A 57,671-nucleotide genomic window follows, 5' to 3' on the forward strand; every position below is an offset into this window, starting at 1 on the left:
AGCAATGTTATTTGCAGATGAATATAAAAAAGAGGAACTAACAAAACTAATAAACATACAAATCGAACAAACGCAAAAGAAAATTTTTTTATTAGAACAAACGCTTCAGCATAATGAAACAATTCCTACTTATTTCAAAAAGATGTTGGAAAATTCACGTTCCCATCATTTGGTAAATGTTCAATGGTTTGAAGGTTTGCTAAAAGATATAGGTAAGGAAAATTAAGTTAAGAGGTATTGAATTAAAGAGGGAGATTGTTTCATAGTATACAAGCAAATTCTGTTAAAGGGTTTTGCGGTAAAGATAATAAGGCTGAGACATAAGGATTCCACTTAACATTAAACACCAACGATCATATATATATTGCATTATTTTTCGTGTTTTAATCTTGGAAAATGTTTCAGTAAGTCTGTTGTTATAACCCGCAGCCTGAATACACTTCGCTTTCCATGGGGCGAACAGTGAGCCTCCTCGGCTTTGCCTGTGGGGTCTCACCTTTCTCGCTAATCCCATAGGGAGTCTACGTGTATTCAGGCTGCTCCGTCTTTCCCATTAAGGGAATTAAGCTATTACCCGTTATTCATAAAATTTTGTTTTTCCAAGTAATTCAGTACAGTTTGTGAAAATTCGTGATGAGATTCTTCCGTATACTTCGCAATTGTGTAAATTTGAGCAAGATTTTTTAATCCTAATTGTTCTGTCATTTCTTTAAGTCGAGGGACATCCATATAGCGATTCCAGCCTTTTTCATCACGTTCTTTATAGATATCAAGAATCTCTTGATCCGAATAATCTTGATATGTATCATAGTGAACAAGTCCATGTTTTGGAAGCCGATCACGTGGGGCTGGATTTTCTGCTGGATATCCTAAAGAATAACCTACAACAGGTACAACATTCTCTGGTAAATTTAGTAGTTTGCCGATTTGATCACAATTTGCAAGTGTTGATCCCATATAACAAATGCCTAGACCAGCATTTTCTGCTGCTAAAGCACAATTTTGTGATACTAATGTTGCATCAATTGCCCCTATCATAAAGCTCATATAATTATCAAAATGTACAGGAGCATCATTAAGCTCAAGCCATTTTCTCATTCGATTGAAATCAGCACAAAATGTAAGTAAGACAGGTGCATCCACAACCATGGATTGATCCATATGTGCACTGTATAATTGGTTTTTAAGCTCCTTATCCTTCGTAACGATAATCGAATAAGATTGCATATTCCCACTGGATGAAGCACGAATTCCAGCTTCTAATATTTGATCCAATAGCTCTTGACTAACTTCCTTATCTTCGTATTGTCGTATCGATCTATGCCCGTGTATAACATCTTTTAATTCCAAACGATCACTCCTCATTCATTTTTGCATACTCGCTATACTATATCTTTCAATTTTTCCCCCTAGAATTCCTCTTGAAATGTAAACTATTTAGTCCAGCGTATAAAGTAGATTCGAAATAAACAAAAAATTATGACATAATTGTCATTTCTTTTGGGGGCTTAATCAATAAAATGGTATCCTTTAGCTAATGGATAGTTGAAAAAATTTTATTAGAAGAAGGGGAACAAAGCATGACACAAATTTCAATTGAAAAACCAAAACCAGAACAGGCGAAAGCGATTCATAGAATTTGCTCAACTGGTTGGCGGCAAACGGTAGAAGGAAAGCTTAGTGAAGAATGTCAGAAGCAAACGGTTGAATTTTGGTACCAGCTTGATCGAATTGAAAAGGATATGGAGAATGGGAGTTATTCCTATGTTGCACTACTTGATTCTGAAGTAGTTGGCGTAATTGGAGGAGGAATAACGGACGAAAATGTCTCTGAGGTATTCGTTCTTTATATAGATGAAAAATACCGCTATCAAGGGATTGGAACACTACTACTTGAAGCATTGACTAAAGATCAGGTAGCGCTTGGTGCAATAAGGCAGTGGGTTTCTGTACAAGAGGGAAATCACAGAGGAATCCCGTTTTATGAAGCAAGAGGCTTTATTTTTCAAGAGAAAAAGATAACAGCTACAGAAACAGGAGAAGAGCAGGTATCTTTACGATATGCTAGAGCTATTGCTTAAGTAATCATTCTGTGTTTTTAAGAGTAGGGAGTGTGTAGAGTGAATTTAGGAGAACCATTAGCTAGTGGAAATACAGCAAAGATTTATTTAAATGATAATAAAATTTTCAAAATATATAAAGACTATCTTCCATCTACAGAATCGGCAATGGAGGCATCGAAACAAAGATTTGCTCATTCTTGTGGTTTACCTGTTCCGAAAGTTATAGACATAAACAAAATGGACAATAATCAAGTTTTAATAATGGAATACATAAAAGGAAAAACTTTAGGAGATTTATTGTTTGAGAATCCTGAGAAGGCAGAATATTATATGAGCAAGTCCATCGATATCCAACAACAAATTCATCATTATGAAGGGAAGAATCTTCCACCAATCTCGGCAAAGTGGCGCAGCCAAGTGGAAGGCTCGCATATTCTAGAGGGTAAAATAAAATCAATCATTTTAGCTAAATTGAAGGGAATGCCAAATGAGAAAAGACTCTGCCATGGGGATTTTCACCTTTATAATCTCGTACAAGCCGATGACAAAGTATGGATAATCGATTGGGTAGATGCAGGAACAGGAGATGTTTGTGCAGATATATGTAGAACCTATCTCCTTTATCTGGAAAATCATCAGGAACTTGCTGATTTATATTTGGATTTATATTGCAGCAAAACCGTTTATACAAAAGCTGTGATACTAGAATGGATGCCTATCGTTGCAGCCTCACGATTAAGCGAAAATGTTTCTCCGGATAACAAGGACAAGCTTTTGAAGATTATTAATCGTTTTTTATAAAAATGGAAATGAAACTTAATCCATTTTCATACGTAATTATATAGGAAGATACACAAATTAAAGAAGTATTGTTGGATTCACGTCGGGAAACTTTCACGAAAGGTATAATATCTAAGAATAAGGAGTGATTGGGTATGGAAAGTAAAGGCTGTGTGAAATGCGGTGGAACAGAAGTAGGAACAAAAGACGTAGCAATGTCAGGAACAGGCTTATCAAAGCTAATGGATATTCAGCATAATACATTTACTGTTGTCTTCTGCAAGAAATGTGGGTATTCAGAGTTTTATAATAAACAAACATCAAAAGCGTCTAATATTTTAGATTTATTTTTAGGATAGGGTAGCCTGTTCTAATTTGATGAAAATATAAACCTAATAATGATGCGTAGAGACCATTCTCTGTTGGTCTCTTTATTTTGTCTAGAAATTTGAAAATGAAAACATGGCAAGCCTTAAAGGGAATAATTATAATAAATATATATTAATAAAAATTTAAACTTAGTGAGTGAAAATGAAACAGCTAAATGGAAAATTCAAAGGCAATGAGAGAAAAAATTACATAGTTACTGCCTTGTTTATGGCGGCATTAGGACTTTTCTCCAGAAGATTTAGTAATCTGCTTCCGGATTTTATTGGTGAACATGCAGGAGACATATTTTGGGCAATGATGGTATATTTTGGTTTTCGTTTTTTCTTAGTTGGAAAAAAAATCCTTCTGGCAGTGATGTGCAGTATCCTGTTTAGCTTTGGAATAGAATTCAGTCAATTATATCAAGCAGATTGGATAAATGAGCTCAGAAATTCAATATTGGGTGCGCTGATATTAGGAAGAGGATTCCTTTTCATTGATCTAGTCCGCTATTTATCAGGGATAGCGATAGCTTGTCTAGTGGACAAATTATTAATTTGCGGAAAAAATGATAGATAAGCTGGAGTCCATTTTCTTTATAAATGAGAATACTCTTGCAAAGTCATGATAGGATTAAACTTACTTAATATAATAATGCATATATCAGATAGGAGTCGTTGGCAAAATGAATAAAACGATTGGAATATTAGCACATGTCGATGCAGGGAAGACGACTTTTTCCGAACAGCTTCTTTATCATACAAATAGTATTAAAAAACGGGGGCGTGTGGATCATCAAAGTGCATTTTTAGATAGTCATCTAATTGAAAAACAACGAGGTATTACCGTTTTTGCTGACCAAGGCATTATTGAATACGGAAATTCAACGTATTATTTAATTGATACCCCAGGACATGTTGATTTTTCTCCAGAAATGGAAAGAGCGATTCAAGTAATGGATTTTGCGATTGTCATTGTTAGTGCAGTAGAGGGAATCGAAGGACATACCGAAACAGTTTGGAGTCTTCTAAAAAAACATCAGATTCCGACGTTTTTCTTTATCAATAAAGTGGACCGAACTGGAGCGGATGTAGAGCGTGTTCTCACAGAAATACGTTCACAATTTACGGCAGATGTATGTGATATTTCCTCATTTGATGGGAGTAATATGTCCGAAGAGCTTATTGAATTTATTGCTGAACGAGACGAAGCGCTTCTTGATTACTATATGGATAAAGGCTATCAACCAACACTTTGGATTGGAAAAATGCAGGAAATGATTCGTTCTTCTCGTCTTTATCCTTATGCCTATGGATCTGCCTTACAGGATATAGGGGTAAAAGAATTTTTCAATTGTTTTGATCACTTGACGACAACATTGTACAAAAAGGCTGAAACGTTTTCGGGAAGGGTTTATAAAATCCGTTATGATGAGTCCGGAACGAGAATTACCTTTATTAAAGCGAAAAGTGGAACATTACGGGTGAGAGAGGAGCTTTTGAATGGAAATGGCGACAAGGAGAAAATTACACAAATACGTAAATATAATGGGACTCAATTTCAGCAAGTAAATGAGGGCTATGCTGGAGAGCTTTTTGCTGTTACTGGTCTTACAAATGCAGTTGTAGGCGATGGAGTCGGAGAGCTTCTTGAGAAAGCAGAGTATGAATTAGTGCCAACCCTTCGTTCGAAGGTTGTTTTTGAACCAGGTATTAATAAAAAGGATGCACTTAAATTTTTTAAACTATTAGAAGCAGAGGATCCATCCCTTCATGTGACATGGGAAGAAAAGCTGCAGGAGATCCACTTGCATGTTATGGGGAAAATACAGCTAGAGGTTCTTCAGCAAATAATATTTGAAAGATTTGCTTTACAGGTTCAGTTTGACCGGCCTGAAATTTTGTATAAAGAAACGATTGATACAGACACTATAGGTTATGGACACTTTGAACCATTGCGCCATTATGCGGAAGTGCATCTTCAATTAGAGCCTGGTAAAAGGAATCGAGGGATTGTATTTGAGAGCACTTGTCATACAGATGATTTGTCTATTGCTATCCAAAATCTCATTTGCCAGCATATCTTTGAAAGGGAGCATCATGGGATTTTAACAGGTTCTCCGTTAACGGATATAAAAGTCACCCTTTTAACGGGAAGAGCGCATAATAAACATACACATGGCGGAGATTTCAGAGAAGCTACCTTTCGTGCATTACGGCAAGGTTTGGAGAAAGCGGGTAACCGCTTATTAGAGCCGTATTATTCCTTTAAAATAAAGGTAGATTTAGTACAAATGGGCAGGGTTTTGTCTGATATACAAACAGCATATGGGGAATTTAATACGCCTGAAACAATAGATGATAAAGCAGTTCTCACAGGTAAGGTTCCTGTTGCTACCTTTATGGAATATAGTACGACTCTTGCATCATTCACACAAGGAAAAGGGCAGCTTTCCTTAACATTTGCAGGTTATTATCCTTGTCATAATGAAGAGGAAGTGATCGACAGGCTAGGCTATGATAAAAATGCTGATCAGGAGTATACATCCTCCTCCATTTTTTGTGCAAAAGGAGCTGGATATACCGTTCCTTGGGAGAAGGCAGAAGTAATGATGCATTGTCTATAGAAGGGGAAAAGAATCCATGATCATTCGAAAGCTAACACAAGAGGAAAGTCCTCCCATCGAGTTACTATTAACAGCAGATCCATCTGAAAATCTAGTAAAAGAATATCTTAAAAAGGGTTTATGCTATATTGCTGAAGAAAAGGACCAAATTATCGGTGTCTATGTCTTGCTACCAACAATAGAAGAATCAATTGAATTGATCAATCTAGCAGTTGCTGAAATCTATCAAGGAACAGGCTTAGGAAAAAAGTTAGTTATGCATGCGATAGAGGAAGCGAGAATGCTTGGTAATAAAGTGATAGAAGTTGGAACTGGTAATAGCAGTATTGGTCAGCTTGCACTCTATCAAAAATGTGGGTTTCGAATCAATCGTATTGATAAAGATTTTTTTCTGAAAAACTATGAGGAAGAAATCTATGAAAATGGAATCCAGTGTGTGGATATGATAAGGCTCACACAGGATATATAATCCATTTTAGAAAAGGATAAATATTAGTAATTAACAGATATATTACAAAGGTAACAAAGTGTAATATTCCCTTCTAGCCCTACGGAATGCTAGGTAATATTCAAGGTTTGCTAGCTTGCTTGTAAACTAATTTTAAAAAGAATGACTTATTATTTTAATAGAATTGTAATTTAGAAACCTCTTTCATGTGTTATAACAATAGAGAAAGGGGTTTTTAGATGCGTTCCTTAAAAAAACTAATGGCCATTTCGCTAAGTAGTGTCATCTTTTTGACATCAGCGATTGTGGTACAAGCAGAAACGAGTCAAGAAACACTTAACAAAGCGAAAAATCAATTGAATCAAAATGAGCAATTGATTAACGAAAAAGAAGCAGAAAAGCAAAAAACTTTAAAAGAGTTGGAAGCTGTTCAAGAAGACTTAAAAGCCGTTGAAACAGTAATGCAGCAAAATAAAGAAAAAATAGCGAATCTGCAAGCAAAAATTGAAGAAACGCAACAACAAATAGAGAAAAAGAAAGAAGAAATTGTTGTTTTAGAAGATAAAGTATTAGCACGTAAAGACGTTATGAAAGAGCGTCTAGTTTCCTTGCAGAATACAGATCAAACGAATGTTGTTTTAGAAGTACTGTTAAATGCAAAGGACTTTGCTGACTTTATTAGTAGAGCAACAGCTATTTCAATCATTTTTGATGGGGATAAAAATATATTGGATCAGCAGGAAGCAGATTTAAAGAAAATTGAAAAAGAGAAACTAGCAATTGATCAGCAAGAGGAAGAACTAACAGGACAATATGATCAACTTGCAGCTTCTCAAAATGAACTGCAACAAAATCTAGCTAAAAGAAAAGATGCAGTTTCGGCTGTGCAGAAAAAGTTTGCATCCATTTCAAAAGAAGTGCAGCTAGCTGAAAGCCAAAAAAATGCCGTGCTTGCACAAATAAGCGAAGCAGAGTCTGCATTGAAGAAGGATCAAGAAGAAGTAAAGAAGAATAATGTCGTCGTAAAGGTAAGTACATCGGATAAAGTGGCAAGTGTATCAAGTAAAGCATCTTCTAGTAAATCGACTAGCAAGTCTTCTAGTAATAAAGATGTTATTTATGTAACGGCTACTGCTTATAGTCATCAGGATACAAAATCTGATTATACAGCACTTGGATATAATATAAAAAAGAATAAGAATATGAAGTTAATTGCAGTCGATCCAGCAGTCATCCCATTAGGATCAAAAGTTTGGGTAGAAGGCTATGGAGAAGCTATTGCTGGAGATACTGGTGGCGCGATTAGAGGGCATAAAATCGATGTCTTAATGTCATCAACCAGTAAAGCAAAGGCGTGGGGACGCAAGACGGTTAAAATAAAAATATTGGACTAATTTAATAGATACTTTTATCTTGTAAGCCAGACTCTCTATAGTGAAGAGTCTTTTTTTTGTTCACAGTTAAGAAAGATTAAATTTTTCTGAACGAGCTCCGGGCACCCAGTTGCGTAAGTCAACATCGAATCACTATCGCACTTCGTGTTTCCTTTATTACAGTCACGGTACACAGTTTGTACAGCGCTTGCGCTTTCATCAAGTAAGAGCTTTGAATTTGCAAAAAAAGAGGAGTGCCGTGTACTATGGCACTCCTTACATCTATCAATTTCAAGGGGGGACTTGAAAAAGCTATTAATGACTATAGGTTTATCATACCCATAGAATATGAATAATATATGACGAAAGTATCAATAAATTTTAAATAAATTGTTAAGATTAGATTGATATAGAATAATTAGCAATAGTGTTTAGCAGTTCTCTCCTATTAGTCTATTTTTTAAGTTTTTCCCACGTATCATCTAATGCTTTCATTGTTTCCTCACGTGATTTTTGATTTCCAATATATGCCTGAAGACTAGCTCCGAACTCTTGGCCAGCACCATCAGGATACTTCATAAATTGCCATGTATAGGTTTTTCCTTCCTGTGAATACTTTTGAATTTCAGCTCCTAATGGACCAATGTCATCTGCGGTTGCTTGGATTGTTTCAAATGCAGGAACATACTTGAAATCTTTTACAATCGAGTCTTTTGCAAAATCGGAAGTTACCATCCAGTTTAAGAAATCTAATGCTGCTTCTTTGTCTTTTTCAGGAGCATCTTTATGAACGACCCAGTTTGTAGGTACATCAACCATTAGTTTATCTGATTTTGCTTCATCATCACTTAATGGCATTGGAATAAAGCCTACTTCCAAGTTAGGAGTAATTTTATCTATCATTGGTTGAATCCAGTTACCTTGTTGAATCATTGCTGTTTCGCCAGTTGCAAACAAAGTTACTTGTGTATTATAGTCTGTTGTTAACGGGTTTTTATTACCATAGTCTATAGTTAAATCTAGTAAATCAAAGAATTTATTAAAGTGCTCATTGCCTGCGATTTTTGTAGAGCCATCATTTAATCCTTTAATAAATGCATCTGCATCATCTTGATAAGCAAAGGGTACATTCAGTCCATGATTAGCTAATACCCACCATTCTCCATAGCCAATCGAAAAAGGAGTAATGCCAGCAGCTTTTAATTTTTCTGCTGCAGCTTCTAATTCAGAAAAAGTAGTTGGTAATTCGGTAATTCCTGCTTTATTAAATAACTCTTTATTGTAGGCAAAACCATATCCTTCTAGATTCACAGGCTGGCCATAGATTTTTCCATCAACTGTCATCGGCACTAACGCACTTTCGTAAGCATCTTCTACCCATGGCTGATCTGATAAATCTTCTAATTTATCTAGCCAAGTCAAGGCCTCTTGATATCCACCATTTCCAAAAATATCAGGAGCAGTATTAGACGCGAATTTCGCTTTTAAGGCTGCTGTTCCATCTGCACCTCCACCGACAGTTTCAATATTAAATGTTACATTTGGATGTTCTTTTGTATATTCGTCTGTTAGTGCTTTTAATTGATCAGCTATTTCTACTTTCCCATTAAATAAGTCAACCACAACTTTATCATCTTTACTAGATTCATTATTACTTGAGGCCCCTTCATTGGAACAAGCACTTGCGAAAAGAAGGGAAGCAGTTAAGATACCAGTTAATAAGGAATACTTTTTCATTTTATTGAACTTCATTTGGTTTCCTCCTATTTATAGAAAATAACTTATATATGGAAGAGGCAGCTTTGCAATAAAAGAATTAATTATGAAGACAACCTCTTTGTTCCTTATTTAATAGACCCGCTAGTAATTCCTTGGATAATGTGTTTTTGCATAGAAAAGAAGAAAATTAATAATGGGATGATTCCTATCATAAGTGCGGCTAATGCAAGATCCCATTGTTTTGTATATTGACCAAAGAAAAAGAAGGTAGCAAGTGGAATCGTCCGCAATTCTGGATTTTGTAATACTAGTGACGGTAATAAATAGTCATTCCATATCCATAGGCTATTTAGGATAATGATGGTTACCGTAATCGGTTTTAATAATGGAAAAACAATTCTCCAAAATACTCCGAAACGGGAGCAACCATCTATAATAGCCGCTTCTTCTAATTCCACGGGGATTCCTTTTATAAAACCATGGTATAAAAAGATTGTCATCCCAGAACCAAAGCCTAAATACATGAAGACTAGACCCCAAATACTGTTAAGTAAGTGTAAGCTGGATGCTGTTTTAATTAATGGAATCATAATCGATTGGAAAGGGATAATCATTGCGGCAACAAAGGCCATAAAGATGATATTGCTTATTTTCTTTTTTGTTCTGACAAGCATGTAAGCGGCCATCGAACAGAACACTACTAATACAATATTGCTTGCAATAGTTACAAGAAGAGAGTTACTAAATACTTTAAGAAAGCTTAACTTTTCAAAAGCATTTAGATAATTTTCAAAATGAAATGCGCTTGGTAATGCAGATGTATTAGTTAATATTTCGGAAAATGATTTTAGTGAATTAGAAATAACATAATAAAAGGGAATCAAAAATAGTAAACCTAATATAATCCCGAATACTTCCATTAAAAAAGTTCTGCTCGTGTACTTGTTTTCCATCACGATTCCACCTCTCTTTTCTTTGTAATCGCGACCTGTAAAATGGAGATGGTTGCCACGACAATAAAGAAGATAAGGGCTTTCGCTTCCCCGATGCCGTAGCGATTATTCACAAATGCCTCTGTATAAATATTAAGCGCTAGCATTTCTGTTGATTTAAATGGCCCTCCATTTGTTAAGGAAAGGTTTGCATCAAATATTTTAAAGGAAGATGCGGTTGTTAAGAATAAACAGATTGTGACCGCCGGTGCTACGAGCGGGATTTTAATATTTCGTAAGACTTGAAAACGGTTCGCTCCATCGATTTTTGCTGCTTCGATTAGTTCTTTTGGGATATTTTGTAATGCTGCAATGTAAATGAGCATAATATATCCTGCACCTTGCCACACGCTGACAATCACGATTCCCCAAAAGGCAGTATTTTTATCTCCTAACCATGCGAGCTCAAATAGTGGAATTCCAGTTAGTTCCCCAATAGAAGCAAATCCTCTAATAAATATAAATTGCCAGATAAATCCGAGTAAGAGGCCGCCAAGTAGATTAGGCATAAAAAACACGGTACGTAATAGATTACTAGATTTTAGTTTTTGAGTTACAAGCAAGGCTAGACCAAAGCCAATTGTGTTTGTCAAAATAATCGCCACAATGGTATACATAGCAGTGAGTTTGAAAGATTGGAGAAACTGTGTATCTTCTGTGAATATATACTGGAAGTTTTCCAATCCTACCCATTTGATTTCTCCAGTAATTCCATTCCAATCAGTAAAGGAGTAATAGATGCCAGAAAAAAATGGAATGAGAACAACAATTGTAAACGCAATAAAGACAGGACCTACAAACAGGGAAAATAATCCTACTTCCTTCCAGTTTCTCTTTCTTTTTGTAGAGAGTGAGTTTTTTCTACTCACATTTGACTGATGAACAGGGGGGGTTATTATTTTTTCTACATTATTTTGATTATTCACTTTCTGCACCTCCTGTATTTATAATATAATGGTTTTATCATTCGTAGTAACCGTTTACATTGACGAGGAAGGTGTAATATATTGACCAATCCTTATGTATTATTTTTATATGGATACTATTTTGAGAGGAGGGTAGAGAATTTTTAGAATGACAGTCTTTAGTTCTATATATTGGAATTAAAAAGTTATTTAAAATTTCTCGACCATATATGAATTGGGGTATACGGAAAAAATTGATGATTTTCTTACTTCTTGCTACTATTCTTCCTTTTGGAACCGGTATACTCCTTACTTATTATCAGACGATAAATAATATTAACAAGGAGTCACTTACTTATAACACAGAGTTAATGGTGAAAGGAAGGGAAGAGCTAACTACTTACTTGGAAGATATTGCTTTAATGTCCACTGTTTTATATCGTTATACTCCTTTCATGAATGTGTTGACTCAAGGGATTGAGGAGAATAACAAAGAGAATATGGAGGAGGTGCGTCGAGTTTTAGCCTATGTATATAATTCTCGTTCCGAGATTGAACAAATGCATTTATATATTAATAAAGGAAGAGACTCTTTTACAAATTATCACTCTCGAATAAGCGGAAGAGGCAAAAATCAAAATATCTATTTTCATCCTTATTATCGAAAATTAGAGCAGGGTGAAACAAACTATTCATTAATAGAACCACCACATACGATTTATAGTTACAATGGATTATCGATTATTCCTAACTCTGAGAAATCAACGGTACTATCTTTTCATAATAAAATTAGAAATGTGCCATCTAACGATATTCTAGGGTTTATGTCTATTGATATAAATCTTTCAAAAATAGATGGAATTGTGAATAGGCTATATAAGGATAATGAAAATCTTTCCATTATAAATGAGAACGGAACGATTATTTACTCTTCTAATAATGCTTTAATAGGGAAGAAAAGTCAGGATGAATGGGTTTATGCAGTACAGAATAATCCTCATCAAAATAGCATGAATTGGGATAGCAAGGATTTTTCAGGAGTAATCTTTTATGAAAATATTGTTGTTCAAGATAATAGTTGGTATATGATAAAAAGCATTCCTTACTCCAGTCTTTACAAAAGCGCAAAGGAAACGGCATATATGAATACGATTATTGCCTTAGTGGCTTTAATCATTGTTTTAATCATAACTATAATCATTTCCTTTAAAATTACAGCTCCCATTAAGGTTTTAATCGATAATATGAAAAAGGTGGAGCAAGGAATTTTTGAGGCTGATTTTGAAATCAGAGGAAATGATGAGATCGGCATGCTTGGCAGACGGTTTAAATCGATGGTTTTACAAATCAATAGGTTAATAGACCAAGAATATAAATTACAATTGGAAAATAAATCAGCTCAACTGAAAGTATTACAATCACAGATAAATCCGCATTTTTTATACAATAGCTTTCAGTCTATTGGCACACTTGCACTAAAGATGAAGGCAGTTCCTGTCTATTCACTATTGACTTCTCTATCGGATATGATGCGATACAGTATGAATATGAGAGAAGAAATGGTCCTATTCTCTAAAGAAATAAAACACACTAAATCATACCTTGGTCTTCAGAAACAAAGATTTGAAGAAGAGCTGAACATAACGATGAATATTTCACCAAATACGGAAGAAATATTCGTTCCAAAAATGATTCTCCAACCAATCGTTGAAAACTGCTTTAAACATGGATTTAGCGATACGATGGAGGATGCAACAATATCCATCTGTTCTTATATAAAGGAGGGGCAATTAATATTTAGTGTTCAGGATAATGGAAGAGGTGTAAAAAAAGAAAAATTGGAGGTCATTCGTAAAGGATTGTATCGAAGAGAAACGATGAAGGAAGGAAAAGAACAAGACTCAATTGGTTTAAAAAATATTTACGATCGGTTGCAGCTTTACTATGGGGGAAAAGCCACCTTGGTAATGGAAAGTGTGGAGAATAACGAGTTTACTGTAATGGTTCGTATTCCAGTATCTTTACAAGAGGGAGTGGAAGGATATGAGGGCACTAATCGTTGATGACGAAAAGCATGTACGAGAAGGAATTAAGCTTCTTGCTGATTGGGAAGGAAATGAGATTACGGAAATTTACGAAGCCAGTAATGGAGAAGATGCCATTCAAATGATTCAATCATTAAATCCCGAAATAATATTTTCTGACATGAAAATGCCTAAAGTCGATGGAACTCAGCTTTTAAAATGGATGGATGAGCATTATACGGGAGGGAAAACGATTGTTGTTACCGGTTATGATGATTATCATTATATGCGAAAAGCGATGCATTATGGTAGCTCAGACTATTTGTTGAAACCAATTGATCCTGAAATGCTGAATGATACCTTAATAAGGGTAGTGAAAGAGTGGAATGAGGAGGAAAAGGAAAGGAAAAATAAACGTAGTAAAAACCGTCTTATTAATAAAATGAAGCCGGCATATCGAGATCAGAAGTTAACGCAGATTATTAACAATGATCCAGTAGATAAAAGTGTGTGGGAAGAATTTCGTTTAACGATAGCGGAAGCGTATACAATTGGACTTCTACAAGTAAGCAATATAGCCGTTGAGCAATTTGATGGGGATAAAGATCTTACCATTTTTACGCTATTAAATATAATAAATGAGCAACTTAACAAAAATAGTAATGGAATTGCTTTCCAATATGTAACGAGTAAAGGGGAAATTGTCCTTCTTTTAAAAAAAAATAAAGAAGAATCCGTTTTCATAATCAAAGAAATACATACTAATATTCAACAATTATTAGGATTAACTTGTACGATTGCACTGGGTATAGAAGTAGACTCTGCGACACAGTTGAATCTTTCTTATCAACATGCCAAGTCTATTATAATGAATAGAAATGTTCTGAGAAATTGCCAAGAAAAAATTATTACGGAAAATGATGAGAAAGAGATTAAAACCTTAATGTCTTATGCTAGTTCTATTAAAATTGCCATTCAAACAGGTGAATTGCATGCCTTTCATTCGCTCATTGGACAAATTCAAACAGATTTAATCAATAAACAGCAATTATCCTTCAGGCAGCTTCTCCATTTGGAAAATGAATATCAGATGATAAGTGCTAGATGGCATAAGGAGTTTAATCTTCCATTTAGCCTACCTACAGATGTAGAGGAGCAAATTTATCCATTTATAGATAAAGAGGATGTATTTCAGTTAGAAGCATATAAAGAAAGGAAGAAAAGAGAAATCGCATTATTTCTTAGACGAGTCAAAAGACAAAATACAAGAACGTCCAAAAATGTTATCCACGAAATTGAAAAGTATGTAAAAGCAAATTTTCATCGAGAGATTAAACTTCAGGAAATTTCGGAGCATTTCTACATAAGCAGAGAATATATATCAAGAAAATTTAAACAGGAATATCAAATAAATATTTCCGAGTATCTAGTATCGATAAGAATTAAAAAAGCGCAAGAATTATTGAAAAGTAGTAATCTAAAGGTGTATGATATTGCAAATATGATCGGGTATCAAGATGATAAATATTTTCGCAAAGTATTTAAAAAAATAGTAGGCGTTTCACCAAATGAATTTCGTGAGATGAAAATAGATAATTTAAAGTGAATTTATCCTTAGTCTTCTTCTATAAGGAGCTGGGGAATAATGGAAAGGGGTTTGCATTGAACTACGACAAGTTACTTGATATTGAAACCGAGGAATTTCAACTAGGATTCAATAAATCGTACCATTATCATCGGTATGAGCCAACTCCATATGATCATCTAGAAAAGCTGTTTCATGAATTTCCACTTTATGAGACAGATCATGTAGTTGATTTTGGATGTGGGAAAGGAAGATTAAACTTTTTCATTCATTATTTATTTCAGGCTACTGTAACTGGAATTGAAATGAATGAAGAATTTTATCAGGATGCTTTAGTTAATTTGGAACAGTACACGAAACGAAGGAAGAGATCGAAAGAAAAGATACGCTTTTATCTAGGTACAGCCGAAGATTATCTGATTCGAAAAGAAGAGAACTATTTCTACTTTTTTAATCCCTTTTCCATTCAAATCTTTCGAAGAATTATCAGCAATATCATGTATTCGCTTGAAGAAGGAAATCGTGAAGTGAGGCTCATCCTATATTTCCCTTCTGATGAATACCGATTCTTTATGGAGAATCATCCCTCTTTTTCCAGAGTAGGAGAAGTGCAAGTAGGAAAAAATAAGGATAAGGACCAGTTTATAATTTATAAATCTGTGTACTGACTTGGATTAAAGACTAAGCAAGTTGATTTAGAATTAATGGTCAGTAAGACTTTCACCTTAAAATGTAGGGAGTTAAGAGAGGAGCAATTACTATTTTTTCATTGCAAGCGTTGATCAAGTAAAGATAATTTATCTTCTAAAAATGAATCGCCAATTATCAAAGGATATTATTATGCGAAGCCAATAACTATCTTTGCTTTGGAAGAGTGGCTATTCCATTTTCAAAAGGGAGAAGCAGCTATCCATCAATAGGAGGAATCAAGATCATCCGTATCGATTTAAAAAGAAAGGATGATTTTTCTTTTTGTAAGGCTTTTTTCGCAAAGTTTGTTGCTATCGCCCGCAGCCGGGATACACTGCGCTTTCCGTGGGGCTCGCGCTGAGCCGCTTCGTCACTACGCTCCTGCAGGTCTCGGACTGTCTCACAGCTCCCATAGGAGTCAAGCGGTCACCTCTCCAAACCAACTTATTATTCGCTTTTAAAGACCCAAATCCTCATTTAATTTGGATAACTATACTTTTTCAGTGGCCTCACTACGCTCCTGCAGGGTCTCGGACTGTCTCGCTAATCCCACAGGGAGTCTACGGGTATTCCGGCTGCTCTATTTTTCCAACTAATTCTTTTTTCCTATTGAAAAAACAACAATCTTCTAGAAAACAGCCTTTTGTAAAAATATCTGTATCAGTAATTGGGATTTTGAAGAAAAAATCATTTCTGCTATGCGGGAACGTTATTCTGCGTAAAATTTGATATCTTTAGAGAATACTCCTGTGTTTTCGCTATCACAGGAATTCTTTTCTAATTGAATAGATGTTGAACGTGGAGCATTTACTTTTCTAGTTTTAGTAAAGAAAGACTGATAGAATATAAAAGAGAAACAACAAAAAATCATAACTAAAAATAAGCTGTTTAGTAGGAAACTCATTTATGCATCCTCCTTTGATTGTACCGATAATTTAACTATACAGGTCGTTAATGAAGGCAATATAAAGAAAGAGTTAATTTTAAATGGAGTCCGTGTAAAGAAGAACGGCAAATGGATTAAAAGAGGTGCTTTTTATGTATTTATCAGTGAAGGAGACTGCAGAGCTGCTTTCGATTTCAGAAATAAAAGTGAAAAATCTTATTTTACAAAACCAAATTCGAGCAATTTATGATGGAACGGATTATCTTATTAACCAAGAGCAATTTAATACGCACTTTAAGCAAGTTGAAAAATATAAAAAGTTTGTAGAAGAAGTGTGGAGTGAACCGATTCCCGAAGATTTGGATATTAAGGATGAGGACTAAAGCTTTTGTTTAATAGGTAGGCAAATAGGATATTACTGCACTAAGCCACATTTATGCAGTGATATCCTTATATTATGTTTACACTTCTAGCCAAGAATGGGACCAATTTTCAATTTCTTTCATAATTGGCTCTAATGAACGCCCTTTTTCTGTTAAAGAGTATTCAATTCTGACAGGAGTTTCAGGGTATACCTCTCTTATTACAATTCCTGCTTGCTCTAAATCCTTTAATCTCTCCGATAAAAGTCTTCCGCTTATTCCAATGGAGGATTCTACTGAACAGAAACGTTGAGGACCGTTTAATAGCTGATAAATAATTAAACCAGTCCAACGTTGGCTTAAAATACTCATTGCTTTTTCAAACCGTGGACAAATCGTCGATTGGTTCATTTTACATTCCCCCTTCCAACTATTATACAATAATTAATATTTTAAGTAAAAATATTATGAATCGTAATAAGATTACTTTACAAATGTTGTTTATTAAAATAAAATTACTTACATAAAGTAAGTGAATACGTATTAGGAGGAGAGAGAATTGACATTTCATGCCGATCCAAATATTTATGCGAAAAGTGTAACTTTAAAGGTATCCGATTTAGAAAAGTCCCTTTTGTTTTATAAGGAAGTGATTGGTTTTTCTATCGATAGTCAGGAGAAGAAAAAAGCAGCTTTACGGGCAGGAGCAGGCGAAGCCTTTCTATTTATAGAGGAATTAGATCAAGTCGAGCCAAAAAAACTGCGAACAACAGGACTTTATCATTTTGCGATATTAGTTCCATCAAGAGAACAACTTGGTATGGTTTTAAACCATTTATTAGAAACGGGATATCCATTACAGGGAGCTTCGGATCATTATGTCAGTGAAGCAATTTATTTAGCTGATCCAGACGGAAATGGAATTGAAATCTATCGTGACAAAAAGTCAACAGAGTGGAAATGGGATGGTGACTTTGTTAGTATGGATACCACCTATATGGACACAAAAGGAGTTCTCGCAGCTGCTGGAAATGGTCAATGGAATGGACTTCCTGAAGGAACAATTCTCGGACATATTCACTTACATGTTGCGGAGCTAGAACAAACAGTTGATTTTTATGTACAAGGATTGGGTTTTGATATTGTTCAAAAATATGGTTCACAAGCATTTTTCCTTTCGACTGGACGTTATCATCATCATATCGGCTTAAATGTCTCGAATGGTGTTGGTGCTCCTGTGCCAAAAAAGAATCAGGTTGGATTAGCTTATTATGAATTGAAAATACCTAGCCAAGAAAAATTCGCAGAAATAAAACAAAGACTTACGCAGTTAGGGGCAATTATTACAGAAGAAGAGGGCAAATGGTACACATATGATCCTTCGGGAAATACTATTCAATTGTCAGTCTCTTAATTGTTTCGAATGAGTAAAAAAATAGCATATATTGCCGTAGGCTGGTGATATCGATACTGCTCGTGCTTCTTCTATATTGGAAAATAAAATCAAGCAATGTGCAGATCATCTCAATTAATTATTAATCTGTCAGGTGTAGTAATTATTGATACATGGTTGCTCATCAAATAGTCCAATTGATTAATGGGCTAAGCTTAATTGGTGTGAAAACGACGCTATCCGTTATTCGACGAGAAATTTCCACAATAGCAATCCGATTAGGACTATCGTTTGCAATATTTTCATTGCTTTCACGCTTTCTAAGCAATTGAGCAAGAGGATAACTTCAAAAAATAATAGATTTATGCCTATTTTCATAAAGATAAATCAGTGAAAGGGACGAGTGCCTTTTTTTGAGGTGTCGCCAAATTTCTGTTGTGTAAAATTTAACGACCATTATGCCTTTAATGGAGGGGGACATTCGAAGCGTTTCTTCTCGTTATGTGTCTTGTATGCTAGTAGGAAAATTCACGCCAAGATTACCTTGCTGGCTCACACAATCTCCAGCTCGCTGTAAAAGGTTTACCTGACGTACTTGGTCTCTTTCATTGATATAATATTGAAGTAGTAAATCTATGTTATTATTGTTCAAAATGGAAATCTAGTGTTTTTGCTTTATCTAACAGCTTTTCATGCTCGCTATAAACGTCACTTGTGCTTAACTGAATTTCATTGATAGTGGAATTTTCTACATTGAAACCTATATTACCATTCTTTCGTTCTCCTGGATTTAACACCCCATTGAGCTTTTCTAATAAATATCCTTCTCCCAAGTAATCATTTCATCTGTATCTGTTTGAACAAAAGCAATTGGAGAGAATTTCTTTTGTTCATCTTTTTTTCTCCTCCATTTTTTTGGCTGCCTTTATTATCTTGGAAGGAAGTTAAGCTTGTTTTACAGTAGTTTAGAGAACGTGTAAAAAAACTAGGATAAATGTACCCTAGTAATTTAGTAGCGTTATGAATTTTTGTTCGTGTTAATTAGCTATTTACGATAGCCAATTCTTTACCAAGAGCATAGGAAACAGCAGCTTTAGCATGTAAAAATGTTGTATCGAATAATGGAATAGCGCTATCTTCTTGTTTGATAAGTAAGGGAATCTCTGTACATCCTAATATTATGCCTTCAGCTCCGTTAGCAAGTAGTTTTTCCATAATACCCATATATATTTCCTTCGATTCAGGAAGGATGATTCCTTTGCATAATTCATCAAATATAATGCGATGAACGGCTTTTCTATCTTCTTTCTCAGGGACAATCGTTTCGATCCCCTGATGTAACAGAGCTTCTTTATAAAAAGAATGCTCCATTGTAAACATGGTTCCTAATAAGCCAACCTTTTTTAAACCGGCCTCTTTCGCTTCGTTTCCCGTAACCTCTGCAATATGAAGCAAGGGAATAGAGACGGATGCTTGTACTTCTTTTGCCATCTTATGCATCGTATTAGTACAGATTAATAGTAGATCTGCTCCGCCTGCTTCCAATGTTTTCGCAGCATTCACCATTAATTCCGTTGCTTTTTCCCAATGTCCTGCTTTTTGAAGGGCAACAATTTCCTCAAAGTCAAAGGAATAAAGAAGGCATTTTGCTGAGTGTAGTCCCCTCATTTGTTCTTTTACAAATGTATTAATATATCGATAATAATCTGCTGTTGATTCCCAACTCAATCCACCAATTAGTCCAATTGTTTTCATTTAAAAACTCCTTTTCGGCCATTTTTCCCCATGATAACATGGTATACTGGTATAGAATAGAGCCAGAAATTATATACTTTTATAGTACCAGTTAGCTTTTGTATAGGAGGATTTTCCATGATCTTTATTACCATTGATCGTTCGCAATCTATTTCTCTTACGCAACAAATATATGATCAACTTCGAAATGGCATATTGGATAAGCAATTAAAAGAAGGAGAAAAATTGCTCTCATCAAGAGAATTGGCAAGTTCTATTGGCGTTTCCCGGAATATTGTTCTAGAAGCTTACGAACGCCTAATTGCAGAAGGATATTTAGAGGTTAGACCAAAAGCAGGAACATTTGTAGCAGAAGGTACTTCTCTTTCATTCATAGAAAGAAAAAAGAAAAAGGATCTTTCTAAAAAAAATAGTGAATCGATAAAGGCATTTATCGATTTTAAAGCAGGCAACCCAGCGATTGATTATTTTCCAAGAAAAAAATGGGCACAATTATCGAAGGAAATTTGTTTGCATTCATCAGAGGAGGTCTTTGGATATGGAGAGGCATCTGGAGCAGCTGAATTAAGGGATGTGCTCGTTGACTATTTAAAAAGAGTCAGAGGGGTACAATGCAGGGCGGAGCAGATTTTCATAACATCTGGTGCTACTCAAGGTCTAAAGCTAATTACGGAAATGCTTGGTAAAGACAATAATTCAATTGCAGTGGAAGATCCGGTAACAGATGAAATGAGGAATATTTTTACTTTCAGCAAGGCGGAAATTATTCCTGTTCCCGTAGATGAAAACGGAATTGATCCGAATGGTTTGCCGCAAACAGCCCCAAGCTTTATTTTCGTCATTCCTTCCCATCAGTTTCCATTAGGTGGTATTCTTTCTATACAAAGAAGGCTACAATTAATAGAATACGCTCAAAAAATGAATTGCTATATTGTAGAAGATGATTACGATAGCGAATTTACTTATGAAGGGGCTCCTGTCCCATCCATTCAAGGAATAGCCCCAAACCATGTTATTTATGTAGGAACATTTAGCAAGATTCTTTCCCCGGGATTACGTATTGGCTATGTTATTTTGCCAGAGGAATTAGTCGATTCCTTTGAAAAAATTAAATGGTTTTCAGATCGACATACTTCCTCACTGGAACAATTAGTATTAGCACGTTTTATCAAGGAAGGATATTTAGATCGCCATGTTCGGAAAATGAAAAAAATCTATAAAGAGAAAAGAGAGCGATTAGTTACAGCTATTCAGCAAAATTTTCAGCACGCTACAATCATTGGTAAATCAGCAGGTATGCACTTGGTAGTGGATATTCCTGGCATTGATTTTCAGCCAGCGTTAATACATAAAATTCAGGAATCCGGAGTGAAGGTATATCCGATCGAACAATATAGTTTAGAAAAAGGGAAGCATAAGGAAAGAATTGTAATGGGATATGGAGGACTATCTCTAGAAGAAATCGAAGCGGGTGTACAATTATTGGGAAAAACGCTTAATCAGAATTAATATCCTTTTTTTAATGGAAAAACTATCTGAAATTCATTCTGTTTTAATTCGATGTATGTAAATATATTTATAGAAGCAAATTATTATCCTAAGGAGTATGTAAATATGAATAAATCAAGAAAAAGCATCTTTTCAAAAAAGTGGTTAACCATACTTTTTGGGGTACTCATTATTCTCTTATTCATCCCAACCCCTTATTATTTAAACCAGCCAGGCTCCATTGAAGCACTTGCTCCAAAAGTAACAGTGGAAGATGGAACTAAATCAGAAAAAGGAAGCCTCAATTTAACAACTGTTTATTCGATTAAGGCAAATAATCCATATATCTACTTATACGGATTAGTCGCACCTCATACGGAAATACGAAAAGAGGAAGAGGTTAAAGGGAATCTTAGTGACGAAGAGTACAATAAGCTATTGCTTCACATGATGGATACTTCTAAGCAAAATGCTATTATTGCTAGCCTTCATGAAGCAGGAAAAAAAGTTCAGTTTGACTATAACGGTATTTTCGTTGCTCAAGTATTAGAAAATTCCAAAGCAAAGTCGATTATCCAAGTTGGGGATATTATCCAAAAGGTAGATGGACAAGAATTTACGAAAAGTGAAGAATTAATTGCATATTTAAAGGAAAAGCAAGCAGGAGACACTGTCCAGCTTGAATTTATGCATGGGAAGGAAAAAAAAGAAGCAGTTGTTGAAGTAATTGAATTAGATAAAAAGACAGGACAAGTCGGAATTGGCATTGCTCCTGAAGATAATATGACGATAAATCCTTCCATTAATGTTGCGATAAATAGTGAAAATATTGGTGGTCCTTCAGCTGGATTAATGTTTTCTTTAGAAGTTTATAATCAAATGGTGGAAGAGGACTTAACAAAGGGTTATAAAATTGCTGGTACCGGTACAATGGATGCAGAAGGAAATGTGGGGCAAATCGGCGGAATTCAGCACAAAATAGTCGCTGCGCATAAAGCAGATGTAGATATATTCTTTTATCCACAAGATATAACAGAATACGATACAAATGAAAAAGAAATTAAAGAGCAAGTGAAGGAAGAAGGGTACACAGATATAAAAATTGTCCCAGTAAGCACATTGAAAGAAGCAATCGATTACTTGGAAAAGCTGCCTGAAAAGAAATAAGCTTTTTACGTATTGTTCCTTTCTACTTTTACAAAAGTTCTCAAAATAAAACATAAATGTTTATCTAGTATCTCCTTAATCCATTTAAGGGGATTTTTTTCATGGGAATACTGTTGCAATTGTAAGAATATCTCCTGAAAATCTAGTGTTTAGAAAAGAATGAAATGGGAAAGTTATATATAGAAAGTGGAAAGAGCGAGGGATAGTCGGTAAACGGCATTTACAAGGAGGTTCACCATGTCAGAATTTTTCAGTGGTCTTTTTAATATTCTTTATGGAGCTTTTGGAGTTCCTCTCCTTTTAATCGTTATTATTATTCTTGTCATTGTTGTATCGCAAAGAAGACGAAAAAAACGGATGAAACAAGAAGATTGGATGGGACATTCCCCTGTAGAGAAAATTGAAAAAGAGGATGAGAAGCAAAAATAATGAAGAGTCTAAAGAGGCTGGGACAAAACTAAATAGCCAATCTGTAAAGACGAACAACCTCTAATTTAGCTCTTAAATAAAGCTACTTTCTCATGATGGTTATCTATGTTTTTAAATATAGTCACATGTAAAAACTAAGTCGTTCCATTGCGCTACAGACACTCGATGCGCAGGCGAGAAACCTAAGCCTCCTCGGCAAAGCCTGTGGGGTCTAAAGATTGCTCTACTTCCCGCAGGAGTCGAGTGTCTTCCGCTCCATTCCACTTCGTTTTTTAAAGTCTTTTCTAAAAAATTTTTAATAGAAAAATTTAATTATATGGAAGAACTGAGCAGTCTGAATACACGTAGACTCCCTATGGAAGCAGCGAGAAAGTCCGAGACCCCGCAGGAGCTAGCGACGAGGAGGCTTGGCGCTCGCCCCATGGAAAGCGAAGTGTATTTTAGACTGCGGGTAATAGCAACAGACTTTTGTGAAACCTTCTTTCTAAAACGAAAAAACACCAACAATAATGTGTCTACATTGCATAGATATTCGTGATTATTATTAATTAAAATGCTTATGTCCCAGCCTCTTTTTTGCGGAAGCGGTTTAAATCACGCTATTTTTTTCATTAATAAAAGAAAGAATGTATCCTTTTCCTCTTATGTTTTCAATGCTAATGACAAGCTTCGTTTTTTTGCGTATTCGATAAATGATAGAATTAATTTCTTCATTGCTTACATCAAGCGTGCCTCCACAATTTTGGCTTCGCTCTGACCATACACATTGGATCAAGTCTTCTTTTGAGACAAATTGATCTTTATTTTTGATAAGGAAATCGATACATTTAAACTCTTTCTCCGAAAATTTCCACGTTTGATTATACCAGCACAATTCTTGTTTGAGTGGATCGAGATAAAATTCCTCTGATAACCGTTTCTCTATTCCGTGAATAATCGGTATAATATCGGAAGTATCATCAATAATAGAAGCAACAGAAAGTTTAATTAAATCATATCCAAGTGAAATCATATCAGAAGCTTTTAGAATGGTTTCTTCGTGTGCATTTAGGCGTCTATGATTTAAAAATGTTCCATGCTTACTATTCAAATCCTTGATGTAGCATTGATGATCTTTGTAATAAATTGCAAAGTGCTTTCTTGATACAAAAATATTGCAAAATGAAAGATCAGGATCCCAGTTCGTCCCTTTTCTTCCAGCAATCAAAATCGAGTTATTCAGTGGGATAAAGTCTCCCGCCTCAAATGGTGCCCCCTGTTCGACAATTAAGAATATTGACTCCTTCATATTTTTACTCCTATAAACGAATTATCATAAATGTATCATTCATTATCTATTGATTAATCATTATATTATTATGTAAACTTCAAAAAGAATTCTTCTCTTTTATCATATCAAAAAAACTGGTTAGTGGGTATGATGCAAATCGGAAAAATCGCATTTTAAACGCATTTTTAAAGCCATAATCTATAACACTAAGACAGAAGACAAATAAATTAAAAATGTCTATTCTCTCTATCAGATCATACAAAAATCCAAAAATGAGGTGAAAAACCTGCTATCAAGAATGTGAATATAGACTAAATGATTTTGTTTATATTTCGTTAGCAGCTACTCGAATGACTGAAAATAATCATTCTCGCGTTGAGCGAAGAAAAAAAATACAAGAAGAACAACGTTCATCAAAGAATCAGAAACCAAAGAAAAGATTTTGGAAAAAGTTCTTATATTTTAGTCTTATTGTTGGGATTATGCTCTTTTTGGTTGGAGTGGGAGCAATTATCTTGATTATTAAAGATGCTCCGAAGTTTGACGAAACATTATTAAAAGACCCTTTATCCTCTAGCTTATTGGCTAGTGATGGAAAAACAGTTATCGCCGAGGTAGGGGCAGAAAAACGTGATGATATCGGAATGGAACAAATTCCAGAGGTTTTAAAGGATGCTGTTTTAGCAACCGAGGATTCTCGTTTCTACAAGCATCATGGAATCGACGTAAAACGAACATTGGTTGCAATCTTTAAAGTAATTACGACAGGATCGCTAGAAAGTGGTGGTGGGAGTACCATTACACAGCAGCTAGTAAAAAATTCCTTTCTATCGATTGAGCAAACACCAACAAGAAAAATCCAGGAATGGTACTTGGCAATTCAATTAGAACGCCGCTTCACTAAAGAGGAAATACTAGAAATGTATTTCAACAAAAACTTATACGGCGGCGATGTATATGGAGTAGCAAAAGCAGCTGAGCGTTTCTTTGGGCTAAATGTGGACGAATTAGATCAATTAACACTTGAACAAGCTGCACTATTAGCAGGAATTCCACAAAGTCCCAATCGATACATGCCAACTGTTGAAGACAATCTTGAACGGGCAGAAACAAGAAGAAATATGGTTCTTAACTATATGAATAGACATGGTTATATTTCAAAATCAGAAATGACAGACGCGCAAAGTACCCCCATTGAAGAGACGATAAACATTCAGAAGCCGAAAGCAAATAAATATGAGGCATTTGTGAATAGCGTTTTAAAGGAGGTACAAGAAAAGACAAATGCGAATATTTTTGAAGATGGATTAGAAATTTATACAACCATCGATCCGGACATACAACAATTGACAGAAGATGTACTATCAACCAATGAGTATGTAAGCTTTCCAGATAATGAGAAGCTTCAAACAGCTGTAGTAATTACCGATACACAAACAGGAGAAATTAAAGCCATTGGTGGTGGAAGAAATTTTCAAACTAATTCCTATAATTATGCCACTATGATGAAACGTCAGCCTGGTTCGACAATTAAACCGATTCTTGACTATGGACCTGCCATTGAAAAATTCAAATGGTCAACAGGGCACATGATAAAAGATGAAGAATATCATTACAGCGATGGGACGCCGATTCGAAATGCAAGTCGTACCTATGCAGGAAGTAAGACGATTCGAGATCACCTTGTTTGGTCACGTAATATTCCAGCATTAAAAACGTTTCAAGAGGTTGGCGCAGATGCTGCAACCGAATTTGCTAGAAGCCTAGGCTTCCCGATTTCAGATGAGCAAAAAGGAAATGAGGCAAACTCCATTGGTGGAATTGATGCGGCATCTCCACTTGTGATGGCCGGTGCGTACTCTGCTTTCGGTAATGGTGGTTACTATATGGAACCCCATACCGTTACAAAAATTGTCTATTCAGATGGGCGTGTTGAGAAATTAGCACCGACTGAGAAAAAAGTAATGGCAGATTATACAGCTTTCTTAGTAACAGATATGTTACGGTCAGTAGTCCATTCAGGTACAGGAGCGAAGGCAAATATTTCTAGTATAGATCTTGCTGGAAAAACCGGAACGACGAACTTTGATGAACAAACCATGACGAAATACAGCTTACCAAAAAATGCTGTAAGGGATGCTTGGTTTGTAGGGTATACTCCACAGTATACTGGAGCCGTATGGACTGGGTTTGATAAAACGACATCTTCGAGTGACTATTTAAATAGCACAACGGACGACTTGTCATTACTCGTTTTCAAAGCGATTATGTCGAAGGCGGCGACAAGTCAAGATCGATTTAAGCAACCAGAAAGTGTTGGAAAATTGGGAATGGAGTATTACGTAAAGGGTGGAGAGAAACCACATCCACCAAAACCTGCGAAACCAACCGATTTTGGCGCCATCTATGATGAAGAAGCAAATCAAATTCAATTATCATGGAACCACTCTACTATTAGTGGTTTTGAAACAAGCTTTGAAGTTTCTTATACAGTAGATGGAAAAACAATAAACTTAACGTCTACAAAGGATAAAAGGATCGTTCTTCCAAATCCTGAAAAAGGAAAAGAATATGCCTTTACGGTTGTGGCAATTGCAGAAGGGGTAAAAAGTGAGATAGCTTCCACTTCCATCACAGTTGAGGAACTAGCCAAGGCACCAAACAGTCCACGTAATCTACAAGCAACCTATGATCAAGCATCGAATAGCATTTTGATTCATTGGCAACCTAGTAATGAAGGCGAAAATATCCAATACATTGTTTCTTTTACGGTTAATGGAATCCCGCAAACCTTAGCACCGACGTCAGAACTACAAGCCACATTGATGGGGCCTCAGCCTGGACAAACGTATATTATTACGGTAACAGCCACAAATGAAGTAGGTTCTAGTGAAGCGGTATCTACGTCTGTTACAGTTAATCCGACTCCTGAACCTGGGGGATGGAATGGAAGCGGAGAAGATAATGGACTTGGTGACATTATCCATCCAGATTCAAATGCTGTGAATGACACAACTCCATAAGTGTAATAAGAAAATGGTCACCAGCTCTCCGATGGTTGACCATTTTCTTTTTTTTGTCTATTCCGTTTATATCCAAAAACGAACGAGAGAAAGATTTTGAGGTAGGTCTTAAGATGCAAGAAACATTTTTTTTCGGATAAATAAAGAAGCGGAAAAAACAGGGAAGAAAGGTACGATTGGCACTAGAGGAAGGGAATAATAATCAGTAATCTAAATATAATAGTGTCATTGTAAAAGAGTGAAGATTCTGCATTCTTATTGTGAAAACTTAACTTAAACAAGAAAAACAGGGAGGAATACCTATCATTTTAGAAGGATTACTTGACTGTTATTATATTGTAAAGAGATTGAATCGATTTAGAAATCCATGAAATAATCTGGTTTGCTACAATGAAGGATAGCCTACTAAGACATAATTTGATAGATTTTTGCATAAATATATTATTTAAAAAGGATGAAGACACTCTAAATGGATAGCAGGGGGAAGTTATGACATTAGAAAAAAAACTAATAGATAAAACGTATTATGAAGGATACTTAAAAGATAGAGACGAATCGCCAATTGACGTTTTAGGACAATTATATATTGCTGAACAAAGAAAAAATGTTCCTGATTTGACTTCTATTCGCTTCGCACAAGGGGAATTATATTTTCAATACCATGATTATGAAGCGGCTATTTTTAAATGGGAAAATATTAGTAATGAATTAGAACCATGGGCGAAAAAAAACCTCGCAGATGCCTATTTGGAATTAGAGGAATATTCTACTGCGGAAAGCTTTTATAAATCAATCGAAACCGATTCTGAACTTTTAAAGACAGAAATATCGATGCAGCTATTTTCTTTATATTTCCAAAAAGAAAATCATGAAATGGCATTAGAGATTATCAATAATCTTGTCGTTACGAATCCTGATTATGCCAATATAACAACTGTTGCTAAATCGTATTATGAAGAACAACAAAATTGGGAAAAAGCAATCCAGCTTGCTGTTAATGAAGGAAAAAGAACAGATGCATTAAAATGGTATGAAGCACTGATTCATTATAGTAACCTTGGTGTAATCAATCAGTTTGAACCAGCGTATTTTATGGAAAGCTTGAAAAATCTTCAAGAATTAGATTCTGCTACTTTTGAAAGATTGGCGATATCATTATGGAAAAACTATCAAGATAGCGCACACTATTTAACATGGGTAACCGTGTTTAATACAGTCTATGAACCAGCTCCAAGTAAAGCAGAAGAGGGACTGACGCATATATTAGAAAAAGCGTATGCTCATTTAATTAGTGGTAGCTATCCAATTAAAGAAGTACAAGAAATCGTTCCAGCTCTTTTATCCAATTATTTCTTATCTTCTGGTGGAAATCAGGTTGTAGTTGCAGCATCTGCTGTTTTAGCTTGGAATGAAATGTTTAAACACTCTATCGAATATTCGGTTGTATCGAAAGCAGAAATGGTCATTAATGAAACAACGGAAACGAATGTATCGTTCCAGCAATTTATGAATTTATTTGAATCTATTTTACATTGGGCAGATAAACATGATATTCAACTCGATAAGAAATTCACCCAAAAGGTACAGGATTATCTTCCATCTGATCATTATCAATTATTGATGGTAGGATCACATGGAAGTGGTGTGAATGCTTATATTAATGAGCTTGTAGGGGAAACTGTTCTGGCGGAAGAAGCAAGCGCAATTCTAACAGTAAAAGATAATGATTATCTTGAGATTAAGGAAGTAACGAATTCTGGATTACGCCCAATTGATACACTAACTAATTTTTATGAGGAGCTTTTGATTCAACAACCAGATTCTGAAAATCCGAGAGTATTTCAGTTAGATACACCTTCCCATTATTTAAACCAAAATAGGTGGACTGTTACCACTGCTCCTTTTGTTGAAAATGCATCTTATGCAGAGTATGCAATGCTTGCTGACAGTCTCTTATTTGTTATCAATGAACACTCTGTTTTTTCTTATAATGAATATGAACAGCTAAAGCAATGGAAGGAAAAATCATCGTTCTTAACTGTTCAATTCTTAATTTATATGGATGATGCGGAAAATGAGAAAGTGGCAACAAAGCGATTGCAAAAGGCAACAGCAGCGATTCAGCATTATTTCCCTGATAGCAAAATATTTATCTATTCCAAGCAAGAGGATAGAAAAATGCAATTAGATGAGGTCAGTCGCTACTATCAACAGCATTTTGAAGGAAGAAACATGAAGGAAGAACGTCTACAAAGCTGCATTTCGATTATTCAAGATTTAATTACAAATCTATTAGATAAAAGACTAGATATGGAAAATAGTTTAAAGGGTTCACTAGAATTGTATGAGGAAATGGTAAGTAAGCTTACTGGCGCAAAAAATCAACTTATGGATATGGAAGCGTCAAAAATTGAATCCATTACAAAGCAATTTGAAGAAATCAAAGCGGAAACGCAAGAAGCAATGAAGAAAGATATTCCAGCTATTTTAAAAGGCTGTAAGGATTTTGTAAAAGAAGATAGTGATTTTACTAAGATGCATGTTGCTCTTAATGAAGAGATGAATAAACGTATAAATCACTATATAAACGAAACGTTATCACCGCGCGTTCATCGAAGCATAGAGGAATGGATTCAATCTTCCCATAAACAATTAGAGGAAGGGCAGCAATTTCTTCAAGAGCTTTGTGAAGGCTTTAATGGCATATATAAAGAGCATCCTTTGGAACTTATCTGTGACTTTACAATCATTGAAGATTGGAGAAGGGATGCACGCCGCTTATCAAGTGGGCTACGAATCGATCCATTAAATATTTTCAATCGCTTTAATGCGTCTCAAGTATTTTTGAAGAGTGCAGGGAAGCTACTTGGAGCCATTCAACAAAATAAAAAAATGCTCCAATCAAAATATCAAAAGTATATCGAAACGGAAGACTTTTCTGAAGTGGTTTCATCTGTTTCAGCAGCTGTTTTACAGCATTTTGATTTCTATGAAAAAGGATTGGAAAATGATATCAAGATGTTCTTTATCAGTCCAAAGGTAACATTAGAGCAGGTTGCAGAAGAAAAATCAAAAGACATAGAGGAATACAAGGATTTATTAGAGCGTTTAAAGAATAATCCAGAAATGTTCCATGATCCATTGAAATTATTTGAATTACGCTTACTGCAGTACGATTGGCTTGCTAATACAACTAAGCCTGCAACGACTTGGATATAAGTGATTGGAAAAAGGGAGAAGAATAATCGAAATAATGATTATTCTTCTCCCTTTATTTCTAGCAACTATTATAATTTAAATGAGCTTTTCAAGGAAACAATGCGGTTAAATACAGGCTTTTCAGATGTTGTATATTTAGGGTCCACATTAAAATAGCCATGACGGAAGAATTGGAATTTATCTTGTGGTTTAACATCCTTCATATTTGGCTCAATAAAGCCTTGAATCACTTCTAGAGAATTAGGATTTACATAGTCTAAGAACGTTTTTCCTTCTTCTATTTCCTCCTCTTCATCACTAATAAGTGGTTCGAATAAGCGGAATTCTGCAGGGATAGCTTGCGTTGCTTCTACCCAATGCAATGTTCCTTTTACTTTTCTGCCAGTAAAGCCAGTCCCACTTTTTGTTTCTTTATCATACGTACAATGAAGCTCCATTACATTTCCCTCTTCATCTTTTATTACTTCTTCACATTTGATGAAGTAGGCATGCTTTAATCGCACTTCATTTCCTGGGAATAAGCGGAAGTACTTCTTCGGAGGATTCTCCATAAAGTCTTCTTGTTCAATATAAATTTCACGAGAGAATGGAATTTGTCTCACTCCCATCTCTGGATTTTCTGGATTGTTTTCCGCATCTAACATTTCTACTTGTCCTTCTGGGTAGTTCGTGATGACTACTTTTAAAGGATTTAGGACACCCATTGTCCGAGGGGCTTTTAATTTTAAATCTTCACGAACAAAATGATCAAGCATTGCAGAATCAACTGCTCCAGATCCTTTTGAGATACCTAATTCCATACAGAAATTACGGATTGCTTCTGGCGTTACGCCTTTTCTTCTTAAACCAGAGATAGTAGGCATACGAGGATCGTCCCAACCATCCACATATTTTTCGTCTACTAGGAGTTTTAATTTCCTTTTACTCATAACCGTGTTTGTAATATTTAAACGACCGAATTCAATTTGCTGTGGTGTGCTTTCCATTTCACATTCACGAACAACCCAATCATAAAGAGGGCGTTGGTCTTCAAACTCTGTTGTACAAAGAGAGTGTGTGACACCTTCGATCGCATCCTCTAATGGATGAGCAAATGCATACATTGGATAAATACACCATTTATCTCCAGTATTATGATGTGTTGCATGGGCGATACGATAAATAACAGGATCTCTTAAGTTAATATTAGGAGAAGCCATATCAATTTTTGCGCGAAGAACCTTTTCACCATTTCCAAACTCTCCGTTACGCATTGCTTCAAATAATTGAAGATTTTCTTCCATAGAACGGGTACGATATGGACTTTCTTTTCCTGGTTCTGTCAATGTACCACGGTACTCACGAATCTCATCAGCAGATAAATCATCTACGTAAGCTAACCCTTTTTTGATTAATAAAACAGCACGCTCGTACATTTCTTCAAAATAGTCAGAAGCAAAGAGCAGATTTTCCCACTCATATCCAAGCCATTCTACATCTTCTTTAATAGAGTTCACATATTCAATGTCCTCTTTTAAAGGGTTTGTATCGTCAAAGCGCAAGTTAGTTTTGCCACCAAATTCATCTGCCAACCCAAAATTAATAAAAATGGACTTAGCATGTCCAATATGTAAATAGCCATTTGGTTCTGGCGGAAAGCGAGTGATAACTGTATCATGCTTACCTGTTTCTAAATCTTCTTTCATGATGTTTTTTATAAAATTAGAGCCAATCTCCAAGATTATAGCCACCTTTCTATTATGTATGAATACTTTTAGTTTTGAATGTTGAGCCTAGTAACTCGTTTATATCGAAAATATCCAAACGATCTTAGTATGATTATATCAATAATATAACCAATAATTTATTATAAACTTCATAGAAAGGAAACGAAAGTACAATTAATTTGTGAAATTTATGGTTTTGGATAATTTTTATGTAAGGTTATGGATGTTTTTGATAATTTTATCCATTTTGATAGGTGGTTGATTAGCAGTATATAGTGGAGGTATGGGGAAATTAGGAGGATGAAGGCCAAAAAGGCTGGGAGAAGAGGGGAAAGTGGTTTTCATAAGTGGGATGAACGCCAAAAAAGCAGGAGGAAAAGGAGAAAGTGGTTTTTATAAGGAGGATGAACGCCAAAAAGGCAGGAGGAAAAGGGGGAAGTGGTTTTCATGAGGAGGATGAACGCCAAAAAAGCAGGGGGAAGAGAGAAAAGATGCTTTCATAACCATTACGAAAGCCATAATAAATGAGCCAGAAGAAAAAAGCGTTCATAAAAAAATGCCCCCTTTCATCTACTAAAAGCAAAAGAGGGATTTTACAAAAAAAGCTATAAGATCAATCTTACAATAGCCATACACACTACTCCGAATAATACGGTAGTTAATAAGCTTTTGCTAAGAAAAGCAACAATGATAGTAGGGATAGTAGCAATAAGGGCCTCCAAATTTAAATGGATACTATTACTTCCGTTACTTTCTAAAAGACTTTCTACAATTAAACCAGTAAAAATACATACAGGTAGATAGGAAAGCCATTTTTCAACAGGAGCAGAAATGGTGAAATTGCGTGCAACCAAAAATGGAATAACTCTTGGAATAAATGTTACAAGTGTACAACCAATTATTAAAAGAAAAAAGCTAGTGTTACTCATCGTTTATCTGTCACCACCCCAATTGTAGCTACCACGATGGTTGAAATAATGACACTTAGGCTACTTGATAAGAAAGTGGAGAAAATGAGCATGCATATTATCATCAATGTGATTAATAATAAATAGTGTTTCAGTTTAGTAGGTTCAATTGTTTGCAATTGCAGAATTAATAACGCAATAAACATGGCTGGCAAAGCATAGTCTAATCCAAACTGTTCAGGATCTGGGAACCAGCCGCCAATATATCCCCCGACAGTACACGCTGCTATCCATACAAGGTAGGCAGTAAGATTCAGTCCATTCATCCAGCGATCATTAATTGGTTCTTTTCTAGCAATTTTCGTAATAGCTACTCCAAATGACTCGTCTGTAACAAGGCTTCCAATACCGATGTTTTTCCATACGGAATATTGTGTGAATTTAGGGGCTAATGCTGAGCTTAATAACAAGTGGCGCAAATTCACAATGAATGTTGTAAGGATAATGGCGCTAATCGGACTTGCGGCAGCGATCATTGCACAAATAATAAATTGAGAGGCACCTGCATAAACAAATGTGGCAAGTAAAAAAACATGTAGTACAGATAATCCAGACGATACACCGACTACGCCCATTGCTAGGCCAATGCTGATATAGCCTAGTAACGTTGGAATACAGTCTTTCACCCCATCCAAATAGGAGAGTGTTTGTTGTTCTTCTTGTTTTTCTAATTTTAAACTTTCCACGGTCAATCCCCTTTATTGCGAATTAGTAATTGCATTTATTATATAAGGGAGAAAAATTTTAGGCAATGCCTTAATATATGAGGATACTAGGGATGAAAATTATGGCTATTTTACGAAACTTATAATAAAGCCATCATAGCCTTTTATTCCGACTGTTTGTAGCCCAACAGACTCTAATCGGGAATCATTAGATAGAATATCGATAAAATGCCGAATGCCAACTACTTTTGGATCTTCACTTTTTTTATCTATTATATCTCCGTTGCGAACAATGTTATCTGCAATAATCAATGCTCCTTTTCTTGCTAATTTAATGGCATAATCAATGTAATGAGGATTATTAGGTTTGTCTGCATCAATAAAGATAAGATCGAAATCTTTGATGTTATCTTTTTGAAGCTTGGATAAGGAAGTAAGAGCGTTGTCTTCCATAATAGTAATCTTTTGATGAACCCCAGTAGTTTCAAAGTTTTCTTTTGCTACTTTTATATGAGAGCTGTTGTTTTCTAATGTTATGATCTTTCCATCTTCTGGGAGGGCCATTGCTAGCCATGTGGTGCTATAGCCTCCTAAAGTACCTATTTCTAATATTTTTTTTGCTCCCATGATTTTAGCAAGTATCCAAAGAAATTTCCCTTGTGTAGGACTTACATCAATTTCGGGAAGATTATTTTCTCTATTATTTTGAAGCAATTTTTCCATTTTGTCGTTTCTGGGCTGTAGACTATTAATTAAATAGTGATCAACTGCGCTCCAAACTTGATTTTCTTGCATTGTCATCATCTCCTAGTTCTTTATGATTTTAGTATATGTCTCCGTAACATATTAATAAAATATATATTTTTTATAAGGATATAAGAAATAATTATGTAAGGTTGGATGAAAATGAATCTTCATGGATTAAGATTGTTTTATCATGTTGCTAAGGATAGAAGTTTTACGAAAGCAGCGGAATTATTAAGAATCAGTCAACCTGCTGTTTCTAGTCAAATTAAGCAGTTTGAGAAAGAAATGGGTATTCCTTTGTTTATAAAAGATGGAAAAAAATTTAAACTAACTGAGTTTGGATCAGCATTAGCAGAAAAAGCTGAAATTCTATTTTCATATGAAGAAAAATTAGATGATTTTGTAACAGATTATCATTTGTCTAGAAAAGGGAGGCTTGCGGTAACGGCAACCTATCTACCAGCAAATTTTGTCATTCCGGCTTGTGCAGCAGTATTTAAGGCAGAGAATGAAGAGATTGAACTTAACTTGACTACTACTAATTCACACGGGGCATTTGATCAGTTAATTCATCATAAAGCAGATATTGCGATGTATGCGGGAGGATTGGTGGAACAATATGGGGAGAATATACTGTCTGAAGAATTAGTGGAAGATGAAATATGGTTTGTTGTGTCAGCAAATCACCGATTGGCAAATAAGAGGGTTACCTTATCTGAGATAGTGAAAGAACCTTTTATCATGCGCGAAAAGGGAAGTTCCACGAGAGAAAGACTTTTTTCTTTATGCCAAACATATCAAGTGCTTCCTCCCAAAATCGCTCTTCAGTTTAATGGCATAAATGAAGCCATTCATTCGGTATTAACAGGATACGGTATCAATTTTGTATCGTCACTAGTTGTAAGAGATTATATGAAGAATAAGAAGCTAGCAAGAGTGTATGTGGAGGATATTAAGGTTACAAATAAAATAGCAATTTGTACAAGAAGAAATGAAAAACGCTCTGTAATGGTAGAGAAATTTCTTGATATTTGCAGAAAATATGTAAAAGATGAGTATTAAATAAAAACACAAAAATAAAAACCATTCTCATCATATCTAGAAGAATGGTTTTGTTTATATTTCTTTTCAATTCGTGTTAATCGTTCCTGCTTTGTTTTTGTTTTTTTCGTGATTGGTATAATAGTTCCCCATGATCCTCTTCGCATGGTTGTATCAAATCCACTTTCTCGCAATGCTTTTTCACGTTTCTTTCTTGCCGCTGATTTAGCCATTGGTTTTCCTCCTTATGATGTTAATCATTTTCCATTTAATTATACATCATAAAGGAGAAGAATAGGAAATGGCGAATCGTTACGAAATCGAATGTTTAGCTAATTTAGGATGTCGATGCATCATAGTAAATAAGAAAATTCCGCTGGCTAATAAGAGAAAACTAGTGGAAAAGAATACCATAGAGAAACCAAAATTACCTGCAATTACCCCACCAAGAGCAGGACCGATTATATTGCCTAAAAAACGGAGACTTGTTTCGTATCCCATTACTTCACCTTGCATGGCAATCGGTACTTCTTGACGAATATAGGCTATTCGCACAGGAATCATTCCACCAATTGCTACACCAAGAATAAATCGAATAATAAGCAACTGCCAGTATTGGTTAACAAATCCCCCTGGGAAATAAATAATTCCCGCAATAAATAGGAGAATAACAAGTATTTTCAGGTGTCCAGAGCGATCTCCCATTTCTCCCCATTTCCTTGCCATAAGTAAATTACCTAATCCTGCAGCGGAGAAAGCTAATCCAGCGAAAAAGGCAATATTCTCAGGTCCATGCAATTCCCCGACATATAAAGAAAGAATTGGCTGGATACTAAAATGGGCAATTTGAATAAAGGCTGAGATGAGAAGGACTGTAATGAAAACAGGATTCTTAAGGATATAGGCCAAAACTTCTTTACTTGTATAACTACTTTTTGTTCCCTTTTGGACAGGTAGAACAAATTCTTTCGTAGTAAATACTAGAATCGCAGAAATAAAGATTGCGAACGAAGTAAATCGGAAAGTCGCTCCATAGCCAAAACTATCTGCTAATATGCCTCCAAGCAATGGCCCAATTAATGCGCCAGTAATACTTCCTGTTTGTAATGTTCCTAATACTTTACCCGCAATTTTTTTGGGAGTTTGTGTAGAGATAAATGCTTGTGACATTGGAATAAAGCCGGTGAAAAATCCTGTGAAGAAACGAAGAATAAAAACTTCCCATACTGAATTGGCAAAGCTCATAAGAAATATCGATACACCAAGACCGATTGCTAAAATTATAAGTATTGTCTTTCTGCCGAATTTATCGCCAATTTTTCCCCAGATTGGTGAAAATAAAAAGGCGGCTACAAAGGTGACAGAGAAACATAGTCCAGACCAATGCTGAACAAATTCTGGTGAATATTGACCAAAGGATTCAATATAAAGAGATAGAAATGGGAGAACCATGGTCATACAGGCACTTATAAAAAAATTTGCGAACCACATGATTCCTAAATTTCGTTTTGAATATTTTTGGTTTTCCATATTGTAATACACTTCTTTCTAATGTAGAAATTATTTCACTAAAGGAACCCTCCATCTAGGGTGGAATGAGAATTCGAAAGGAAGGACGAGGAGATTGTAAAAAATAACACAAACAATTTCGTTTAACTAAATATTAGTTTAACGTAAAATTTACATAAAGGAAAGTATTTTGGATGCCTTTTTCCAACAGATGTTCGATATTCGACGAAATGGCAAAGGAGTATTCTTCAATAAATGCTGTTTTCTAGCGGTTTATAGCTTTCTATAGGAGTATGAAATTTACTGGAATTACCAATGTAGGAGTGTTATATTTTTATATAAAAAAAATCGCTCAAAATATTTACAAACGAGAAATAAATGTACTTATTAGTGATGTTCTTTCTAGAGATACAAATGTATTTTTAAGGAGGATAGCACTTGATTATTTATGAGTAAATAGTGATAATATCGATAGTGGATAATTTTGAAAATTATTACTATTTAACAATCAGTGGGAGTTGTCGAAATGAAGGTTGTCAAATTTGGGGGTAGTTCATTAGCTACGGGGAATCAATTGGAAAAAGTATTGCAAATAGTAAAGGAAGACAAGGAAAGACGGATAGTAGTTGTATCTGCTCCTGGAAAAAGATATGAAGAGGATACGAAGGTTACTGATTTATTAATTCAGTGCGCAACAGCAGTATTAAATGGAGGGAGTCCGTCCCCTTATTTAGAGGAAGTATTAGCTAGGTACGCGAGTATTGCTAAAGAATTGGATCTTTCCAGTGATATTATAGCGAATATTAAAACTGATTTATTAGAACTAATAAAAAATGCTGATGATAAAGATGCTTTTATGGAAGCAATGAAAGCTAGTGGAGAGGATAATAATGCAAAATTAGTAGCGCATTTTTTTAAAGATAGAGGACTAGATGCAATCTATGTTAGTCCGAAAGAAGCAGGCTTAATTGTAAGTGATCATCCTGGAAACGCTCAGGTGCTTGCGGATTCATATGATCGATTATTCGCTTTAAGGGAACAAAAGAACATTATTGTATTTCCAGGTTTTTTTGGATACAACGAATCAGGAGAAGTTGTTACTTTTTCAAGGAGCGGCTCAGATATAACTGGTGCGATTCTCGCAAATGGAGTGAAGGCAGATTTATATGAAAACTTCACAGATGTTGACGCAGTATACTCCGTCAATCCTTCCATTGTTAAACAACCAAAAGAAATAAAGGAGTTAACCTATCGGGAAATGCGCGAATTATCTTATGCTGGATTTTCCGTATTTCATGCAGAAGCTCTAATCCCAGCATACCGTGCTGGAATTCCTGTTCAAGTAAGAAACACAAATAATCCTTCTGCACCAGGAACGAGAATTGTTGCATCAAGAAGTAATACAAATGGACCGGTAGTTGGAATTGCTAATGATAAGGGATTTTGTTCTATTTATATAAGTAAATACTTAATGAACCGAGAAGTTGGTTTTGCTAGAAAAGTTCTATCGATATTAGAGGAGTATCATATTTCTTATGAACATATGCCGTCTGGGATTGATGATTTAACAATTGTTTTGCGTCAGGACCAATTAACTGGAAAAAGCGAACAAGAAATATTAGCAAGAATCTCCGATGAATTACATGTAGACGAGATAAAGGTAGAGCATGATTTAGCACTTATCATGCTTGTAGGAGAAGGCATGCGTCATAATGTTGGTACAAATGCCCGTGCGTCTAAAGCACTTGCAGAAGCCGGTGTAAATATTGAAATGATAAACCAAGGATCATCAGAAGTAAGTATGATGTTCGGTGTGAAAGAGACAGTCGTCAAAAAAGCGGTAAAGGCAATTTATGAAGAGTTTTTTCAATAAATTGTTGCAAAGATAAATGATGTTATAGGTATAGGGTTTTAAAGAAAGACTAATAGATGCAGGTAAAAGAATAGTAAAAAATTTTTCAGCAAGAAAAGAAGTTCATTTTCAAAACGTTATTTGAAAGTGAGCTTCTTTTTTTAAATTGTGTCTATTATGCAAATCTTGAGAAATTTTAAAAAGTTTTCTTGTATATAAATTAACAAAAAGTTATAATAAATGCATTACAAAAGATAGATATATTAATATAAGATCGGTTAAGGAAAATTTTTTTTATCTATTATTATCGGAAAATTCTATATTATATAAATATAAAATTTTACATCAAAAGAGGGGGATTAACATTGAAGAAAAAAGGATTTTTATTTGCTTTATTTATGTCGATAGTACTTGTTCTAGCTGCATGTGGTACAAGCTCAGAAAAAACGAATAGTGATGGAGCAGGCAAAAAGAAATTGAGAGTGGTAACCGACGCGGCTTATGCACCATTTGAATACATGGATAAAGACAAGATTATTGGTTTTGATGTGGATGTTTTCACTGCCGCTGCAAAAGAAGCAGGATATGATTTTGAAATTGTTAATGTTGGATGGGATCCAGTTTTTGCGGAATTAGAAAATGGAACAGCAGATGTAGGTTTATCTGCCATTACGATTAATGATGACCGTTTAAAATCCTATGATTTCTCTATTCCTTATTTTGAGAGCACAAATAAAATTTTAGCTCCAGAAGGAACTGATATTGAGAAAGCTGCTGATTTGGTAGATAAGACAGTGGCAGTTCAGGCAGGAACAACAGGTGCAGATGCAGTGGATGCACTATTAGGAAATGGCAATGAGAAAGTGAAAAAATTTGAAAATAATAATTTAGCAATTCTCGAAATGAAAAATAATGGTGCAGATGCAGTTGTTGCAGATAATGCAGTACTAGAAACCTATGCTAAAAATAATCCACAGGATAATTTTACGGTTATTGAAGATAAGGAAGGATTCGAATCTGAATTTTATGGTTTCATGTTCCCTAAAGGCAGTGAAATTGTGGAGGATTTCAGCAAAGGACTTAATGCAATTTTAGATAATGGAAAATATGCAGAAATATATAAAGAATGGTTTGGACAGGATCCAGATATTGAAAATTTAAAAGCACAACAATAGAAATATCACAGATGAGGAAGGGTACTCAATATGGGCATTTCCCCGCTTTAACAATTAGGGAGCACAAATTTTCTTCCATATTGTAGCTAAGTGAGGGAGGGTCCTTCTGAGTGCCTTTTTTTAAAGGAGAGAATTTAAGGTTTTCTATTACCAAAAGGTAAATGGATAGCAGTTATATTGTTTTTTGGAGGAGAAGTAATGGATTTTAATTTCACGATAATTTTGGAGTATGCTGATTTATTTAAAAAAGGTATATTAGTAACCATTCAATTATCCTTATATGCAATTGTGTTTGGGACCATTTTAGGATTATTAATTGGTCTTGGGAAAATAGCAAAAAATCAGTGGATTTCCCTTCCTTTTCGTTGCTATATTGCTGTTTTTCGTGGAACTCCCCTTTTTGTACAAATCTTAATTATTCATTTTGGGTTCATCCCGTTATTCTTGAACACTACAAATGCGATGGTAGCAGCAATTGTTGCATTATCGCTAAACGCGGCTGCTTATATTGCAGAGATTTTCCGAGCGGGAATTGAATCTATTGACCGCGGACAGATGGAAGCTGCAAGATCTTTAGGGATGACCCATGTACAGGCGATGCGTTACATAATTCTGCCACAGTCTGTAAAACGAATGATTCCGCCACTTGGCAATGAATTTGTCGTTTTGATTAAAGATTCTTCTTTAGCAGCAGTTATAGCTGCTCCGGAGTTGATGTATTACGCAAGGCTGATGATGGGGCAATATAATCGGGTTTGGGAGCCGTATTTAACGGTAGCTGTTATTTACTTAGTTCTAACTTTAACATTAAGCTTCTTCTTAACTCGTTTGGAAAGAAGGTTGAAAACAGAATGATTGTTGTAGATAAATTGAAAAAGTCTTTTGGAAATAATGAAGTATTAAAGGATATTAGTGTAACGATTAACCCACAAGAGGTCGTTGTTATTATTGGCCCTTCTGGATCAGGAAAGTCCACCTTTCTACGCTGTATCAATTTATTAGAAAGTATAACAGATGGAACTATTCATATTAAAGGGAAGAACATTACCGATAAGACAACCAATATTAATGAAGTTCGTAAGGATGTAGGCATGGTGTTTCAGCAGTTTAATTTATTTCCTCATAAAACGGTTCTGCAAAATATCATGATTTCTCCTATGAAGGTAAAGAAAGTATCGAAGGAAGAGGCCGAGGAAAAGGCACTAGCGTTATTGAAGAAAGTTGGCTTAGAGGATAAAGCAAAAGTATATCCTGATTCTCTTTCAGGTGGACAAAAACAGCGTGTAGCAATTGCAAGAGCTTTAGCGATGGAACCAAGTATTATGTTATTTGATGAGCCCACATCTGCCCTAGATCCAGAAATGGTAGGGGAGGTATTGGAAGTCATGAAGGATCTTGCAAAGGAAGGAATGACAATGATTGTCGTAACACATGAAATGGGGTTTGCTAGAGAGGTTGGCGACCGAGTTATTTTTATGGACGGAGGATATATTGTGGAAGAAGATACTCCAGCACAGCTATTTAGTAATCCTAAGGAAGAGCGTACAATCTCCTTCTTGAGTAAGGTCTTATAGGAATTTACCAAAATAATCGTGAACCTCCCTTTTCTAAAGGAGGTTCACGATTGTTTTTTTTTATAGGAAGTAGGAATCAAATTTCTACTCTAGCAAGAGAGATTTGTAAACGATAACAACCTTTATATAACAAGATTTAATAAGGATATTAAAGTTTTGAAATTAATTCTGAATATTTTGATGATTAAAAATTCTTATTATACTTTATAGAAAATTACCGTTAATATAAAAGAAATCGAAATTAAGGGATTGATTTGAGGCTCCATTTTTTCTTCTCAGGAGGTATTCCTTATTAAGAGCAAAATAATTAGGAGGGGTAGTATGTTAAAAAAATGGCATAGTGAATTAGCCCAGATGTTTGATCAAATGGTTGAATGGAGAAGACATTTTCATCAGTATCCGGAACTATCTTTCCAAGAGGTGGAAACACCAAGAATGATTGCTGAAATTTTAGAAGGATTCGGTATTGAGGTAAGGAGAAATGTAGGAGGTAGAGGAGTTGTTGGGAAAATCTACGGTGCGAAACCTGGAAAAACAATTGCATTGCGTGCTGATTTTGACGCCCTACCAATACAGGATGAAAAGGATGTATCATATAAATCGAAGGTCCCTGGTGTCATGCATGCATGTGGGCATGATGGACATACAGCGACTTTATTAGCAGTGGCGAAGGTTCTTCAAGATAATAGAGACAGTATTTCAGGAAATATTGTATTGCTTCATCAGCATGCAGAAGAGATGTCGCCAGGTGGAGCAAAGGCGATGATTGAAGATGATTGTTTAGAAGATGTAGATGTTGTCTACGGTGCCCATCTATCTTCTTTAAGTGAATTAGGAAAATACTATTATAGACCAGGCTATTCCCAGGCGGCTGCCGATGCTTTTGAAATCACAATTAAAGGAAAGGGTGGACATGGTTCTGCTCCTCATGAAACGGTGGATGCCATTGCTATCGGTACCGCATTAGTTAGCCAGCTGCAATTTATTGCTAGTAGACGGGTTGATCCATTAAATCCAGTTGTATTGTCTATAGGTTCCTTCCATGGAGGAAATGCTAAAAATGTAATTGCCGATACTGCGGTGATGACAGGAACTGTAAGAACGTTAGATAAAGACTTGCGCTTATTTATGGAAGAAGAAATTAAATTAATGACAAATGAAATTTGCGAAAGCATGCAGGCTACCTGTGAGATAAATTATATTAAGGGATATCCTGCTGTTTATAATCATGAGGAAGAAGTAGAGGTTTTTGAAAAGGTAATTGAAGATACACTTGATAAGAATATGCTAGTTCGTTCCGTACCAATTATGGGGGCAGAGGATTTCTCCTATTATTTGCTTGAAAAGCCGGGCATGTTTTTTCATACAGGAGCAAAGGTATCAAATGGAAAAGCTTATCCTCACCATCATCCAATGTTCGATTTTGATGAAAGGGCAATGATTAATGCTGGAAAAGCGTTCTTAAGCATTGTCGACAATTATGTATCGTCACAGGTGAAAGAAAATCTTGCTGAACCAGTTCTATAAAAAGGCATATCCGAAAATAAATGGGATGGGAGCGATTAATAGATGTTAGATAAATGGTACAAAGAAATCGAAGCAATGTATGACCAAATGGTACAGTGGAGACGATATTTACACGAAAATCCAGAGCTGTCCTTTCAAGAAGTAAATACAAGTAAAATGATTGGTGACTTATTAGAAAGCTTTGGTATTGAGGTAAGAAGGAATGTCGGTGGAAATGGAGTTGTCGGCAAAATTTATGGGGCAAAGCCAGGGAAAACGATTGCTTTACGAGCAGACTTTGATGCATTGCCTATTCAGGATGAAAAAAATGTTGATTTTAAATCGAAAGTACCAGGTGTGATGCATGCATGTGGACATGATGGACATACAGCTACCTTATTAGCTGTAGCAAAGGTTCTACAAGAGAATTCTGATGACTTAGCTGGAAATGTGGTGCTGTTACATCAGCATGCTGAAGAAATGCCACCAGGGGGAGCCATTGCAATGATTGAAGATGGGTGTTTAGAAGGAGTCGATGTTGTTTATGGTGCTCATTTGGCTTCTGGTGGCGAACTCGGAAGTGTTCTTTACGGGATTGGACCTGTTTCAGCTGCAAGTGATGCCTTTGAGTTGAAAATCCAAGGCAAAGGAGGACATGGCGCTTCTCCACACCAAACGATTGATTCTGTTGCAGTTGGTGCCCAAATTGCTAATCAGTTAAAACATATTGTAAGTAGAAGAGTTAACCCCCAAAAGCCAGCAGTAATTTCGATTGGTTCTTTCCATGCAGGAAATGCAGGGAATGTCATAGCGGATACAGCTGAATTAACTGGAACAGTTCGTACATTCGACGAGGATGTTCGTTCATTGATTGAGGAGGAAATGGAGCAGCTAATTGGTGGGGTATGTAAAGCATTCCATGCAGAATATGAGTTTAATTATGCAAAAGGCTATCCATCTACTGTTAATACAGCAGATGAAACGAATATTCTAGAAAAGTGTTTGATAGACGTCTTACCAGAAAGTAAGCTTGTAAAAATAGAAAAACCAGGCATGGGTGGAGAAGACTTTTCTTACTATCTGCAAAATCGTCCTGGATGTTTCTTCTCGGTTGGAGCTAGAAATGAAGAAATTGATGCTGTGTATCCTCATCACCACCCAAAATTTACCTTTGATGAAAGGGCAATGCTTCATACAGCTAAAATATTTTTAAGCTTGGTAGATTACTATACGAATGCAGAAAAGACAGAGGCTTTAGTGAATAGCTCTACTATATAAAATTGAATTAGATTCTAGCGTTCACGCAGGTGGTAAGCGCCTATCAGCTAGCAAACTTCCAATCATCTCTTGTGCGTAAGTGAACATCTGTTTACTAATGTTCACTGTGTTTCCTTTATCGAAAGAACATGATTCTCCAGTTTGTACGCTGATGAGCAAGGCGCTTACGCTTTATAAAATAACAGGGAAAAGGTTCTAATTCAGAGACCAATCTAGCTCCAGCGCCTATCAGCTAGCAAACTTCCAATCATCTCTTGTGCGTAAGTCAATATCAGTTCACTAATGTTCACTGTGTTTCCTTTATAGAAAGAACGTGTTCTTCCAGTTTGTACGCTGATAACCAGGCGCTTACGCTTTATGAAATAACAGGGAATAAGGTTCTAAGTCAGGAAACGATCTAGCTCCAGCGCCTATCAGCTAGCAAACTTCTAATCATCTCTTGTGCGTAAGTCAACATCGATTCACTAACGTTCATCGTGTTTCCTTTATCTCAGTCGATGATTCTCCAGTTTGTACGCTGATGAGCAAGGCGCTTACGCTTTTCTAATAGGAGGGGAAATATGGGTCAGAATATTTTAGAAGTGGATAAATTGCAAACGGCTTTTCGGACGGATAAGGGAGAGGTTGTGTCGGTAGAGGAGGTTACATTTCAGCTTCAACCAGGTGAAACCATTGGTATTGTGGGAGAGTCAGGATGTGGTAAAAGTGTAACTTCTTTATCGATTATGAGGTTGCTAGGAAAACATGGATATATTAAAAAAGGTTCGATTAATCTGAATGGAAAAGATTTAACAAAATTAACCGAAGCAGAGATGCGCAAGGTTAGAGGAAATGAAATATCCATGATTTTTCAAGAACCAATGACCTCTTTAAATCCAGTTTTTACAATCGGTAATCAAATGGTGGAATTAATTCGTTTACATATGGGATTAAAGGCAAAGAAAGCTAAAAGCTATGCGGTAGAAATGCTTAAGAAAGTAGGTATTCCAAGAGCGGAGGTAATTATAGATGAATATCCACATGCTCTTTCTGGAGGCATGCGTCAAAGGGTAATGATAGCGATGGCTCTATCTTGTAAACCTAAGCTATTAATTGCAGATGAGCCAACGACAGCATTAGATGTAACGATACAGGCACAGATTCTTGAATTAATGAAAAGCTTAAAAAATGAGTCAGAGACAGCTATTATGATGATTACTCATGACTTAGGCGTAATTGCAGAAATGGCTGATAAAGTAATTGTCATGTATGCGGGACAAGTGGTAGAAGAGGCAGATGTTTTTACTCTTTTTGATGAGCCGAAGCATCCCTATACAAAAGGCTTAATCGACTCTATCCCACATTTAGAGTATGATTCTCAGGAAAAGCTATATTCCATTCCGGGGTCTGTTCCAACCTTGCAGCAAATGCCAAAAGGCTGTAGGTTCCACACACGATGCCCTTATGTCACCGAAAAATGTATTGCCGAAAAACCTCCCCATATTAGCATAGACAATAAAAGGAGTCATAAGGTTCGTTGTTGGCTATATGAGGAAAATCAGCAAGAGGTTATGCCAAAAGAAGAAAGGGAGGTTACTGTATGAGCATAGAAACTTTGCCTAAAAAAGACAGAATATTCAAAGAACAACGACAGCCGTTAGTGGAAATTCAAAATCTAAAGAAATACTATCCGATTAAGAAAGGAATTTTATCGAAAACAGTTGGTCATGTCAAAGCGGTGGATGGTCTTAATTTTTTGATTTATCCTGGGGAAACCATTTCTCTTGTCGGAGAGTCTGGGTGTGGGAAATCCACTACAGGAAGAGCAATCGTAAAGCTTGATCCACAGACAGAAGGGAAAGTGTTATTTGAAGGAAAGGATATGGCGACGATTCAGCATAAGGAATTAAGAAAAATTAGGACAGAGATGCAAATCATCTTTCAGGATCCCTATTCTTCTCTTAATCCACGTAAACGAATAGGGGATTTATTGGCAGAACCATTAATTGCCCATCGGCTTGCCACGAAAGAAGAGGCAAGCAAAAAGGTAGATCAAATACTTGAAATAGTAGGATTAACTAAATTTCATAAAAGCAGATATCCTCATGAATTTTCTGGTGGTCAAAGACAAAGGGTTGGTATCGCTAGAGCACTGATGCTAAATCCGAAATTAATTGTTTGTGATGAACCAGTTTCAGCGTTGGATGTGTCTATTCAAGCGCAGGTGTTAAATCTATTAAAAGATTTGCAAAAGGAATTTAACTTAACGTATTTATTTATCGCGCATGGCTTAGGAGCGGTTAAGTATATTAGTGATCGAATAGCTGTTATGTATTTAGGAAAAATTGTTGAAATTGGAAAAACAGAAGAAATCTTTAAAAATCCCAAGCACCCATACACGAAAGTATTGTTAAGTGCTTATCCTATCCCGAATCCCCATCTTAGAAATAGAGAAAGGATTGTGGTGGAAGGAGATGTTCCAAGTCCAGCAAATCCACCAAAGGGCTGCAGATTCCATACAAGATGTCCAATGGCCCAAGCTATTTGTAAAGAGAAGGAGCCGCTATTGAATGCAACAGATCATTCAGTCGCCTGTCATTTTCCACTAAATTAAAGGAGGGAGATTTGTTTGTTCCAATATATTATCAGGAGATTATTAATTGCCATTCCAGTGTTGTTGGGAGTAACAGTGTTTAACTTTTTCATTATTAACCTAGCTCCAGGTAACCCTGTGGATATGTATATTAATCCAGATACAACCCAGGCTGATATCGATGCGAAGAAAGAAGCACTGGGACTTAATGATCCTATTTACGTTCAGTATTTTAGATGGCTCGGAAATCTTCTGCAAGGAGATTTTGGATTTTCTTATACAACATATGAACCAGTATTGGATTTAGTGCTAAATAGAGTTGGACCAACATTGCTTCTTATGAGCACTGCCTTAATTATTGCTTATATCATTGCCATTCCAATTGGCATTTTAAGTGCCACCAAGCAGTATTCTTGGGTTGATTATTTAACAACTACCTTTTCCTTTTTAGGTGTATCTATTCCTAACTTTTTCTTAGGATTAGGAAGTATTTATGTTTTTGCTCTCGTTTTAAATATTTTACCTACAGGTGGGATGTTTACACTAGGTAGCAACGGAGGATTTATTGATACGTTATTTCACCTTATTATGCCAGCAGCTATACTAGGGACTGGGATTGCAGGAAGTACAGTCCGTTATGTCAGAAGTAGCATGCTAGAAGTATTAGGGCAGGATTATTTGCGGACTGCTCGAGCGAAGGGATTAAAGGAATTTATCGTTACCAACAAACATGGATTAAAAAATGCGCTTATTCCTATTATTACTATTATCGGGATGGAGATACCGATTTTAATTGGTGGAGCAGTAGTAACAGAGCAAATTTTTCAATGGCCTGGTTTAGGGCAATTAACGATTCAGTCCATATCTTCACGGGACTATCCAACATTAATGGCGATAAATTTTATTGCAGCACTTGCTGTACTCTTCTCTAATTTGATTGCTGATATTTTATATGCTGTTGTGGATCCAAGAATAAAGTATAACTAAGGGGGAGTGAACATGAGTATTCCTAATGTGAAAATGGATACGGACTTACCAGTAAATAATATGGTGATTCCTGTTCAAGAACAGTTGGGGAATGAAGAAAGCTACCTGAAACTAATTACAAAGCGTTTTTTTAAACATAAACTAGCAGTTGTTGGACTGATTATTTTTTCATTAATGGTTTTGATTGCAGTCTTTGCTCCAGTAATTGCACCACATAATCCATATTCGGTAGATGGAGAATTTGCTGCACCTCCATCTGCTGTGAATATCCTTGGTACAGATGAAGTGGGCAGGGATTTGTTTAGTCGCCTATTATATGCTGCTAGAGTTTCCTTATCAGTAGGAGTAGGGGCAGTTGCAATCTATGTTGCCATCGGTACCATTCTAGGAGCGATTGCAGGATACTTTGGAAAATGGGTAGACATGGTCATCATGCGTATTACAGATATATTTATGTCATTCCCATATTTAATGGTTATTTTAGTCCTTGTAAGTATAATGGGACCTAGTCTTTTTAACGTTATTTTGGTATTGGGCTTGCTTGGTTGGCCGTCAATCGCCAGATTAGTAAGAGGGTGTGTTCTAACAATTAAAGAAATGGATTATGTAAAAGCGGGGGTTGCCCTAGGCTATTCAACACCTAAAATTGTATTTCAGCATATTCTACCAAACTGTATTGCACCTATTTTAGTAAATGCTACATTTGGTATTGCTTCTGCCATTATTATGGAAGCTTCCCTTAGTTTTCTTGGAATGGGCGTTCAACCTCCAACAGCAAGCTGGGGAAATATGTTAAATGAAGCTCAATCTATTACAGTACTAGCAACGCAGCCCTGGTTATGGATTCCTCCTGGAGTAATGATATTACTTGCCGTTTTATCTATTAACTTTATGGGAGATGGATTAAGGGATGCAATGGATCCGAAGAGCCTTAAATAATGGAGTTTGTTATTTACTAACTTTATAGAAAATAGACGGGGGAAAAATCGATGAAAAAATTCAAAACAATATTTAGCATGTTTTCCATTGTAATATTACTATTGCTTTCAGCATGCTCGGGTGCGAATAATACAGCATCAAATGGGGGCGGGTCAAAAGAAAATACAATGTATCTTGGACTCGTAAATGCTCCAGTAAGCTTTAATCCAATAAACTCTTCTGATATTGCAGCAGCATGGTTAGAAAAGTTTATGTTTGATACTTTTCTAGAAATGACTGCACCACTAGAATTTACACCAAAGCTAGCGGAATCCTTTGAGACAGAAGATAATCAAACATTTACAATAAAGATTAATAAGGATGCAAACTGGTCAGATGGCACGCCTGTTACTTCTGCGGATGTTGCTTTTACTTTAAATTTAGTTGCTAATCCAAAGACTGAGACAGCAGTTGGAGCCTATTTGACCCAATTAGATGGTTTAACGGAAAATGGAAAACTTCCAGACGGTGTCACAGAAATACCTTCTTTAACAATTGTTGACGAGAAGACGATTCAATTTAAAACAAAGGAACCAGTTGATCCCAATATGGTGAAAGAACAATTAGGGTCAAAGTTTATGATTCTACCAGAACATAAATTAAAGGATATTGCTCCAGAAAATCTACAAAAAGATCCTTTTATGATGAATCCAACCGTAACAAATGGGCCTTTCAAGTTTGTTAAGTATGCGAAAGACCAGTATATTGAATATGCAAAAAATGATGACTATTATTTAGGAGACGTAGAATTAGATAAATTATTCGTGAAAATAATGCCAGCTGCAAACCTTGTTGCTCAATTGCAGACAGGCGAGATTCATATGAATGCTGCTGGTGGTATTGGGAAAATTGCTGTTCAAGATTATGAGACAGTAGAAGGATTTGATAATGTCACAACAATGACAGATAAATCATACGGGTATCAAAACATGAGTTTTAATATGGAAACAATTTCAGATCAAAAAGTGAGACAGGCAATTGCTTATGCAATCGATCGTCAAAAGATTGTCGATCAATTACTTAAAGGGCAAGGTGAAATTGTAGATGGACCATATACGTCTATCAGCCCTTATCTAGATGAGGAGTTAGAAACATACACATATGATCCGGAAAAATCGAAGCAATTGTTAGAAGAAGCGGGCTGGGATTTCGATAAGACGATTGAATTCGTTGTACCAATCGGAAACAAAGTACGTGAACAATCAGCAAATATTATTGCAGAAAATCTAAAAGCGGTTGGCTTAAAACTAAATACAACTACGTATGACTTCCCAACTATTATGGCAAAAGCAAAAGCTGGAGATTATGATTTAATGTTAATTGGATTTACTAATACAATTGATCCAGATTTAACTACGATATATGGCTCTAGTGGATCAAGTAACTATACGAAGTATAACAATCCAAAGGTGGACGAATTACTTGAGAAAGGAAAACAAGAACCAGATACAGAAAAACGGAAACAGATTTATAATGAACTTCAAGCTATATGGAGTGAAGAGCTACCAGTCTTTACATTGTATTCCGACTATGACTTTGCAGCAGTATCAAAAGATGTAGCATTTGGAGGACCAAAGATTTTCGGTTTCCATAATGAATTATATAAATGGTCATTGACAGGTGCAAACTAAATAATGGAAGAACGACTGAGCCCATTTGGGCAAAGGTCGTTCTTTTTTTATTGAGTAGAAGGATGGATGCTGATAAGTGTTTAAGTGTGAGAAGGGAATGGAGGAAGGTTGTCTAAGCCCTCTTCAAAGAAAAAACATTAAAAAGGGTAACAGATAAAAATTCTTCATGGTGTTTCAGAATAGAAACTGTCAAGAGTGGTAACGGAAGCATTCTTTAACTGGATAATTACAACAAATGTTAATCTGATAGCGTATGGAAACTTCGCCAAAAAACAAAACGATGTCGTCTAGCACAATCTAATGAAAAAATTCCCCTGATTACTCCCAATATCTTCTTCTGATAGATGAAAATTATTGTTTTCTAACTTGCTAAAAAGAGGTATGATAAAAATAATGTTTAGTAAACCTAAAGAAATTTCATCGATGGTTGGAAAGACGGATATTCAACCAATCAGGATAAAGGCTGGAGGGAACAATGTCAAAAATATTTGGTAGACTTCGAGTATATAAACTAAGCATAACGATTGCTCTTTTTCTAATGTTAACAGAGCTCGCAGTAGAATTAGTTCAACCGTTAATAATGGCAAAAATTATTGATGATGGTTTGGCTCATCAAGATACAAAAGTTGTACTAATTTGGGGAGGGCTGCTAATTGTGTTTTCCCTTGCAGCATTTGCTGCTGGAATCATAAATACGTTTTATTCTTCCCATGTTTGTCAGAATTTTGGATATAGTCTTCGGAATGAGTTATATCAAATCATTCAATATTTTACCTTTTCAAGTAGTAATGTGTTTGCAAGCTCCTCATTGATTACGAGATTAACTAATGATATTACTCAATTACAAAACACAATATTTATGGGACTGCGATTTTTATTAAGGGCACCGCTTTTAATTGTTGGTGGAATCATTATGTCCTTTCTAGTCAATGTAAAACTAGCACTAATTTTGGCGATTACCATTCCTTTAATCGTTATTATGTTTATTTGGGTTATCAAGATAGGGAGAAAGCTTTTTCAATCTGTCCAAAAGAAGCTGGATCATGTTAATAGTGTGATGCTTGAAAATTTAACAGCTGTCCGACTGATTCGTGCCTATATCCGCAAGCAATTTGAAAGAAATCGTTTTACACAAACGAGTGAGGATTTAAAAAATCTTACGCAAAAAGCGTTACGAATCATGGAAACGACGGTACCGCTTTTACTTTTTGCTATGAATTTATGTATTATTGCGATACTTTGGATTGGTTCAGGACAAATAAATACTGGTGAGGCTCAGATTGGAGAGGTAGTGGCGGTTATTAACTACACATTAAGGATAACTTCTTCTATTTCTGTAGTCAGTATGTTAGTAATGGTGATCTCTCGTTCAAAAGCTTCAGCAGACCGTATACAAGAGATTATTGATATAGAAGAAAAGGATACAGATAATCCCGAAGGAAATATGAAATCAAAAATTAAAGGGAAAATTAATTTTCAGCATGTATCCTTTCGTTATCCATCTAATAGAAGAAACACAATTGAAAATCTTCAATTTACCATTCAGCCAAAAGAAAGAATTGCGATATTAGGAGCAACAGGTTCAGGAAAAACAACACTTTTCCAATTGATTCCCCGGCTTTATGAACCAACAGAAGGAACTATTTTAATTGATGATAAGCGTATCGATTCCTACTCTTTAAATGCGTTAAGAAAGCAAATAGGCTATGTACCACAGGAATCGATGCTCTTCACTGGGACGATTAAGGAAAATATTATGTGGGGAAATCCCAATGCTACCTTTGAAGAGGTTGTGCAAGCTGCAAAGGATGCCCAAATACATGAAACGATTATGTTAATGCCTAATACATACGATACGAAAATTGGGCAAAAGGGAGTTAATTTATCGGGTGGACAAAAACAGCGTCTTTCGATTGCAAGGGCACTTGTCAGAAAACCAAGTATTCTTCTTTTAGATGACAGTACAAGTGCTTTAGATTTGAAGACAGAAAAAAAACTGCTCGATGCAGTCGCATCTTATCGATGTACGCTCCTGCTCATTACCCAGAAAGTATCTACTGCTATGAAGGCAGATCGGGTGATGCTAATAGAAAATGGGGAAATTGTAAGCTTTGCTCCCCATGATCAACTATGGAAAACAAACAATCTTTATCAAAAAATAGTCGAATCACAACTAGGGGAAGGAGAGTGGGAGAATGCAAAGGGAACTAACCGATCCATTTCGCTATCCTAAACCTGATATAAAGCCAGATGCTACAGTTGTTAAAAAGGGAAAAAAACCAAAGAATATGGGGAAAACCTTATATCGGTTGTGGGGTTATCTTGCCCAAAAAAAGGGGTTGCTTTATCTTGTTTTAGTGATGGTTGCACTAAGCTGTGCATTAGGTTTATTGGGACCATATGTATTAGGAATGTCAATTGACCGTTTTATTGTAAACAGAAATTTAGATGGATTTACAGGAATGCTACTGTTACTTGGCTGTATTTATTTTCTTAATTCCATTGCATTATTTTTACAAAGCTATTGGATGATTGGAATATCACAAACAACAGTTTTTCAGCTAAGAGCAAATTTATTCCATCAATTTCATGAATTACCGATAAGTTATTTTGACAAAAAACAGCATGGAGAATTAATGAGTCGTGTTACCAATGATATTGAAAATGTAAGCTCTACCTTAAATAGCTCTGTTATTCAAATTTTTTCTAGCATTATCACTTTAATTGGGACCGTAGTTGTGATGTTTATACTCAGCCCGTTATTAACGGTTCTTACTTTAATAATCGTTCCAGTAATGTTTTTTGGAATGAAGTGGATAACAAGCAGAACGGGTGTGTTATTTAAGGAGCAGCAAAAAAACTTAGGTGACTTAAATGGATTTATCGAGGAATCTATTTCTGGACAAAAAATTGTCAAAACCTTTTCCCTAGAGGAAAAAATGATTGATGATATGAAAGAAAAAAGCGATAAACTTAAGAATTCTGCTTATTGGGCACAAGTATATTCAGGATTTATTCCGAAGCTAATGAATATGTTAAACAATGCTAGCTATGCCATCATTGTTGGAGTTGGTGGGCTATTAGCACTGAAATCAGGTTCTGTATCTATTGGGGTTATTGTTATTTTCGTTGAATATTCAAGACAATTCACTCGACCATTGAATGATTTATCTAACCAATTTAATACTTTGTTATCTGCAATAGCAGGTGCGGAAAGAGTTTTTGAGGTATTAGATGAGGAAAGAGAAGAAGTAGATGAGAAAAAGGCAGGGATGATAAAAGAAATAGAGGGAGAAGTTCTATTCAAACAAGTTTCCTTTTCTTATGAGAAAGATAAAGAAATATTGAAGGATATTAACTTTAAAGTAAATCCTGGAGAGACAATCGCTTTGGTTGGACCAACGGGAGCAGGAAAAACGACGATTATCCAACTTATTACGAGATTTTATGATGCAATAACTGGAAGTATATTGGTGGATGGTCAAGATATAACGAAAATAAAAAGAGAAAGCCTCCGATCTCATATGGGATTTGTCCTTCAGGATAGTTATTTATTTGAAGGAACGATACGGGAAAATATTCGGTACGGAAGGCTGAACGCAACCGATGAGGAAGTGGAGTATGCAGCAAAAATGGCGAATGCTCATGGCTTCATTGAACATCTCCCAGATGGGTATGATACGATTCTTTCTGCAAATGGAAACGGAATAAGTCAGGGGCAAAAGCAACTGTTATCGATATCACGAGCAATCCTGGCTGATCCGTCTATTCTTATTCTCGATGAAGCAACAAGTAGTATTGATACCATTACAGAAGTGAAAATTCAAGAGGCGTTAAAGCGCTTGATGGAAGGGAAAACTAGTTTTGTTGTTGCCCATCGACTTAATACGATTAAACATGCAGATATGATCCTTGTATTAGATAAGGGAATGATTATCGAAAAAGGTTCCCATGATGAATTATTGAAAAAACGAGGATTTTATTATGAATTACATCAAAATCAGTTTTCAGAAGCAGCAGAATAGATTTTAATAAACAAAACTTCCATCTAATACACTGATTGGTCAGTAAGATTATTAAGTTTATAGGACAGTATTTCCCTTTCTTATTTCCTTATATATATGAGGCTAAAGGGAGTACTGTTTATTTTTTTTATTAAAAATAGTATTGGATAAAAGTGAGGTTTGACTGACCGGTCATTTTGGTTTACTATATAAATAGATTCGGTGCAAATCAACACCCGAAAATAGCTCGACTTATAAAAAGGTGGATGTTGAAAATGAAAACAATTGACCAAATTATTGAATTTTTAAAGAGTATCGGAGTAGACGCAGAAAAGGTTTATAGGAATCCAAAGGAGACATACTAGTTGATGGAAAGCGTAAAACAACTCAAAACATATATGGAAGATAATCATTTTGATTTACATGAATTATCAAATGAACTTAATGAATGGAAAAATAGCTTAATCATATACAACTTTGCTCTAGATGAGATAAATACGAAATTAAAAATTTTAAATGAAGAATTTCAATTTATTCATAATCATAATCCGATTGAACATATAAAATCTCGCATTAAGGATCCAAGAGGAATTATGCAAAAGCTACATCGAAAAGGGCATGCTCTTACGATTGAAAATGCAAAGAAGTATATTCATGATATTGCCGGTGTTCGTATTACATGCTCTTTTATTTCGGATATTTATGAAATTTATAATATTATAGAAAAACAAGATGATATTAAGGTTCTTCAGGTTAAGGATTATCTAAAAAATCCAAAACCGAATGGCTACAAAAGCTTACATTTAATTATCAGTATTCCGGTATTTTTAAGCACAGGAATGCAAGAGGTATGTGTCGAAATTCAAATAAGAACAATTGCGATGGATTTTTGGGCAAGTCTGGAGCATAAAATATATTATAAATTCGACAAAGATGTTCCTGGACATTTGCTTAATGAATTAAAGGAAGCAGCAGATGCAGCACATGAATTAGATGTGAAAATGAAGAAGATTAAAGATCGTGTCGATATTTTTCAAACTGTAGGTAAACATCAGACGTTAATATAATGTGAAGGGGAAGCTTCCTCAGGGATGATCTTCCTCTTTTTTTAATGAGGATAATCCAAAGTCAGGGGATATGCTCCAAAGTCAGCCCATACAATCCAAACCATCCTATCCCATCCCATCAAAAATATAAATTACCTCAATAAATAAGGTTTCATATCAATTTTTCAGTATATAATTTATAATAAGAAGACATATTTTAAGGTTAGATGCAATTCGTCTAACTTTTGTTTAAAAAGGAGAACGAAATGAAAGAACAGCAATTTTGGAATACATTTAAACCATTTATACAACAGAACTGGGAGAAAGCGAATTTTAAACACGCGACATCTATCCAAGAACAATCCATTCCACTTATATTGGAGGGGAAAGATGTAATTGCTGAATCCCCAACAGGAACGGGAAAAACACTAGCTTATTTATTGCCGGTTTTAAATAAAATTGATACGGAATCAAAGAATATCCAGGCGATTTGTCTTGCATCCTCTCAAGAGCTTGTCATGCAAATTTTGGCAGAAGTACAAAAATGGGGAGAGGGTAGCGGTATTCGTTCCGCTTCGTTTATTGGAGGGGCAAATGTAAAAAGACAATTAGAAAAGCTTAAAAAACACCCTCATCTTGTTATTTGTACACCTGGAAGAGCATTAGAGTTGATTAAACAGAAAAAATTGAAAATGCATGAAGTAAAAACAGTTGTACTAGATGAAGCGGATCAATTATTGGTTTCAGAGCATATAGAATCTGTACGACAAATTGTTAAAGCCACTTTAAAAGATAGACAAGTTGTATTATTTTCCGCAACGTTACCAAAACAAACAGAAGTTATTGCAAAGGAACTTGTTCAAGATGCACAAATTATCCGTGTGAAAAAAGACAAGGTGATTGATGCAGCAGAAGTGGAGCATATTTATTTTCAAGCAGAATATCGAGATAAGGTAAAACTGTTAGAGCCAATTTCTCGTTTGAAAAATGCGAAGATACTTGTGTTTGTAAAAGACATTGGTAATTTAAATGTAATTCATGAAAAATTGACCTATAAAAATATTCAAACGAGTATTTTGCATTCTGATTTGAATAAGATGGAGCGTCAGAAATCATTAAAAGATTTCCGAGATGGAAAGCGGAATATGCTGCTAGCAACAGATGTGGCAGCTAGAGGGCTTGATATTCAAAATATCACGCATGTGGTCCATTATGATTTAGCTACTGATCAGACACAGTACATCCATCGTTCTGGTAGAACGGGGAGATTTGGTGCGGCAGGAGTGGTTGTTAGTTTAGTTACGGAAAGAGAAGAAAGAGAACTGAAACAAATGGCTAAAAAACTAAATTTAGGATTATCACGAAAAAGCTTTTATCATGGAGAAATCATTGATTATCAAATGAGAGAAAAAGGACAATAATATCTTTATATTTAAAGCTGTCATCATCCAAAAAATTGGGTGGATGACAGCTTTTTGTTTTGGGCTAAAAAGAAGAGAAAAAAGACAAGGGAGTGAGAACTATGCAGACTACCTTAGATAAAAATGAAAATTTAGGCATAAAAATGGAGAAATTTCACAAGATAATACCATAAATAAACAAAGCACTTAAAGGAAGGATTAAATGGTAACTTTTGCTTATCTATTAATATTTACAACTATGGGTATTTTGACCGTTGGCTTAGATGTTTTTGTATTTCATGAAGGGTTTATGAAATGTTTTAAAAAAATTTATGAGGCGGAAGTTGGTGCAGGTGCAATTACAATTGTATTTACTGCAATATTTGGCTTCGTTTGGTCTGTCATTGTAGATTTTCGTTTATGGAAAAATAAAAAAAAGGGAAAGCAGAAGATACTAGGATGAAGA

Annotated in this window: 49 protein-coding genes (1 of these 49 running past the window's edge); 35 read left to right on the plus strand and 14 right to left on the minus strand. The window is 35.5% G+C overall.

Features of this window, described 5'->3' with window-relative positions:
• On the plus strand, positions 1–226 hold the 3' portion of the coding sequence (locus tag AB3U99_RS03150) for a PadR family transcriptional regulator (protein WP_400245352.1). The gene continues 296 nt to the left of window position 1, outside the view; 226 of the gene's 522 nt are visible here — the last part of the coding sequence; its start codon lies off the left edge, out of view; it ends in the stop codon at positions 224–226.
• Positions 227–570: 344 nt separating this feature from the next.
• Here the strand turns inward: AB3U99_RS03150 and AB3U99_RS03155 are convergent, their stop codons facing one another.
• A complete protein-coding gene (locus tag AB3U99_RS03155) occupies positions 571–1,350 on the minus strand; it encodes a nitroreductase family protein (protein WP_400245354.1) in 780 nt (259 codons plus the stop codon).
• 230 nt (positions 1,351–1,580) lie between these two features.
• Between AB3U99_RS03155 and AB3U99_RS03160 the strand changes: the two genes are divergently transcribed.
• The 7 genes from AB3U99_RS03160 (at position 1,581) to AB3U99_RS03190 (ending at position 7,680) form a co-directional block, all read left to right on the plus strand.
• Positions 1,581–2,081, plus strand: a complete 501-nt coding sequence (locus AB3U99_RS03160) for a GNAT family N-acetyltransferase (protein ID WP_400245357.1) — start codon at positions 1,581–1,583, stop codon at positions 2,079–2,081.
• 39 nt (positions 2,082–2,120) lie between these two features.
• On the plus strand, positions 2,121–2,864 hold the full coding sequence (locus AB3U99_RS03165; RefSeq protein WP_400245359.1) for a phosphotransferase family protein: 744 nt from the start codon (positions 2,121–2,123) through the stop codon (positions 2,862–2,864).
• Between the two features lie 134 nt (positions 2,865–2,998).
• Positions 2,999–3,202: a zinc ribbon domain-containing protein gene (locus AB3U99_RS03170; protein WP_312096035.1), complete on the plus strand. Its 204-nt coding sequence runs from the start codon at positions 2,999–3,001 to the stop codon at positions 3,200–3,202.
• A 172-nt stretch (positions 3,203–3,374) separates the two neighbouring features.
• Positions 3,375–3,791: a DUF2809 domain-containing protein gene (locus tag AB3U99_RS03175; protein ID WP_400245361.1), complete on the plus strand. Its 417-nt coding sequence runs from the start codon at positions 3,375–3,377 to the stop codon at positions 3,789–3,791.
• 106 nt (positions 3,792–3,897) lie between these two features.
• The gene (locus AB3U99_RS03180; protein WP_400245363.1) at positions 3,898–5,838 is read left to right on the plus strand and encodes a GTP-binding protein; all 1,941 of its coding nucleotides are present in this window, start codon (positions 3,898–3,900) and stop codon (positions 5,836–5,838) included.
• Positions 5,839–5,854: 16 nt separating this feature from the next.
• Positions 5,855–6,307, plus strand: a complete 453-nt coding sequence (locus AB3U99_RS03185) for a GNAT family N-acetyltransferase (protein ID WP_400245366.1) — start codon at positions 5,855–5,857, stop codon at positions 6,305–6,307.
• Positions 6,308–6,525: 218 nt separating this feature from the next.
• Positions 6,526–7,680, plus strand: coding sequence for a 3D domain-containing protein (locus AB3U99_RS03190; RefSeq protein WP_400245368.1), 1,155 nt, complete (start codon positions 6,526–6,528; stop codon positions 7,678–7,680).
• A 432-nt stretch (positions 7,681–8,112) separates the two neighbouring features.
• Here AB3U99_RS03190 and AB3U99_RS03195 read toward each other — a convergent pair whose 3' ends face one another.
• The 3 genes from AB3U99_RS03195 to AB3U99_RS03205 all read right to left on the minus strand — a co-directional run bounded on the left by AB3U99_RS03195 (position 8,113) and on the right by AB3U99_RS03205 (position 11,239).
• On the minus strand, positions 8,113–9,411 hold the full coding sequence (locus AB3U99_RS03195) for an ABC transporter substrate-binding protein (RefSeq protein WP_400245370.1): 1,299 nt from the start codon (positions 9,409–9,411) through the stop codon (positions 8,113–8,115).
• A gap of 92 nt (positions 9,412–9,503) precedes the next feature.
• The gene (locus AB3U99_RS03200) at positions 9,504–10,331 is read right to left on the minus strand and encodes a carbohydrate ABC transporter permease (RefSeq protein ID WP_400245373.1); all 828 of its coding nucleotides are present in this window, start codon (positions 10,329–10,331) and stop codon (positions 9,504–9,506) included.
• Positions 10,331–11,239, minus strand: a complete 909-nt coding sequence (locus AB3U99_RS03205) for a carbohydrate ABC transporter permease (protein ID WP_400247940.1) — start codon at positions 11,237–11,239, stop codon at positions 10,331–10,333. Before AB3U99_RS03205 ends, AB3U99_RS03200 begins: the two co-directional genes overlap by 1 nt.
• 293 nt (positions 11,240–11,532) lie before the next feature.
• Between AB3U99_RS03205 and AB3U99_RS03210 the strand changes: the two genes are divergently transcribed.
• From AB3U99_RS03210 to AB3U99_RS03225, 4 genes are all read left to right on the plus strand, one after another.
• Complete coding sequence (locus tag AB3U99_RS03210) at positions 11,533–13,338, plus strand: sensor histidine kinase (protein WP_400247941.1); 1,806 nt, start codon at positions 11,533–11,535, stop codon at positions 13,336–13,338.
• Entirely contained in the window at positions 13,319–14,905 is a 1,587-nt protein-coding gene (locus AB3U99_RS03215) for a response regulator (RefSeq protein ID WP_400245375.1), read from the plus strand. The genes AB3U99_RS03210 and AB3U99_RS03215 overlap by 20 nt, the downstream gene beginning before the upstream one ends.
• Before the next feature lie 56 nt (positions 14,906–14,961).
• Positions 14,962–15,552, plus strand: a complete 591-nt coding sequence (locus AB3U99_RS03220; protein WP_400245377.1) for a class I SAM-dependent methyltransferase — start codon at positions 14,962–14,964, stop codon at positions 15,550–15,552.
• A 1,060-nt stretch (positions 15,553–16,612) separates the two neighbouring features.
• Complete coding sequence (locus AB3U99_RS03225; protein ID WP_400245380.1) at positions 16,613–16,843, plus strand: excisionase family DNA-binding protein; 231 nt, start codon at positions 16,613–16,615, stop codon at positions 16,841–16,843.
• A 78-nt stretch (positions 16,844–16,921) separates the two neighbouring features.
• On the opposite strand, the gene AB3U99_RS03230 is transcribed toward AB3U99_RS03225, so the two are convergent.
• The gene (locus AB3U99_RS03230; protein WP_400245382.1) at positions 16,922–17,233 is read right to left on the minus strand and encodes a winged helix-turn-helix transcriptional regulator; all 312 of its coding nucleotides are present in this window, start codon (positions 17,231–17,233) and stop codon (positions 16,922–16,924) included.
• Positions 17,234–17,381: 148 nt separating this feature from the next.
• On the opposite strand from AB3U99_RS03230, the gene AB3U99_RS03235 reads away from it, so the two are divergent.
• Entirely contained in the window at positions 17,382–18,236 is an 855-nt protein-coding gene (locus AB3U99_RS03235; protein ID WP_400245384.1) for a VOC family protein, read from the plus strand.
• Between the two features lie 620 nt (positions 18,237–18,856).
• On the opposite strand, the gene AB3U99_RS03240 is transcribed toward AB3U99_RS03235, so the two are convergent.
• Complete coding sequence (locus tag AB3U99_RS03240) at positions 18,857–19,048, minus strand: hypothetical protein (RefSeq protein ID WP_400245386.1); 192 nt, start codon at positions 19,046–19,048, stop codon at positions 18,857–18,859.
• 208 nt (positions 19,049–19,256) lie between these two features.
• Positions 19,257–19,970 carry an aspartate/glutamate racemase family protein gene (locus AB3U99_RS03245; protein WP_400245388.1) on the minus strand — a complete coding sequence of 238 codons (714 nt, stop codon included), beginning with the start codon at positions 19,968–19,970 and terminating at the stop codon, positions 19,257–19,259.
• A gap of 117 nt (positions 19,971–20,087) precedes the next feature.
• On the opposite strand from AB3U99_RS03245, the gene AB3U99_RS03250 reads away from it, so the two are divergent.
• The 3 genes from AB3U99_RS03250 (at position 20,088) to AB3U99_RS03260 (ending at position 23,054) form a co-directional block, all read left to right on the plus strand.
• Positions 20,088–21,479 (plus strand): PLP-dependent aminotransferase family protein, encoded by a 1,392-nt coding sequence (locus tag AB3U99_RS03250; RefSeq protein ID WP_400245390.1) that lies wholly within the window; start codon positions 20,088–20,090, stop codon positions 21,477–21,479.
• Positions 21,480–21,584: 105 nt separating this feature from the next.
• On the plus strand, positions 21,585–22,625 hold the full coding sequence (locus tag AB3U99_RS03255) for a SepM family pheromone-processing serine protease (RefSeq protein ID WP_400245393.1): 1,041 nt from the start codon (positions 21,585–21,587) through the stop codon (positions 22,623–22,625).
• Positions 22,626–22,862: 237 nt separating this feature from the next.
• A complete protein-coding gene (locus tag AB3U99_RS03260; RefSeq protein ID WP_400245394.1) occupies positions 22,863–23,054 on the plus strand; it encodes a hypothetical protein in 192 nt (63 codons plus the stop codon).
• A 589-nt stretch (positions 23,055–23,643) separates the two neighbouring features.
• Here the strand turns inward: AB3U99_RS03260 and AB3U99_RS03265 are convergent.
• A complete protein-coding gene (locus AB3U99_RS03265) occupies positions 23,644–24,342 on the minus strand; it encodes an FHA domain-containing protein (RefSeq protein WP_400245395.1) in 699 nt (232 codons plus the stop codon).
• Positions 24,343–24,674: 332 nt separating this feature from the next.
• On the opposite strand from AB3U99_RS03265, the gene AB3U99_RS03270 reads away from it, so the two are divergent.
• Both AB3U99_RS03270 and AB3U99_RS03275 read left to right on the plus strand, forming a co-directional pair.
• Positions 24,675–27,347, plus strand: coding sequence for a PBP1A family penicillin-binding protein (locus AB3U99_RS03270; RefSeq protein WP_400245397.1), 2,673 nt, complete (start codon positions 24,675–24,677; stop codon positions 27,345–27,347).
• A 489-nt stretch (positions 27,348–27,836) separates the two neighbouring features.
• Positions 27,837–30,566, plus strand: coding sequence for a tetratricopeptide repeat protein (locus tag AB3U99_RS03275; protein ID WP_400245399.1), 2,730 nt, complete (start codon positions 27,837–27,839; stop codon positions 30,564–30,566).
• Positions 30,567–30,634: 68 nt separating this feature from the next.
• On the opposite strand, the gene AB3U99_RS03280 is transcribed toward AB3U99_RS03275, so the two are convergent.
• The 4 genes from AB3U99_RS03280 to AB3U99_RS03295 form a co-directional block, all read right to left on the minus strand.
• Positions 30,635–32,284 (minus strand): glutamine--tRNA ligase/YqeY domain fusion protein, encoded by a 1,650-nt coding sequence (locus AB3U99_RS03280; RefSeq protein WP_400245401.1) that lies wholly within the window; start codon positions 32,282–32,284, stop codon positions 30,635–30,637.
• A 593-nt stretch (positions 32,285–32,877) separates the two neighbouring features.
• Positions 32,878–33,201, minus strand: coding sequence for an AzlD domain-containing protein (locus AB3U99_RS03285; protein ID WP_400245404.1), 324 nt, complete (start codon positions 33,199–33,201; stop codon positions 32,878–32,880).
• Positions 33,198–33,926, minus strand: coding sequence for an AzlC family ABC transporter permease (locus tag AB3U99_RS03290; protein WP_400245405.1), 729 nt, complete (start codon positions 33,924–33,926; stop codon positions 33,198–33,200). Before AB3U99_RS03290 ends, AB3U99_RS03285 begins: the two co-directional genes overlap by 4 nt.
• Before the next feature lie 105 nt (positions 33,927–34,031).
• The gene (locus tag AB3U99_RS03295; protein ID WP_400245407.1) at positions 34,032–34,700 is read right to left on the minus strand and encodes an O-methyltransferase; all 669 of its coding nucleotides are present in this window, start codon (positions 34,698–34,700) and stop codon (positions 34,032–34,034) included.
• Positions 34,701–34,811: 111 nt separating this feature from the next.
• Here AB3U99_RS03295 and AB3U99_RS03300 point away from each other — a divergent pair, with 111 nt between their 5' ends.
• A complete protein-coding gene (locus AB3U99_RS03300) occupies positions 34,812–35,714 on the plus strand; it encodes a LysR family transcriptional regulator (protein ID WP_400245409.1) in 903 nt (300 codons plus the stop codon).
• On the opposite strand, the gene AB3U99_RS03305 is transcribed toward AB3U99_RS03300, so the two are convergent.
• Positions 35,711–35,926 (minus strand): hypothetical protein, encoded by a 216-nt coding sequence (locus AB3U99_RS03305; protein ID WP_400245411.1) that lies wholly within the window; start codon positions 35,924–35,926, stop codon positions 35,711–35,713. The genes AB3U99_RS03300 and AB3U99_RS03305 overlap by 4 nt on opposite strands.
• 79 nt (positions 35,927–36,005) lie before the next feature.
• A complete protein-coding gene (locus AB3U99_RS03310) occupies positions 36,006–37,223 on the minus strand; it encodes an MFS transporter (protein WP_400245414.1) in 1,218 nt (405 codons plus the stop codon).
• Positions 37,224–37,728: 505 nt separating this feature from the next.
• On the opposite strand from AB3U99_RS03310, the gene AB3U99_RS03315 reads away from it, so the two are divergent.
• From AB3U99_RS03315 to AB3U99_RS03390, 16 genes are all read left to right on the plus strand, one after another.
• Complete coding sequence (locus AB3U99_RS03315; RefSeq protein WP_400245416.1) at positions 37,729–39,075, plus strand: aspartate kinase; 1,347 nt, start codon at positions 37,729–37,731, stop codon at positions 39,073–39,075.
• Between the two features lie 344 nt (positions 39,076–39,419).
• Positions 39,420–40,229 carry a basic amino acid ABC transporter substrate-binding protein gene (locus AB3U99_RS03320; RefSeq protein ID WP_400245418.1) on the plus strand — a complete coding sequence of 270 codons (810 nt, stop codon included), beginning with the start codon at positions 39,420–39,422 and terminating at the stop codon, positions 40,227–40,229.
• A 198-nt stretch (positions 40,230–40,427) separates the two neighbouring features.
• The gene (locus tag AB3U99_RS03325) at positions 40,428–41,084 is read left to right on the plus strand and encodes an amino acid ABC transporter permease (RefSeq protein ID WP_400245420.1); all 657 of its coding nucleotides are present in this window, start codon (positions 40,428–40,430) and stop codon (positions 41,082–41,084) included.
• Positions 41,081–41,803: an amino acid ABC transporter ATP-binding protein gene (locus tag AB3U99_RS03330; RefSeq protein ID WP_400245422.1), complete on the plus strand. Its 723-nt coding sequence runs from the start codon at positions 41,081–41,083 to the stop codon at positions 41,801–41,803. The genes AB3U99_RS03325 and AB3U99_RS03330 overlap by 4 nt, the downstream gene beginning before the upstream one ends.
• A 321-nt stretch (positions 41,804–42,124) precedes the next feature.
• On the plus strand, positions 42,125–43,330 hold the full coding sequence (locus tag AB3U99_RS03335) for an amidohydrolase (RefSeq protein ID WP_400245424.1): 1,206 nt from the start codon (positions 42,125–42,127) through the stop codon (positions 43,328–43,330).
• A 42-nt stretch (positions 43,331–43,372) separates the two neighbouring features.
• Positions 43,373–44,587 (plus strand): M20 family metallopeptidase, encoded by a 1,215-nt coding sequence (locus AB3U99_RS03340; protein ID WP_400245427.1) that lies wholly within the window; start codon positions 43,373–43,375, stop codon positions 44,585–44,587.
• Positions 44,588–45,147: 560 nt separating this feature from the next.
• Complete coding sequence (locus AB3U99_RS03345) at positions 45,148–46,170, plus strand: ABC transporter ATP-binding protein (RefSeq protein ID WP_400245430.1); 1,023 nt, start codon at positions 45,148–45,150, stop codon at positions 46,168–46,170.
• On the plus strand, positions 46,167–47,180 hold the full coding sequence (locus AB3U99_RS03350) for an ABC transporter ATP-binding protein (protein WP_400245433.1): 1,014 nt from the start codon (positions 46,167–46,169) through the stop codon (positions 47,178–47,180). The genes AB3U99_RS03345 and AB3U99_RS03350 overlap by 4 nt, the downstream gene beginning before the upstream one ends.
• A 15-nt stretch (positions 47,181–47,195) precedes the next feature.
• A complete protein-coding gene (locus AB3U99_RS03355; RefSeq protein ID WP_400245436.1) occupies positions 47,196–48,146 on the plus strand; it encodes an ABC transporter permease in 951 nt (316 codons plus the stop codon).
• Between the two features lie 12 nt (positions 48,147–48,158).
• Positions 48,159–49,085 carry an oligopeptide ABC transporter permease gene (opp4C, locus tag AB3U99_RS03360; protein WP_400245439.1) on the plus strand — a complete coding sequence of 309 codons (927 nt, stop codon included), beginning with the start codon at positions 48,159–48,161 and terminating at the stop codon, positions 49,083–49,085.
• Between the two features lie 50 nt (positions 49,086–49,135).
• Complete coding sequence (locus tag AB3U99_RS03365; RefSeq protein WP_400245442.1) at positions 49,136–50,755, plus strand: ABC transporter substrate-binding protein; 1,620 nt, start codon at positions 49,136–49,138, stop codon at positions 50,753–50,755.
• A 475-nt stretch (positions 50,756–51,230) separates the two neighbouring features.
• Positions 51,231–52,988 (plus strand): ABC transporter ATP-binding protein, encoded by a 1,758-nt coding sequence (locus tag AB3U99_RS03370; protein WP_400245444.1) that lies wholly within the window; start codon positions 51,231–51,233, stop codon positions 52,986–52,988.
• Positions 52,951–54,780, plus strand: coding sequence for an ABC transporter ATP-binding protein (locus AB3U99_RS03375; RefSeq protein ID WP_400245446.1), 1,830 nt, complete (start codon positions 52,951–52,953; stop codon positions 54,778–54,780). Before AB3U99_RS03370 ends, AB3U99_RS03375 begins: the two co-directional genes overlap by 38 nt.
• Before the next feature lie 347 nt (positions 54,781–55,127).
• Positions 55,128–55,826, plus strand: coding sequence for a GTP pyrophosphokinase family protein (locus tag AB3U99_RS03380; RefSeq protein ID WP_400247943.1), 699 nt, complete (start codon positions 55,128–55,130; stop codon positions 55,824–55,826).
• 245 nt (positions 55,827–56,071) lie between these two features.
• Positions 56,072–57,226: a DEAD/DEAH box helicase gene (locus tag AB3U99_RS03385; protein WP_400245449.1), complete on the plus strand. Its 1,155-nt coding sequence runs from the start codon at positions 56,072–56,074 to the stop codon at positions 57,224–57,226.
• A gap of 202 nt (positions 57,227–57,428) precedes the next feature.
• The gene (locus AB3U99_RS03390; RefSeq protein ID WP_400245451.1) at positions 57,429–57,668 is read left to right on the plus strand and encodes a hypothetical protein; all 240 of its coding nucleotides are present in this window, start codon (positions 57,429–57,431) and stop codon (positions 57,666–57,668) included.
• Positions 57,669–57,671: the final 3 nt, after the last annotated feature.

It is taken from the genome of Niallia tiangongensis, assembly GCF_044704065.1.
GTDB classification, from domain to species: Bacteria; Bacillota; Bacilli; order Bacillales; family Cytobacillaceae; genus Niallia; species Niallia tiangongensis.

Excerpts from the sequence above, each read along its gene's own strand:
- AB3U99_RS03370 (WP_400245444.1), top strand. The coding sequence starts at position 51,231 with ATGTCAAAAATATTTGGTAGACTTCGAGTATATAAACTAAGCATAACG.
- AB3U99_RS03215 (WP_400245375.1), top strand. The coding sequence starts at position 13,319 with ATGAGGGCACTAATCGTTGATGACGAAAAGCATGTACGAGAAGGAATT.
- AB3U99_RS03390 (WP_400245451.1), top strand. The coding sequence starts at position 57,429 with ATGGTAACTTTTGCTTATCTATTAATATTTACAACTATGGGTATTTTG.
- AB3U99_RS03250 (WP_400245390.1), top strand. The coding sequence starts at position 20,088 with ATGATCTTTATTACCATTGATCGTTCGCAATCTATTTCTCTTACGCAA.
- AB3U99_RS03285 (WP_400245404.1), bottom strand. The coding sequence starts at position 33,201 with ATGAGTAACACTAGCTTTTTTCTTTTAATAATTGGTTGTACACTTGTA.
- AB3U99_RS03185 (WP_400245366.1), top strand. The coding sequence starts at position 5,855 with ATGATCATTCGAAAGCTAACACAAGAGGAAAGTCCTCCCATCGAGTTA.
- AB3U99_RS03295 (WP_400245407.1), bottom strand. The coding sequence starts at position 34,700 with ATGCAAGAAAATCAAGTTTGGAGCGCAGTTGATCACTATTTAATTAAT.
- AB3U99_RS03315 (WP_400245416.1), top strand. The coding sequence starts at position 37,729 with ATGAAGGTTGTCAAATTTGGGGGTAGTTCATTAGCTACGGGGAATCAA.
- AB3U99_RS03180 (WP_400245363.1), top strand. The coding sequence starts at position 3,898 with ATGAATAAAACGATTGGAATATTAGCACATGTCGATGCAGGGAAGACG.
- AB3U99_RS03330 (WP_400245422.1), top strand. The coding sequence starts at position 41,081 with ATGATTGTTGTAGATAAATTGAAAAAGTCTTTTGGAAATAATGAAGTA.
- AB3U99_RS03160 (WP_400245357.1), top strand. The coding sequence starts at position 1,581 with ATGACACAAATTTCAATTGAAAAACCAAAACCAGAACAGGCGAAAGCG.
- AB3U99_RS03365 (WP_400245442.1), top strand. The coding sequence starts at position 49,136 with ATGAAAAAATTCAAAACAATATTTAGCATGTTTTCCATTGTAATATTA.
- AB3U99_RS03340 (WP_400245427.1), top strand. The coding sequence starts at position 43,373 with ATGTTAGATAAATGGTACAAAGAAATCGAAGCAATGTATGACCAAATG.
- AB3U99_RS03310 (WP_400245414.1), bottom strand. The coding sequence starts at position 37,223 with ATGGAAAACCAAAAATATTCAAAACGAAATTTAGGAATCATGTGGTTC.
- AB3U99_RS03210 (WP_400247941.1), top strand. The coding sequence starts at position 11,533 with ATGATTTTCTTACTTCTTGCTACTATTCTTCCTTTTGGAACCGGTATA.
- AB3U99_RS03325 (WP_400245420.1), top strand. The coding sequence starts at position 40,428 with ATGGATTTTAATTTCACGATAATTTTGGAGTATGCTGATTTATTTAAA.
- AB3U99_RS03230 (WP_400245382.1), bottom strand. The coding sequence starts at position 17,233 with ATGAACCAATCGACGATTTGTCCACGGTTTGAAAAAGCAATGAGTATT.
- AB3U99_RS03385 (WP_400245449.1), top strand. The coding sequence starts at position 56,072 with ATGAAAGAACAGCAATTTTGGAATACATTTAAACCATTTATACAACAG.
- opp4C (WP_400245439.1), top strand. The coding sequence starts at position 48,159 with ATGAGTATTCCTAATGTGAAAATGGATACGGACTTACCAGTAAATAAT.
- AB3U99_RS03245 (WP_400245388.1), bottom strand. The coding sequence starts at position 19,970 with ATGAAAACAATTGGACTAATTGGTGGATTGAGTTGGGAATCAACAGCA.
- AB3U99_RS03305 (WP_400245411.1), bottom strand. The coding sequence starts at position 35,926 with ATGGCTAAATCAGCGGCAAGAAAGAAACGTGAAAAAGCATTGCGAGAA.
- AB3U99_RS03260 (WP_400245394.1), top strand. The coding sequence starts at position 22,863 with ATGTCAGAATTTTTCAGTGGTCTTTTTAATATTCTTTATGGAGCTTTT.
- AB3U99_RS03375 (WP_400245446.1), top strand. The coding sequence starts at position 52,951 with ATGCAAAGGGAACTAACCGATCCATTTCGCTATCCTAAACCTGATATA.
- AB3U99_RS03200 (WP_400245373.1), bottom strand. The coding sequence starts at position 10,331 with ATGGAAAACAAGTACACGAGCAGAACTTTTTTAATGGAAGTATTCGGG.
- AB3U99_RS03300 (WP_400245409.1), top strand. The coding sequence starts at position 34,812 with ATGAATCTTCATGGATTAAGATTGTTTTATCATGTTGCTAAGGATAGA.
- AB3U99_RS03345 (WP_400245430.1), top strand. The coding sequence starts at position 45,148 with ATGGGTCAGAATATTTTAGAAGTGGATAAATTGCAAACGGCTTTTCGG.
- AB3U99_RS03255 (WP_400245393.1), top strand. The coding sequence starts at position 21,585 with ATGAATAAATCAAGAAAAAGCATCTTTTCAAAAAAGTGGTTAACCATA.
- AB3U99_RS03275 (WP_400245399.1), top strand. The coding sequence starts at position 27,837 with ATGACATTAGAAAAAAAACTAATAGATAAAACGTATTATGAAGGATAC.
- AB3U99_RS03270 (WP_400245397.1), top strand. The coding sequence starts at position 24,675 with ATGACTGAAAATAATCATTCTCGCGTTGAGCGAAGAAAAAAAATACAA.
- AB3U99_RS03175 (WP_400245361.1), top strand. The coding sequence starts at position 3,375 with ATGAAACAGCTAAATGGAAAATTCAAAGGCAATGAGAGAAAAAATTAC.
- AB3U99_RS03350 (WP_400245433.1), top strand. The coding sequence starts at position 46,167 with ATGAGCATAGAAACTTTGCCTAAAAAAGACAGAATATTCAAAGAACAA.
- AB3U99_RS03335 (WP_400245424.1), top strand. The coding sequence starts at position 42,125 with ATGTTAAAAAAATGGCATAGTGAATTAGCCCAGATGTTTGATCAAATG.
- AB3U99_RS03195 (WP_400245370.1), bottom strand. The coding sequence starts at position 9,411 with ATGAAGTTCAATAAAATGAAAAAGTATTCCTTATTAACTGGTATCTTA.
- AB3U99_RS03380 (WP_400247943.1), top strand. The coding sequence starts at position 55,128 with ATGGAAAGCGTAAAACAACTCAAAACATATATGGAAGATAATCATTTT.
- AB3U99_RS03170 (WP_312096035.1), top strand. The coding sequence starts at position 2,999 with ATGGAAAGTAAAGGCTGTGTGAAATGCGGTGGAACAGAAGTAGGAACA.
- AB3U99_RS03190 (WP_400245368.1), top strand. The coding sequence starts at position 6,526 with ATGCGTTCCTTAAAAAAACTAATGGCCATTTCGCTAAGTAGTGTCATC.
- AB3U99_RS03225 (WP_400245380.1), top strand. The coding sequence starts at position 16,613 with ATGTATTTATCAGTGAAGGAGACTGCAGAGCTGCTTTCGATTTCAGAA.
- AB3U99_RS03265 (WP_400245395.1), bottom strand. The coding sequence starts at position 24,342 with ATGAAGGAGTCAATATTCTTAATTGTCGAACAGGGGGCACCATTTGAG.